The following is a 57332-nucleotide window of genomic DNA, read 5'->3' on the forward strand; positions in this document are numbered from 1 at the left end:
GCGCACGGGGTGGATCTGACCGACCCGGCGGCGCTGGAGACGCTCCCCGCGGATGTCGATGTGCTCGTCAACAACGCGGGCGTCCAGCACGTGGCTCCACTGCCGGAGTTTCCGCCGGAGCGGTTCACCTTCATCCAGTCGTTGATGGTGACCGCGCCGTTTCTGTTGATCCGCCGGTGTTTGCCCGCGATGTACGCGCGCGGGTGGGGGCGGATCGTGAACATGTCCAGCGTGCACGGTGTGCGGGCGAGTCCGTACAAAGCCGCTTACGTCACCGCGAAACACGCGCTTGAGGGTCTGTCCAAAGTGGTCGCTCTCGAAGCCGCGGAGCACGGCGTGACCAGCAACTGCGTGAACCCCGGCTACGTCCGTACTCCGCTCGTCACCGGCCAGCTAGCGGCGCAGGCGGCCGAACACGGGGTGTCGCCGGAGGAAGTGCTGGAGCAGGTTCTGTTGCGCCGGGCCGCGATCAAGCGGCTGATCGAACCCGAGGACGTCGCCGATCTCGTGGTGTGGCTGTGCGGCGAGTCCGCCGGGCACGTCACCGGCGCGTCGCTTCCCGTTGACGGCGGCTGGACCGCTGGCTGAATCCCCTTTCCCCACAACGGAGTGGAGTCCACTATGGACAAAAAGCTGCTGCGCGTCGTCGGAGCCGGGCTGATCGGAACCACCATCGAGTGGTACGACTTCTTTCTCTACACCTCGGCCGCCGCGCTGGTCTTCAACAAGCTGTTCTTCCCGTCCGCCGATCCGCTCACCGGCACCCTGCTGGCGTTGCTCACCTACGCGGTCGGCTTTCTCGCGAGGCCGATCGGAGGACTCGTGTTCGGGCACTTCGGCGACCGGATCGGACGCAAGAAACTGCTGGTCGTGAGCCTGCTGATGATGGGCGGCTCGACGTTCGCGATGGGTCTGCTGCCCACCTACAGCGCGGTCGGCGTGCTCGCCCCGATCCTGTTGACGCTGCTGCGGCTGATCCAGGGCTTCGCCCTCGGCGGCGAGTGGGGCGGGGCGGTGCTGCTGGTTTCCGAGCACGGAGACGACCGGCGGCGCGGGTTCTGGGCCTCCTGGCCGCAGACCGGCGTTCCGGCCGGGAATCTGCTGGCCACGGCGGTGCTCGCGATCCTGGCGTCGGCTCAGTCGGACGCGACTTTCCAGGCTTGGGGCTGGCGCGTGCCGTTCCTGCTGTCCGGCGTGCTGGTGGTGATCGGCCTGTGGATCCGGCTGGCGGTCTCGGAATCGCCGGTGTTCCTCGCGGCGAAGGCGGCCGCAGACGAACGGGAGCAGGCACCGATTGTCGACGTGTTCCGCGGGCATTTCCGGGCGCTGGCCGTGACGTTCGGCGCGCGGATCGCGGAAAACGTGTCCTACTACGTGATCACTGCGTTCATTCTCGTGTACGTGACGACCGGGCTCGGGCTGCCGAAGGCGACTGGTCTCACCGCGGTGCTGGTCGCCTCAGCGGTCCACTTCGTGACGATTCCCTTGTGGGGACTGCTGTCCGACAAGATCGGTCGGCGGCCGGTGTACCTGTTCGGCGTGGTCGGGATGGCGGCATGGTCGTTCGGCTTCTTCTGGCTGCTCGACCTTCGCACCACCGGTTCGGTGATCGGCGCGGCGGTGGTCGGGCTCGTCGTGCACGGCGCGATGTACGGCCCGCAGGCGGCGTTCTTCGCCGAGCAGTTCCCGACGCGGGTTCGCTACACCGGGCTTTCGGTCGGCGGCCAGCTGTCGTCCATCGCGGCCGGGGCGGTCGCGCCGTTGATCGCGGTGGCGCTGTTCGAGGCGTACCACTCCACGGTGCCGATCTCGCTCTACGTCGTCGCGATGTGCCTGTTGTCGCTGGTCGCGCTGCTCGGCGCGCGGGAGACGCGCGGCGAGTCGTTGCACGAGACGTCCGCCGAACGGCAGGCTTCAATGACAGCATGACGGGCGTGGACCCCACCGCCGAGGCGTATCGCCGGCTGCTCGAACTGCTCGCCGCCGGAGCGAGCAGTGAGCAGCTGGCGCACGTCGCCGCCCGGGGTCTGTCCGCGGAACAGTCCGCCGCGATCGGTTCGGCGACCGAGCTGGCGTTGCGGATCCGCGAGACGCTCAGCGAACACCGGCGGCGGGAAGCCGAGCTGACCGCGTTGTTCGACACCGCGAGCGACCTGGCCCGGCTGCGCGATCCGGATGCGGTGCTCCGGTCGATCGTCCGGCGCGCCCGGACGCTGCTGGGCGTGGACGTTTCGTACCTCAGCCTCAACGACGAGGCGAACGGCGAGACGTACATCCGGGTCACTGACGGTTCGGTTTCCGCGCTGTTCCAACAGATTGTGCTCGGCATGGGCGAAGGCCTCGGCGGGCTCGTGGCGCAAACCGCGCGTCCGTACGCGACCGCGGACTACTTCGAGGACGAGCGATTCCGGCACACGAACCCGATCGACGCGGGGGTGCGCGAGGAAGGGCTCAAGGCGATTCTTGGCGTGCCGCTGGCGATTGGCGGCAAGGTGCTGGGCGTGCTGTACGCGTCCGACCGGGCGTCGCGGGCGTTCTCGACCGCGGAGGTCGCGCTGTTGTCGTCGTTGGCCGCGCATGCCGCGATCGCGTTGGACACCGCGCATCTGCTGGACGAAACACGTTCCGCCGCCGCGGAGTTGAACGCGGCCAACGCGACGATGCGCCGAGCCGACGACGCGCACGACCGGCTGATGGACCTCGTACTCGGCGGCGCGGATCTGCCTGCGGTGGCCGCGGAAGTGGCCGGAGTGCTGCGCGGTTCGATCGCCGTGCACGACGAGGAAGGCGGGTTGCTGGCCGGTACCGAGATGGCTTTCGACGCGGCTGCCGTGGCTTCGTCGCACGCCAACGGCCGCGCGGTGTCTACAACGGACGTTTGGGTCTGTGCGGTGCGCGCGGGCCGGGAATTGCTCGGCAGCCTGACGTTGTCCGGACGGCCGGAGCTGGCTGGAGACGACCGTCGGCTCTTCGAACGAGCCGCGGTGGTCACGGCATTGTTGTTGCTGCTGCGTCGTTCCGTGGCCCAAGCCGAGGACCAGGTACGCGGCGAGTTGCTGACGGACCTGCTTACCGCGCCCACTCGAAACCCAGGTGCGTTGGTCGCTCGCGCACGCCGGTTGGGGGTCGATTTGTCGGCACCGCACGTGGTTTTGGTCGCGCACGCTTCTGGCATTTCCCGGCGCGGACTCGCTGCCGCTTGTGCGCGGTATGGCGATCTAGTCGGTGTTCACGCCGAGCAAGTCGTCGCGCTCGCACCGGATCAGCCTGCGGCGGCACGGATCGCTGCTGAGCTTAAGTCCGTTGTGGACTGTCTGGTGACCGTCGGCGCGGCTGGCCCGGCGAACGGGCCGGAAGCGTTGGCGCAGGCGTACACTGAAGCTGTTCGATGCGTTAATACGCTGCTCGCACTTGGCCGCGAAGGCGACGGCGCGGCGATGGCCGATCTCGGGTTCCTCGGCGTCTTGCTCGGCCGCCATTCCGACCTGTCCGGGTACGTCAGGGCGACCCTCGGCCCCGTCCTCGACTACGACGACCGGCGCGGCACCGACCTCATCGGCACGCTGCGTGCGTACTACGCGGCTGGCGGGAATTTGGCGCGGGCAAAGGAAACCCTGCACGTCCACGTCAATACGGTGGCGCAGCGGATGGAACGCCTCGCCGTGCTGCTCGGCGAGGATTGGCGTGCGCCGGAGCGGTCGTTGGAGATTCAGCTTGCGTTGCGGGTGCATCAGCTCGGCGGCTGACGCACTCCGGCGAGGATCAGGTCAAGCATCCGATTCAGCTGCTCCGGCCCGCCCGGCAGCGTCCGCATGCTGCACGCGCCGACCACGGTCACGACAATGTCCTGCGCCCGAACGTCCGCCCGAAGCGTCCCGTCCTCGACGCCCGCGTCCATGATCAGCTGCACAGCCTCGGTCAGCTCCGCGCGGACCTGCGTCATGTCGACCGTGCCCGCCTCGATGATCGCGCGCAGTGTGTCGGCCATGTCGTGTTTCGTGCTCGCGTACTCGGCGAAGCGGTCCATCCACCGACGTAGCGCGCGAAGCGGCTTCTCGGTAGCAAGCAGCTTCGGCGCACTCGCGACGACCTGTGCCAACTCGTCGCGGTACAGCGCCTCCACGAGCGCTTCGCGAGTAGGGAAGTGGCGGTAGAGCGTGCCAATGCCGACACCCGCTTCGCGCGCGACTCGCTCCAGCGTGACGGGCTCGTCGCCTTCGCCGAACGCTTCGCGGGCAGCAGTGAGCAGGCGAGCGCGGTTGCGTTCAGCGTCCGCGCGCGGCTTCTTCGGGCTCGACAAAGCGGAGGACCCTCCGTTTCTGCTACGGTGGTGATCCGGAGGCGCCTCCGCATCAATGTCCACTATGCCACGGCAGGAGTCTTTCCTCATGACGGCAACCCCAGCTCCAGGCGGCACCGCGAAGCTCGCCGGCCATCAGGTCGCGCGGATCGGCTACGGCGTGATGCAGCTCGGCCGCCCCGGCACCGACCGCGCTGACCAGGTCGAACTGCTGCGTTCCGCGGCCCGCGCGGGCGTGAACCACCTGGACACGGCCCAGTTCTACAGCGACGGCCGATGCAACGACCTGATCCGCGAAGCGTTCTCGCCCTACCCGGACGACCTGGTCGTGGTGACCAAGGTCGGTGCCGAGGAAGCCCCGCAAGGGCTGCAGCTCGCGCAACAACCGCGGCAGCTGAGGGCGCAGGTCGAGGCCAACCTCACCGCCCTCGGCGTCGACCGGCTCGACGTGGTCAACCTGCGGCGTGCGGACGCCGGGCCCGGCCTGATCGCGGAAGGCGACCAGCTCGTCGACATCGACGACCAGCTAGCCGAGCTGATTTCCCTGCGCGACGCGGGAAAGATCGCCGAAATCGGGCTCAGCAACGTCTCCGCCGACCAGCTCCGGCACGCGCTGCCGGTCGGCATCGTCTGCGTGCAGAACTCCTACAACCTGCTCGCCCGCGCCACCGAACCAGTGCTGGAGCTGTGCCGGGAACACGAGATCGCCTGGGTGCCGTACTTCCCGCTGGGGTCCGCGTTCGACCTGGGCCAGGACGTAACCGGGAACCCGGTCGTGACCGGCATCGCGGCCGAACTCGGCTGTACCCCGGCGCAGGTCGCGCTGGCCTGGCTACTGCAGCGCTACGACAGCACCTTGCTGATCGCGGGCACGGCGACCCCGGCGCATCTCGCCGAGAACCTCGCCGCCGGCCAGGTGCAGCTGCCCGCCGAAGCGGTAGCTGCCCTGGACCGGCTCGGCTGACCTCAGAAGTTCAGCGCCGCGACCCGCTCGGCGTCGGCGAGGATGTTGATCTCCGTGATGAGCCCGTCGGACACGGTGAACGACAGCACCGAAACCGGCTTCCCGTCGCGCAGGGCGACGATGCCCGGGCCGCCGTTGACCGTCGCGTACTGCGACACCAGCCCGACCGGACGGAACTGCGAAGCGCTGCCCGCGACCTCGGCCGCACCGCGCACGACCTTCGAGTCGAGCCCGCCGGTGTCGACGCGCAGCAGCGCGTCCGGGTGCAGTAGCGCGACGAGCCCCTCGAAGTTGCCGCCGCGCGCGGCGGTGAGCCAGGCGTCCGCGATCTGCCGCTGCTGGGCGCGGTTCGGCGGACCGGCCGGCGTCGCGCCCTGCACGCGGCGCCGCGCCCGGCTCGCCAGCTGCCGGACCGCGGCGGTGTTCTTGTCGAGCATCGTCGCGATCTCGTCGAACGGCACGGCGAACATGTCGTGCAGGACGAAGGCGAGCCGTTCCGCCGGGTCGAGCGCCTCCAGCACTACCAGCAGCGCGAGCCCGACCGAGTCCGCGAGGACCTCCTGCTCCGCCGGATCAACGCCGTCCCCGGTCTCCACGACCGGGTCCGGCACCCGGATGTCCAGCGGGTCCTCGCGCCGGGTCGCGCGCGAGCGCAGCATGTTGAGGCATTGCCGCGACACGATCGTCGTCAGCCAGCTGCCGGTGTTGCGAATGTCCTCTCCAGACGATCGCGTCACCCGCAGCCAGGTCTCCTGGATGGCGTCGTCGGCCTCGGCGAACGAACCGAGCATCCGGTACGCCACCGCCCGCAACCTGGGCCGATGCTCCTCGAACTGAGCCGCCCAAAAATTCTCGTCCTGTTTTTCGTCCCGCACTGTCACATCTTCTCCTTGGGCCGGGTCCTACCAGCAAGACCCGCCGAACGAGGCGGACGTGACAGGAGGAGAGCACCATGCAGGCACGGATGACCCACCCGATCCAGGTGCAGCCGGACGCGATGAAGGCGCTGATGGCGCTGAGCAAGGCCACGAACGACAGCACGGTCCCCGCGACCACGCACCACCTGATCCACCTGCGGGTGAGCCAGATCAACGGCTGCAGCGTGTGCGTCGACATGCACGCGCGGGAGATGCGGGAAGCAGGCGAGAAGGACGAGCGGATCTGGGGCGTCGGCGCGTGGCGCGAATCGCCGTACTTCACCGACGCCGAGCGCGCGGCGCTGGAGCTGGCCGAGTGCGTGACCCGGCTGGCCGACCGGACGGACCCGGTCCCGGACGAGGTCTGGGACGCCGCCGCGGACGTCTACGACGAGAAGGAGCTTTCGTCGCTGCTGCTGTCCATCGCCGGGATCAACGTGTGGAACCGGCTCAACGCCGCGATCCGCCAGCCAGTCGGATCGTTCTGAGGCGCACTGGGGGTGTTGCCGGGAGCGATGGCATGGGGATCCGCCGTCGCTTCCGGCAGCTTTACACGCTGGCGGGCAGCCGCTCCCGGATCGCCGCGACGGCGTCCCGCGGTTCATCGGCCCAGAAGTCGAGCTGTGTAATTTCGACGGTGCCCTTGCGGCCGAGATCGACCAGCAGCGGTTCGCGGAGCGCGACCGAGAGGTTGGTCGACTGGCTGATTCCCACTGCCAGCACCCCGTCTTCGGGCACGCTGACGGTGCCCCGGGTTCGCAGCGACCGGCTCACCTGCCGGACGGAATCGATGCTGGCCAACGGAATCCGACAGTCGAAAGAGGACAGATACCGCACCCGCAGCTCGTCCTTGCCGACCGAGTGCGGGTACTTGTAGAGCGTCGCGACGAGGGCCAAGAACGCGAGTGCGCCGAGGATTTCCAGCACCAGCAACGCGATCCGCACCGGCACCGACTTCACCACGACCTCGACCAGCACGATGTCGACCGGGTTGACCGCCAGCATCACCCAGAACAGCGGGCGGATGCCGCGGCTGTAGTGGATCGCGGCATCGCCCGGCGGCACGTCGATCCGGCGGCGGAACACAAGTGACAACGCCCGCGCCAGTATCAGCGCTTGTCCTTTCACAGTGCCCCCTCCAGCGTCAGTCGGCGGTACCCAGCCGCGCGGCCCACTTCTCCTCTATTCTCCCGAATTTCCAGATCGCGAACGCGGCCATCCAGGTGACGGCGAAGAGCCCGACGATCGCGAAGCCCACGTAGTCCAGGTTCACCGAGGCGATCGCCGCGAGCGGCCCGGAGGTGATGTCGAGCTTCTCGGCGAGCAGTGTCACCAGCTCGATGGTCCCGATGCCGAGCGCGACCGCTACGGAAAGCGCGGTGACCGTGAGGTTGTAATAAATCTTTCGGATCGGCCGGGAAAAAGCCCAGCCGTAGGCGTAGTTCATCAGCACGCCGTCGGCGGCGTCGAACAGGCTCATCCCGGCGGCGAACAGGATCGGCAGCACGAGAATCGCGTACCAGGGCAAGGAGAACGCGGCCGCGCCCGCGGCGAGCACGAGCAGTCCGATTTCCGTCGCGGTGTCGAAGCCGAGTCCGAAAAGGACTCCGACCGGATAGATGTGCCACGGCTTCCGCACCGCTTTCGTGGCCCCGCGCAACAGCCGGTTCATCAGGCCGCGGTTGTCGAGATGGCGTTCCAGTTCGGCCTCGTCGAGTTCGCCGCGGCGCATCCGGGCGAACACGCGGGCGATCCCGACGAGCACGACGAGGTTCATGATCGCGATGAGGTACAGGAAAATCCCGGACACCGACGTGCCGATCAGCCCGGTCGTCTCGTGCAGCGCGGACCCGTCGTCCTCCAGTTGCCCGGCGATCGCGCGCACGCCCATCGACAGCAGCAGGCACAACGCGAACACGATCGTCGAATGCCCGAGGGAGAACCAGAATCCGACCGACAGCGGACGCTGCCCGTCGGACATCAGCTTGCGCGTGGTGTTGTCGATGGCGGCGATGTGGTCGGCGTCGAAGGCGTGCCGCATGCCGAGCGTGAACGCGGTGACGCCGAGGCCGATGCCGAACGTGCCGCCCGCGCCGAGCGCGTAGTGCCGCGGCGCGATGACCAGCGCTAGCAGGCCCCAGCCGACGAGGTTGAGCAGCAGGATCACGGCCGCCATGCCGCCGATCGACCACCGGTCGCCGCGAGTGAACCGCTGCGTCATCGCCGTCCTCTCGCTCGCCGAAAGCCGTGAAGGGCTCCTTCAGGGAATCAGATTCCCTCAAGGAGCCCTTCACGGACAATCCAGTAAAGCTCAGCCGGCGCGCAGGTGCAGTGAGTCGAGCGCCTTGCGCACGTGCCCGCCGGACGCGGACAGCGCCTCGGCGGAGCGGGTGACGTCGCTGCCGGACAGCAGGTGCACGAGCGCCACCTTCAGGTCGCCGCCGGACTCGGTGAGCGCGTCCGAGCAGTCGGCCATGGTCATGCCGGTGGCCTCCTGCAGGATCCGGATGGTGCGGCCGCGCAGCTTCGCGTTCGTCGCGCGCATGCTCACCATCAGGTTCGAGTACGTCTTGCCCAGCTTGATCATCGTCGCGCTGGAGAAGGCGGTGAGGATCAGCTTCTGCGCGGTGCCCGCCTTCATCCGGGTCGAGCCCGCGATGGCCTCGGGACCGGTGGCGACGGCGATCAGCACGTCCACGCCGGACGGCTTCGCGGCACGCGGGTTCGCCGAAACGAGCCCGGTGTGCGCGCCGATCCGGCTGGCTTCGGCGAGCGCGCCGAGCACGTACGGCGTGCGCCCGGAAGCGGCGAGCCCGAGCACGAAATCGCCCGGCCGCACCGAGCCGGCGATCTCCGCCGCACCGGCGTCCTCGTCGTCCTCAGCGTTCTCGACGGCCTGCCGCAGCGCCTTCTCACCACCGGCGTGGTGCGCGACGAACCAGTCGCCGGGCACGTTGAACGTCGGTACCAGCTCGGCCGCGTCCAGCGTCGCGAGGCGGCCCGAGGTGCCCGCGCCGACGTAATGCACGCGCCCCCCGCCGCGCAGTGCCTCGACCGCGTAGTCGACCGCACGGGCCAGCTGCGGCAGCACCGCGGCCACGGCGTCCGGCACCCGGCGGTCCTCGGCGTTGATCGCGCCGAGGATCCCCATGGTGGACATCAGGTCGATGTCGACCGTGCGCGGGTTTCGTTGTTCGGTGGGCGAATCGACGTGCACCGTCTGGCAGGGGACGGACATCAGATCCTCGCTTCTTGGTTCACTTGCCGGTTTCCCTCGGACGACGGCGCCCGTCGGGTCTGACCCCGAGCCGGTGGGAGCCGACCGCGTCCCTCGTCGCGTCGAGCGCGCTGACCGACTCCTCCATGTGCCGCTGTGCCACGCCGATGAAGAGGCAGTCGATCACGGTCAGCTGGGCGATCCGGCTTGCCGTCGCCCCCGACCGGAAGGTCGTTTCGCGGGCCGCCGTGGTGAGCACGTGGTCGGCGACCTCGGTGATCGGCGAACGCGGGAAGTTCGTCACCGCGACGGTCACCGCGCCGTGCTCGCGCGCGACTCGCAGCGCCTCGACGGTGTCCGTGGTCGCGCCGGTGTGCGAGACGCCGATCGCGACGTCGCCCGGCTTCAGCACGGCGGCCGAGGTGAGCATGATGTGCGTGTCCGACCAGGAGAAGCTGACCCGGCCGATCCGGTGCAGCTTCTGCTGCAGGTCAGCGGCGACGAAAGCGCTTGCGCCCACGCCGTACACGTCGACCCGGCCTGCTTCGGCGACGAGGTCGATCACGCTCTGCAGCGAGGCGACGTCGAGCTGGTCGGCGGTCTCTTCGACGGCGCGCGCGTCGGCGAAGCTGACCTTGCCGATGACGGACGCCAGGTCGTCGCCAGGGCCGATCTCGCCGCCGAGGTTGCGCGAGGTGCGCGCCTCGGTGCGGGCGGTGTCCGCGGCGAGCGCGATGCGCAGCTGCGGGTAGCCGCCGACCCCGACGGCCTTGCAGAAGCGCGTGACGGTGGTCTCGGAGGTGTTCGCGGCGAGCGCGACCTCGGTGATGCTGCGGCGTGCGACGGCGGCCGGGTCCTCGAGGACGACCTTCGCGACACGCTGCTCGGCCCGGGCGAGTCCGGGCAGCAGCGAGCGAATGCGGACCAGGGGGCTCGCATCCGCGTCGCGTACCGCCGTCTGACCTGCGAGGTGCTCGGAGGGTGCGCTGCTGATTACGGATCCCGCATCATCCGCCGTCGGAAAGTTACTAACCGTTGGCATTTGCGACAAGGCTACCCACATCCTTCGGCAGAACCACAACCCGTCCGTGTCTGCGGACTTCGGTTTGCGATTAATCGTTGTCAAGAAAGTCGCCAACCGGGTCCACCGCGTTAACGAGGTCAAGCTAACGACTTGGCAACTAAGTGTGTCTAGCGAAGGAGTTTGTTCCACTGAGTGGGGACACAATGGTGGCAATGCGCGGCGGGGTGCCTACCGAGCGCTCAATTTCCAGCCGGAAGAGGCCAGTTCCGAGGGGTTTCGCTCACCATCGAGAACGACGTGGCCGCGTTGGGTGACTTTCACACTATCGAGGGAAACTCCCCGTCCTGAGTAATTCGGATCGGTGCTGTAACGCCACCGAAGCGAGGTGGCGGCGGCCGCGGGCACCTCCGCGGACACCCGCCACCAGGAGCGGTGCCCGTGTCCGCTGAGCGCGGGCGTCTCGTCGTCGGGTGCGCCCCGGCCACGGGCCTGAAGCGGAACAGGTTGCCAATTAACCCCGTCGGTGCTCGATTCGAGCTGCAGCGGGTCGCTCGGGCCCTCTGTGTCGACGAAAGCGGCGAAGGACACTCGCAGTGGCGCACCCGCTGGAAGCGGTTGAGTGCTGAGCGTAGCGACACCGTTGTTTCCGAGGCCCGCGTACCAGGCGTCGCGGCCCTCGACCGGACGTACGGCCATGGCCCTCGCGAGCGAGGTCGCCCAGACCTGACGGGCGGTGTTGATGGAACCCCAGGTGCGCGTGGGGTGCACGCGGTTGGTGAGCAGCAAGGCGAACGAGCGCGATTCGGGGTCGATGACGAGCGTGGTGCCGGTGAAGCCGGTGTGGCCCGCGCTGATCGGCGACGCCAGCGCGCCCATGTACCAGGGCTGGTCGAGTTCGAAGCCGAGCCCGTGTTCGTCGCCGGGGAAGCGCTGGTTGTAGTTCGTGAGCATCTTCGTGACGGTGTCCGGCCGCAGGATCCGGTGCCCGCGGTAGCTGCCGCCGTTGAGGATGGCCTGGCAGAGCGTGGCGAGGTCGCTCGCCGTCGAGAACACGCCCGCGTGCCCGGCGACGCCGCCGAGCGACCAGGCGTTCTCGTCGTGCACCTGACCGCGCACGAGGCCGCGCGGCGGGGTCGTCTCGAACTCGGTCGCGGCGACCCGGCTCAGCTTCGCCGCGGGCGGGTTGTAGCCGGTGTCGACCATGCCGAGCGGCGCGGTGATGCGGTCGTGCACGACCTGGTCCAGCGGCTTGCCGGACAGCTTCTCGATCAGGAAGCCGAGGGTGAGCATGTTGATGTCGGAGTACAGGTACGTGCTGCCCGGAGCGTTCTTGAGCGGGCTGTCGAGCACCGCCTTGCGCCGCGACGGGATGTCCGGGTAGCCCGCCCAGAGCGACGGTGACGGGTCGGCGTCGAAGCCGGAGGTGTGCGTGAGGAGCTGCAGCACGGTGACGTCCTGCTTGCCGTTGACGCCGAACTCCGGCAGATAGCGCACGACCGGCGCGTTGACGTCCACCTTGCCCTGCTCGATCAGCTGCAGTGCGGCGATCGAGGTGAACAGCTTCGAGATCGACGCCATGTCGAAGATGGTGTCGTTTCGCATCGGAACCTGCTGGTCAGGCGGCAGTTCGGTGCCCTTGGCATCGGCGTACCGGAGCGCGCCGCCGACGGCGTAGCGGTCCACGACCACGCCGTCGTGCGCGAGCAGGCCGACCGCGCCGGAGAAGTGCGGATGCCCGCTGGCGTCCGGCTGCGTCCAGCTCTTCAGGAACTGCTCGGCGTCGCGGATCGGCTGCGCATCGAGGTTGACCTCGCGCGGGCTGCCGTCGCGCAGCGTCGTGCTCGCCGGTGCGAACCCGTGGTGCGGACGGTCAAAGCGCCCGGCGGTGCCATGCCGGTTGTCGATCGTGGCTGCTCCCGCGGTCGTCGTGGCCGCGACTAGGACGGCCAACGTCGCGACGAGCACTTTCCTAGCACGCATGACCGCTCTCCTCAGCGATAGATCAGGTGGGGACGGCGTCTGCGAGCGAAGTCGGCGAGTTCGGCGCGCCACGCGCCGGTGATCTCGTCGACCCCGGCGCCGGCGTCGACCATGGTGCGCAGCCTCGCGGATCCGGACAGCTTGTCGATCATGTGGTCCGGTCGCCAGCCGAACTTGTCCGGCGCGACGCGCTTGGCCGTCACGAACATCGAGACGGTGGTGCTGATCGCGTCGAACGCCCGCGGATCGGTGACGGTGACCTGCACGCCGCCACAAGGCTCGTTCACGAACTTGCCGAAGGTGGGCACGAAGTAGATCTCGCGGAACGCTGCGCCGGGCAGGTGGAGCTTCTCGAGTTCCTCGCGCCAATGCCAGTCGAGGCCGGGCGCGCCGATGATCTCGAACGGCCGGGTCGTGCCGCGTCCTTCGGAGAACACAGTGCCCTCGAACATGCCTGTGCCGGGGTACACGAGCGCTGTGTCCGGCGTCGGCATGTTCGGGCTCGGCAGGACCCAACGCAGACCGCTGTCAGCGAAGAAACTGTCGCGTCGCCAGCCGCGTACCTGGACGACTTCGAGCTTCGCCAGCTTCACGCCTTCGCCGGGGAGGAACTCGGCGGCGAAGAAACGCGCCAGCTCGCCGACGGTCATGCCGTGCTGCTGCGCGATCGGCTTCAGCCCGACGCCGGACGAGAACTTCGGGTCCAGCACGGGGCCGGACAGCCGTCCGCCGATGGGGTTTGGCCGGTCTAGGACGACGAAGGCCGCGTTGACCTTCGCTGCGGCCACCATCGCCGTGTACAGCGACCAGATGTAGGTGTAGAAGCGCGCGCCGACGTCAGCGATGTCGAAGACGACAGTGTCGAGGCCGGCCTTCTGGAACAGCGAAGCGAGCTTCGTGGCGTTAGCGCCGTACGCGTCGTACACGGGGATGCCGGTGCGCGGGTCGGTGTAGTCACCTTCGGAGCCACCGGCTTGCGCGCTGCCGCGAAAGCCGTGCTCGGGCCCGAAGGCCGCGACGGGACGTACGCCCGCCGCGACCATCGAGTCAACAATGTGGTCGCCGTTGGCGAGCACGCCCGTCGGGTTGGACAGCACGCCGAGCTTGCGTCCGGCGAGCGGACGCCAGCCCTGTGCGGCGAGCCGTTCAGCACCGGTGATTACTGCCCGGCGTTCCAGCTCGGGTTGTGCGGCTTGTGTTGCTTGTGCCGCAGCTGAGCCGCTCGCCAGTACTGGTACCGCGAGCGCGGGAACGGCCAGGAAGTTCCTGCGGTTGAGAGTCACCAGGTCAGCCCGTGTCCGAAGGGGTATTTGACGGTGTGCACGTCCGCCCCGGCCGGGACGTCGACCGGCAGCTTCCCGCTCGGCTTCGTCTCGCCGAGCACGACCTTGGCCAGCGCTTCGAGCGACGGCGTGATGTAGCCGTAAGTAGCGAGCCACGTCGGCACCGGGTTCTCGTACCCGGCGTCGTACGGAATCTGCGCGGCGACCGCGACCACCGGCTTTCCGGTATCCATCAGCGCCTGGAGAAGCTTGCCCTGCAAGGGGAAACCGCCGAGGTTGTTGGTCAGCACCACGACGACGTCGTTCTGCTTCGCGGCTTCGGCGGCCTTGGCGATCTGCGCGTCGGTCGGCGTCTGCCCGGTGGCCAGCGCGGTCGCCTTCGTGCCGTGCGCGGTGAAACGGCCGGCAAGCGTTTGCGTCGTGGTGTCTCCCCAGCCGGTGACCAGCACCGACGACGGCTTCTGCTTGAGCGGCAGCACCCCGCCGTCGTTGGCGATCGCGGTGATCGACCGGTCGGCGATGCCCTGTGCGGTGGCCAGGTGCTCCGGCGTGCCGACCTTCTTCATCACCTGCGAAGGATTGTTGAACGGCGAGGACAGGATTCCGCGCTTGAGCTTGAGCTTCAGCACGCGCAGCACGCTCTGGTCGATCCGCTGCATCGGCAGGTCGCCGGACTTCACCGCGGCGATCACGGCGTTGATCGCGACGTCCAGGTGCACCGGCATGAGCAGCTGGTCGATGCCGGCTTTCAGCGCCAGTACCGGGATTTCGGCGTCGCTGTGCAGCTCCCGCACGCCCTGCATCTCCAGCGAGTCGGTGATCACGACGCCGTTGTAGCCGAGTTCGCCGCGCAGCTTGCCGGTGATGATCGGCTTCGACAGCGTCGCCGGCTCGCCGGACGGGTCGAGACTCGGGAACTGGATGTGCGCGCTCATGATCGAGTCGATGCCAGCCGCGATCGCGGCCTTGAACGGCGGCACGTCGATCTTGCGCCAATCCGCTTCGGTGCGGTTGATCTTCGGCAACCCGGTGTGACTGTCAGTCGCCGCGTCGCCGTGGCCGGGGAAGTGCTTCGCGGTGGACGAGACGGTCTGGCTCGCCGGCCCGGACTCCTGGTAGCCCTTGACCTCCGCGGACACGAAACTGCTGGCCAGGTCCGGTCGTCCGGAGAACGAGCGGACGCCGATGACCGGGTTCGCCGGGTTGGAGTTGACGTCCGCGTCCGGCGCGTAGTCCTGGTTGATGCCGACCGCGCGCAGTTCGTGGCCGAGGATCGTGGCGGCCTTGGTCGCGCTGCCGGTGTCCCGGCCGGCGGCGATGGCCATCGCGTTCGAGAACTCGGTGGCCGGCGCGCCCATCCGCGTGACCGTGCCGCCCTCCTGGTCAGTGCCGATCTGCAGCGGGATGTGCGCGCCGCTGGAGAGCGCGGCCCGCTGCAGGCCGTTGGACAGCTTCGCGACCTGCACGGGGTCGTCGAAGTTGTCGCGGCTGGTGTTGTTGAAGTAGATGACGCCGCCGAGGTGGTACTTCCGCACCGCTTGCGCCGCGGTGTCGACGCCGAAATCGGTTTGGTTCTTGGGGTTCACCTCGTCCGCGGACTTGCCGTTCACCCACGTGACGAACAGCTGCCCCACTTTTTCCTCAAGGCTCATGCCGCGCAGCGCCTGCGCCGCGGCGGCGTCGAGCTGCGCCGGGGTCTGCTGGGGTGTTTGCTGCGGGTGTTTCGGCGCCGCGAAGGCCGAGGAACTCAACCCTCCGACGGCGAGCACCCCCGCGAGGGGAACGGCGAACACCTGCATCCTCCGCGTGCGCGCGAGCCGGTTCGTCACGAATTGCCTCCCAGTGTCGCGTGCCGCCGCGGGCGAGGACGCGGGTCGTGAAGCGTCCACCGGGCAGCACCGGTATCGGGAAGCTACTCACCGCGACACGGGGTTGTCCATCGGCCGAGCGCAGGAACGAGAGGGTTCACCTGGGAGGACGTCTCGCAGCGCGCGGATTTCTTCGAGCCTGGCTCGGTCCTGCTGCGCTTAGGCGCGGACATACTGTGCCGATCGTTACTAATCCGACCACAGCCACGGCCTCATGGCTTCGTAGCAACGGTTACGTGCCGCGCGGGGGTCGGCCTACTTTTGGTCGCATTAGTAACACTGGCGGCGCCCGTCAGCCGAGGCCAACGGGCGCCGCCAGTCAGCGCGAACATCTCGGGCGACCAAGCGTGCAACTCTGGTCGTACCTTCATGGACTCGGCGTCCGGCGTCCCGGTACGCAGTCCCTAGACGACGAGCCTCCCGCGGCGTGCTGCGCGTGGGTACCCGGAGTCCGCGCACGGAGGTTGCCCGGGGTGACAGAGGCTTCTCTTCTACCTCTGTCCTGGCCGAACCAACGTCCGCACCTACTTTCTACGCCGTGAGCCCGGTCACTTCAAGTGCGCGTACGGGTGCACCGGTACAGAGGCTCGATCCGGTGACAGCACCACCCTCAGCAACGGACCTAGCTGCGGAAACCGGAGTTTCGGTACCGCCACGCGGGTAGTCAGCCGTTCCCGCCGCGAGACCGGCGGCGACGGCTGAGGCTGTACCAGGTCGCGCCCGCCGCCACCGCGCCCACGCCGAGCGCGACCATCCCCGCGGACTTCGCCGGGATCCGGGTACGAAGCGACATCGGCCGCTCGAACGCGAGGACCGGCCAGCCGTGCTCGTCGGCGGTGCGGCGCAGCAGCTTGTCCGGGTTCACCGCGTGCGGGTGACCCACCACCTCCAGCAGGGGGATGTCGGTGCTGGAATCGGTGTAGGCGAAGCACTCCGCGAGGTCGTAGCCGTACGTGGCGGCTTGCTGCTTCGCGGCGACGGCTTTGTTCTCGCCATAGCAATAGAAATCGACCTCGCCGGAGTAGCGGCCGTCGACGATCTCCATGCGGGTGGCGACGCACCGGGTCGCGCCGAGCATCTCCGCGACCGGAGCCGCGACCTCCTCGCCGGTCGCGGAAAGCACGATCACGTCGTGTCCGTCGGCGAGGTGCTGTGCGATGAGGTCGGTCGCCTCTACGTAAACGAGCGGATCGACTACGTCGTGCAATGTTTCGCGCACGATCGCGGAAACCTGCGCGACATCCCAGCCCGCGCACAGCGCGGAAACCTCGGCGCGCATCCGCTCGGTCTTGTCCGCGTCCGCGCCGGCGAGCGAGAAAACCAGTTGCGCGTAAGCACTTCGCAGCGCCGCGCGACGGTTGATCAGTCCTTCGCGCAGCAACGGCTTGCTGAACGCGAGCGCGCTGGACGACGCGATGATCGTCTTGTCGAGATCGAAGAAGGCGGCTACGCGCCGGGGTGCTTCTTCGCTGCGGGGTTCGGCCACGTGATCAGGATAGGCGTACCGCACGGTGTTGTTGGCAGCACACCGGTCGTGGCGACGGCCGGAAAATCGATGACATCCGCTCGCTTAGGGCCTCGAGTGCCGTTATCGAATCGTTTGTGTCACTCACACAGCCAACTCATAGCTAACGGAGTTACAGTGAACAGACCCGGTCGTGAACCGGGCTGGTTCAGTCCGACCCCCCGGGGCTGAACCCCTGGCGGCCCTCGTCCCTCCCCCCTGGCGAGGGCCGCCTTCTATTCTCCCTGTTTCCGCGTCGGCGAACAATTTTCAGGTATGCTCCGAAAAACCTCGCGCGACCTGCTTTTTCCGCAGCTGACCAGGGCAGTTCCAGTGGTTTACCGTGCACTTGCACGAGCGAGATCAGTTAACCGAGCGCTTACCTTGGCGGTATTTTCTCCGGATTATGGCCAGTTCTTCGACCTGGCGCGGCAAATTTACTTTTTTCGCGTTGATTTTCCGGAGGTTCTCCGCAGCAATCGTTTTCTCGGTCGAATGAGCGAGGCCGCGCATTATCCGCGGCGGGCGGACACTCCGGCGGTTCTGGATCGATTTCGCCGCTCGGTTGTCCACAACCCCCGGGTTATCCACAGGACGGAAAAGCGGGCATTGCGGCGCGGTCCGGCGGGGAGTGACCGTGGAAGTCCGGCCCACGAGACCAAGGGGAGGGGCACATGGCCACCGCACAACCGCTCGTCGTCGCAGGCGAGGGCACCGTGTTCGAAGAGATCCGCCGCGTCGCCGCCGTCGTCGGCTGCGAGTTCGACCACGCGCCAGACCTGGCTGCCGCACGCGGCCGATGGACCCGCGCTCCACTCGTGGTGCTGGACGAGGACCTTGCCGCTGACAGCCCGCCAATGCCAGCACGCGACAACGTCGTGCTCGTCAGCAAAGGCGCACCCGGCTTGGAGACCTGGCGCCGCGCCGCCGCGCTCGGCGCTCGCCGAGTCTTCAGCCTGCCCGACGACGAAGCCGACCTCACCGGCGCGTTCGCCGACGTCACCGACGCACCAGCCGAATCTCCAGGCCCAGTAATCGCTTTCGTAGGCGGCCGAGGCGGTTCCGGCACCTCCGTACTGGCCGCCGCGGTCGCGGTAGAAGCCGACCGCACCGGCTCCGCACTCCTAGTCGACTGCGATCCCCTAGGCGGCGGACTGGATCTCCCGCTGGGCCTGGAACTAACGAAAGGCTTGCGCTGGCCGGAGGTTCGGCTGTCTGGCCGCGTCTCGGTCCCGTCGCTGATCGCGTCCCTGCCAAGCCGCGGCAAGCTCCCCGTACTGTCCTGCGGCCGCTCCGGCGCAGGCCCGACCCCGCGCGCCCTGTCGGCCGTGGTCTCCGCTGGCAGCCGCGCCGGCCGCACCGTTGTCTGCGATTTACCCCGCCATTTCGACGAAGGCACCATCGCCGTTGCGGCTGCGGCCGACCTGGTCGTGCTGGTCGTTCCCGTGGAATTCCGCGCCTGTATGGCAGCGAAACAGGTGCTGAATCACCTGCGCCCGCACACCGAGCGTTTCGCAATCGTCGCAAGTGGACACCCCGTCGACGGCGTCACGGCTTCGCAAACCGCAGGCGTGCTCGGCCCGCCCCTGATCGCCGCTGTGTCCCCCGAACGCCGAGTAGCCGCCACTTTGGAATCCGGCGAATTCGACCTGCCGTCAAAGGGCTCATTGGTCACCGCCGCCCGCACGGTACTGGCGGAGCTACGCCCCCTTCCCCTCGCACAGGCGGCATAGATGACGACCGACCTCGTAGAACGAGTCCGCCACCGCCTGGCCGGAGAAAGCCGCGGCACAGACCCCATCGCCCTAGCCGAAGCCGTCCGCGCAGAAGCTGGTGGTGCCCTGAGCCACGACGCAGTACTAGCCGCCGTCCGCCAAGCCCGAGACGAGTTCGTCGGCGCAGGCCCGCTAGCCGGGCTGCTGGAAGACGACACCGTCACCGACGTCCTAGTCACCGCCCCCGACCAGGTATGGACCGACGGCCCCGCCGGCCTGACTCAAACGACGATCGCCTTCCCCAACGAGGACGCCGTCCGCCGCCTGGCACAACGCCTAGCCCTAGCCGCAGGCCGCCGCCTGGACGACGCCCAGCCCTACGTAGACGGCTGGCTCCCCGCCCGCCAAGGCCGAATCCGAGTCCACGCCGTCCTGCCGCCCATCGCCGCCAACGGCACCTGCCTGTCGCTACGCGTCCTGCGTCCAGCGACCCACGACCTGTCCGCCCTCCACGCACAAGGATCCATCCACACAACCGCCTTGCCCATCCTCCACGCGATCCTCAACTACCGCCTGGCCTTCCTCATCACCGGCGGCACCGGCGCGGGCAAAACGACCCTCCTGAGCGCCCTGCTGGGCGCAGTAGCCCCGACCGAACGAATCGTCTGCGTAGAAGACGCCGGAGAACTACGCCCGACCCACCCCCAGTTCGTCAGCCTCGTCGCCCGCCCCGCGAACGTAGAAGGCGCCGGTGCCGTCGAACTCCCCGAGCTAGTCCGCCAAGCCCTCCGCATGCGCCCAGACCGCTTGATCGTCGGCGAAGTCCGAGGCGCGGAAGTGTGCTCCCTGCTGAACGCCATGAACACCGGCCACGACGGCGGTGCCTGCACCCTGCACGCGAACTCCCCCGCGGAAGCCCCCGCCCGCCTGGAAGCACTGGCCTCCCTAGGCGGCCTCCCACGAGACGCCTTGCACAGCCAGCTGGCCGCAGCAGTCCGCGTAATCCTCCACATGCGCCGAACCTCCACCGGCCGCCACCTGACGGAAGTCGCAGTACTCCAGCGCTACCACGGAGAAGTACGAACCTACGCCGTCTGGCGCGACGGCCACTGGACGAACCGCCGCTCCCTCTTCACCGCCCTGACTACGCCCGGATCCACCCATGACTAGCCCGCACCGCACCGCCGCCCGCCGCATCGATCGACTCCGCGCAACCGCCCGCCCCGTCAACCAACTCGGCGTCACCACCGCGTGCTGCGCCAACCGATCCTGCGTCGGCTGGCCCCGCCCCACGGCCGCGCACTGCATCAACCGACCCCGCGTCGCTGCCACCCGCCGCATCGACCAGCCCCACATCGCCGCCACTCACCCCAGCACCCGGCCCAGCATCGAGGTACCCCAGTGATCTCCGCCTGGCCATTCCTCTGCGCAGGCACCGGAATCCTGTGCTGGCCAACCACCCCCAACCGCCTCCTCCCGACACCCCGCATCCCCCTGCGCCTCCCCATCCCGCCCCGCCAGGCCCTCTGGCTGGCCCCAGCGGCCCTCGCCCTCCCGCTAGCCGGAATCGGTGCCGCGATAGCCACCGCCCTGCTCACCCTCGCCGTCCGTCAAGAATGGCGCAGCAGAAAGGAAACCACCGAAACCCTGACCCGAGCCGAACGCACCTCGACCGTCCTCCGCACGATGGTCTCCGAACTCCGCGCCGGCGCTCACCCGGTCACCGCCGCCGAAGCAGCCGCCGACGCCGTCCCCGAACTAGCCGACGAACTCCGCAACCTCTCCACCGCCGCCCGCCTAGACGGCACCCCGGAATCCCCCGCGCTTCCAGCCGTCGCCCAATCCTGGAACCTCGCCCGCACCCACGGCCTGCCGATCGCCGACGCCCTCGACGCCACCCGCCGAGACGTCGACGCCGAAGCCGCCTTCACTCGCCGCCTGCACGCAAAAATGGCGGGCCCGCGAATGAGCGCCATAGTCCTGACCGTGCTGCCGGTCGCCTGCCTGGCAATGGGCCAGCTCATCGGCGCGAACCCGCTCGCCGTCCTCACCAAAACCCTTATCGGCCAAGCATTCCTGGTAGCAGGCGCGGTCCTGCTATGGGCAGGCACCGCCTGGTCCCGAGCTTTGACCAACCGCAAGGCCGCCCCATGATCACCCTGAGCTTCTCCCTAGCCGCCACCGCGCTCTTGCTCTGGCCAAACACCGCCCCGCCCCGACACCTATCCCGCCCCAAACGCCCACGCCGCACCTTGCGTCCAGAGGTCTGGCACCCCGTCGCCGCGGCCGTCGTAGGCCTGTCCGCAACCGTCCTCACTGGAATTCCGCTCGGCTTAGCCGTCGGAGCAGCCGCCTGGTGGCTCCTGCGCCGCTCCCGCCACCCGAAAAACCCAGACGACGTCTCAGATCGACTCCGCTCCGCCTCGGTCCTAGACATGCTCGCCGCCTGCCTACGCGCCGGAATGCCAGTGCCGACCGCGCTGGCCGCCGTCGCCTCGGGCGCTCCACCGGACACCGGAAACGCCCTACGCGCAACAGCAAACCTCCTAGCCCTAGGAGCCGACCCGGCTCCCTCATGGGCCCCAGTTCGAGCCCGGCCAGGTTTCGCTGAACTGGCAGTCGCCGCCACCCGCACCGCGCGGTCTGGGGCAGCACTCGCCTCGACCGCCGACGACCTGGCCCGCCGCATCCGCGACGGACTGGGCGTCGAAGCCGAAGAGCGCGCCGAACGAGCCGGAGTCGCCCTGGCTCTGCCGGTAGGGCTGTGCTTCCTGCCCGCGTTCTTCGCCCTCGGCGTGCTGCCGGTGGTGCTCGGCCTCGCCGGGCGGATCGGCGGCCTGCTGTGAACCCATCCACGACAGAAAGGGAAACCGACCATGCGGTTCTTGCCCGGAGACGAGGGCACCACCACCGCGGAGTACGCCATCGGCACGGTCGCCGCGGCAGCTTTCGCCGTGGCGCTCTACGTCCTGCTCAGCGGAGACTCGGTCTCCGAGACGTTGGCCGGACTCGTGCACAAAGCCCTGACGGTGGCCACCTGATGACCAGCCGTCGCCGGGACGGCGGATTCGTCACCGTAGAAGCCGCCCTTTCCCTGGGCGCGCTGACCGCCGTGCTGGCCATCCTGCTCGCTGGCACCAGTGTGATCGCCGGACACCTCCGCTGCCTGGACGCCGCCCGCGAAGCCGCCCGCCTGACCGCGGCCGGACAGCCAGGAGCCGCCGACGCAGTGGTCCAAACCATTGCCCCGCACGGCGCGCACCTCACCATCCACCGCACCGGCGACGGCCTCACCGCCGAAGTCACCACCGATGCCCTGTCCGCGCTCCACCTGAGCGCGACCGCCTACGCGATAGTCGAGCCGGCCTCATGACCCAAGAACAACCCGCAGACGCCGGCGTCGCCACGATCTGGACAGCCCTAGCCGCAACCACCCTGATCGCCATCACGGTCCTGGTGTGGTGGCTAGCCGCGGCCATCACCGCCCGCCACCGCACCGAAGCCGCCGCCGACCTAGGCGCACTGGCCGCCGCAGCCCACGCCGCCGCTGGACCAACCACCGCCTGCGCCCGAGCCGGGGAAGTCGCCGACCACGAGCGCGCCGTGCTGACCAGCTGCCGCTGGCACAACCGCGACGCTTTCATCGAAGTCCGCGCCACTTCCGCCCCGATCCCTGGCCTGCCCGCTCCCATCGCGAAAGCCCGCGCGGGCCCAGTCGACCTGCCTCCTTGACCGGCGAACCGCCTCGGCGGTGCGCGAGGAAGCCACGCCGACGGTCAGCCCGGTGCGCCGAACTGACCGCCGACTAGCCACGCGAACCCACCTCATCCGTCCCGTCCATCCGAAGGGAGTTGCAACCTGCCAGCCGCCCCCCGTACATCCCCGGCACCTCGCCTCGGGGCATCCGCCACTGCTGCTCCGGTCACCCGCCGGAACCGCTCATCGGCTCCCGCGCGGACCGGTGACCGGTCCCCGGAACCACCGTTCGTCCGGACGTTTCCAGCACCGACGACGAGTGGTGAACTACCGCGAGCAGCGGTCGCTGGCGCACGCCGAACGGTTGAATCCCCAGGTCAGCGGCCTGCTTGTCGGGATGCTCCAGCACGTCTGCGGAACGCCGAGAAACTGTCGAATCCCGTGGTGAGCCCGTTCTCGCGGGGCCGGTGGCGGGGTCAGCGGCCGGTGATCGGCTCGGTGTTATCGGCCGCACAGTGGACTACCGGGCGTTCATCGCTCGGTAACGGCCGGTTGTCGCTGAAGTCTTCCGCGCAATGTGCAACTTGCCGTTTAGTGAGACGTGCGCCACCACGGCCCCGACCCGGACGGCGCGACAACCGGACCTCGAAGGCAGGAAAGCAATGTTGGACGCGAATTGGCCGGACAGCTGGCGGAACGCCTTCCGCATCGAACTGCGTGCGGAGGCGATCGGTCTCGCCTGGCGCGGCTGGCCGGTGCTTCCGGGGGCGACCCCGGAGCCGATCACCGCGGAGGGGGACGACCTGACCTGGCGCCGGCCGGTGCCGGTGCGCGACGACTGGCGTGAGCTGGTCGGTTCGCACGCCCACGAGGTCGCCAGCTGGTTCACCGACCGCACGCACAGCCTCCTTGTGGCGACCGGCACCGTGCTGGACGCGGTCGAGGTCGACCAGGAACTGGGCAAGCGCGCCGCTCGGCTGCTGCGGGCCATCGGGCACCCGGCCCCGATCGTCGCGATGCCGAACGGCCGGTGGCTGTTCCTCACCCAGCCCGCCGAGCACATGCCCGCCGAGATCGCCGAGCAGATTTCCGTGCAGTGGCACGGCACGGACAGCTACATCCCGCTGCCGCCGTCGCCGTTCCAGCACGGTGTCGTGCACTGGCGCGTGAAGCCGGAGGTGTGCGGCTGGCAGCTGCCGCCCGCCGCCGAGGTGCAGGACGTGCTGGTCCGCGCCCTCGCCGACGAGCACGCCCCGATGCTGGTCGAGAGCACCGCCGCCTGATCCGGTTCCACCCCGGCAGGCAGCACGCGACAACCGAAGAAAGTTTTCACGCTCCACCGTGGCCGCACTGTTCCCCGTGCTGACGCAACGCCCCGAGCACGGCTCCCAGTACGGCCACCGCCCCCGCCTTGTCCAGCGGATCGTTGCCGTTCCCGCACTTCGGCGACTGGACGCAGGACGGGCAGCCCGTCGGGCACTCGCAGGAGACGATCGCCTCCCGCGTAGCGGCCAGCCACGGGACAATCGCGGCATAACCGCGGTCGGCAAACCCCGCACCCCCGGGATGCCCATCGTGCACGAACACCGTCGCCTCCCCGGTGTCCTCGTGCCACGCGGTAGACACCCCGCCGATGTCCCAGCGGTCGCACGTAGCGAACAGCGGTAGCAGGCCGATCGCCGCGTGCTCGGCGGCATGCAGGGCACCGGGGACGCGCGCCGGAAGCAATCCGGCGCCCCCCGGTGCTCTGCCAGCACCCCCGGTCCCCACCGGTCCCACCCCGCTTCCGGCACTGAGCCCCCGCCCAGCCGCCGGACGCCCCGAGACTTCGCCGGTTACCCCGACAACCGACGAGGCACCCCCGGTCCCCACCGGTTCACCACCCGCCCGGCTGGCCGCCGCCCCCGCAGCGGCTCCGCCGAGATCCCCGGCGGTTGGCGGCGTGTTCTCGGTCCCCACCGATTCGCCAACCGCCTCGTTGGTGGCTGGCTCCGCAACAGCCCTACCAAGCCCGCCAGCGGTCCCGGAACCAACCCCCGTCACCGAACCGCCCGGAGACTCCAGCAGTTCACCCGACACCGTGTACCACACCGCCCTGGTGCGGAGGCTCTGCTCCGGCAGATCGAGCGGCGTGTGGTCCAGCACCTGCCCCGACGGCCGCCGTCGCAAGTACCCCACCACCTGTGACGTCACCGCCACCTCGCCCAGGCACACCGTCACCCCGCCGTGGTGGCACTGTTCTTCCGTCGACAGCACCGAAATGTCCACGATCTCGCGCGGCGACGTCGTCCAGTCCGGGTCCTCCGCGTGCACCAGGGCGAGGCCGGTCTCCAACTCCAGTTCGTCGACCACATACGACGACCCCTGGTGCAAATACACCGCACCGGGATGGACGGAGTAGCACGCCGAGCCGGGGTCGACGGTGCCGAGCATTCGGCCCGAATCCGCTTCCACCACCGCGATCTGGTCGCCGCCCGAGCCGCGGATGCCTACCTCCGCGTGCGGGCGGTCGCGCGAAGTCCAGTACCAGCCGCTGGATCGGCGGCGCAGCAGTTTCTCCTCGGCCAGTTCCGCCAGCACCGCGCGGGCCGCGTCGCCGCCGAAGGTGTCCAGTTCTGGTTCGGTGAGCGGCAGTTCCGCGACGGCGCACGCGAGCTGCGGGCCAAGCACGTACGGGTTCGTCGGGTCCAGCACCGCCGTTTCCACCGGGCGTTCCAGCAGCGCGGCCGGGTTGTGCACCAGGTAGGTGTCGAGCGGATCGTCTCGGGCGACGAAGACCACCAGCGCCTCGTCGCCCGAACGGCCGGCGCGGCCGGACTGCTGCCAGAAGGATGCGAGGGTGCCGGGATAACCCGCGAGAACCACCGCGTCCAGGCCGGCGATGTCGACTCCCAGCTCCAACGCGTTCGTGGTCGCGACGCCGAGCAGCCGACCCGAGAGCAGGGCTTGTTCCAGTGCCCGGCGCTCTTCGGGGAGGTAGCCGGACCGGTACGCGGCGACGGTGTCCGCCAGCCGGGGGTCCACTTCGGACAGCAGCCGCCGGGTGCCAAGCGCGGTCAGCTCGGCGCCTCGCCGGGAGCGGACGAAAGCCAGCGAGCGCGCGCCTTCGACTACCAGTTCGGTGAGGATCCGCGCGGTCTCGACACCGGCCGGACGGCGGACGGGCGCGCCGTTCTCGCCAGTCAGCTCGTCTAGCAGCGGCGGTTCCCACAGCGCGACCGTGCGCGCGCCGCGCGGCGACGCGTCCTCGGTGACCGCGGAACACTCCACGCCGGTGAGCCGCGTGGCGAAGGCGGCCGGCGAAGCGGTGGTCGCCGACGCCAGTACGAAGACCGGCGAGGCCCCGTAGTGCTCCGCCACTCGACGCAGCCGGCGTAACAACAGCGCGACGTGCGAGCCGAACACACCGCGATAGCTGTGGCATTCGTCGACCACGACGTACCGCAACCGGCGGAAGAACTGCGTCCATCGGGAGTGCGCCGAAAGGATGCCGCGGTGCAGCATGTCGGGGTTGCTGAACACCCAGTTCGCATGGGCGCGCACCCAGTCGCGCTCTGTCATCGGGGTATCGCCGTCGAAGGCCGCCGCGCGCACTCCTGGGACGTCCAAAGAGGACACCGCACGCAGCTGATCAGCGCCAAGCGCCTTCGTCGGCGACAGGTACAGCGCGGTCGCCTTCGGGTCCGTCGTCAGCGCGGTGAGCACCGGCAGCTGATACGCCAGCGACTTCCCGGACGCCGTGCCGGTGGACACCACCACAGGCTCGCCCGAGTGCGCCAGCGAAGCCGCCTCGACCTGGTGCCGCCAAGGTTTTTCCACCCCGCCCGCGCCGAACGCGGCCACCACCGACGGCTCCGCCCACTCCGGCCACGGCTCGTGCCGGGCCGCGCGTTCCGGCAGCCGGGACACGTGCGTGACCGGATTTTCGTGCGCCGGGATGCCCGCCGTGACCCGGTCCAGCAGCCTCCGTCCTCGCTCTCCCACCACGTGCCGAAGCTTCGCACAGGGCACCGACAAAACCGGGCGGAGATCGATCCAGTGACCAATCACACAAGGTTACCGAACGTACTCTCGCCGGGACACATTGCGGACGCGCAGATCACTACCAATACACTCCCTCGATCCACACCCACTGTGGCGAGCGTCATGTGAGACGTGCATTGCTTGCACGGCTAGCGTGTCTTTCGGCACAGATCCACGCCAGTGCAGGCGCGCCGGGTACGACGGGCCCGCGCTGGCCAAACGGCGTTCCCAGGAGGACGAATGTCCCGGCAGTTCCTCGCGGAGGGCGGTATCACGCTCACCGGGGGTGGCTACACCATCGTCGGTGTGGTCGCCGTGGTCGCCCTTGTCGCACTGGCCATCGGTTACGTCCTGCTCAAGGAGGTGCTGGCCGCGGGCCAGGGCACCGCCAAGATGCAGGACATCGCGAAGGCAGTGCAGGAAGGTGCGGCCGCATACCTGAAGCGGCAGCGAAACACCCTCGCCATCTTCGGCGTGATCGTGTTCCTGCTCCTGTTCGCGCTTCCCGCGGACGACTGGAGCGAACGGATCGGCCGGTCGATCTTCTTCCTCGTCGGGGCGGTGTTCTCGTTCACCATCGGCTACCTCGGCATGTGGCTGGCCACGCAGGCGAACCTGCGGGTGGCGGCCGCGTCGCGCGAGGAGGGCGGTCGCGAGAAGGCGATGCGCGTGGCGTTCCGCACCGGCGGCGTGGTCGGCATGATCACCGTCGGGCTCGGCCTCTTCGGCGCCGCGATCGTGGTGCTCGTCTACACCGGCCAGGCACCGAAGGTGTTGGAGGGCTTCGGTTTCGGCGCCGCGCTGATCGCCATGTTCATGCGTGTCGGCGGCGGCATCTTCACCAAGGCCGCCGACGTCGGCGCGGACCTGGTCGGCAAGGTTGAGCAGGGTATCCCCGAGGACGACCCGCGCAACGCCGCGACGATCGCGGACAACGTCGGCGACAACGTGGGCGACTGCGCGGGCATGGCCGCGGACCTCTTCGAGTCCTACGCGGTGATGCTCGTCGCCGCGCTGATCCTCGGCAGTTCCGCGTTCGGCGCGTCCGGTCTGATCTTCCCGCTGATCGTGCCCGCCATCGGCGTGATCACCGCGGTGATCGGCGTCTACATCACGAAGGCGCGTGCGGGCGAAGGCGGTCTGGTCACGATCAACCGCTCGTTCTACATCTCCGCGGTCATCTCCGCGGTGCTGTCGGCCATCGCCGCGTTCGTGTACCTGCCGGGCAGCTTCGCCGAATTCGGCGACAGCTACGCGCACAACACCGGCAACCCGGCGGTGATCGCGACGGTCTCGGTGATCATCGGCATTGTGCTCGCCGCGCTGATCCTGCGCATCACCGGCTACTACACCGGCACCGAGCACAAGCCGGTCAAGGACGTCGGCAAGACGTCGGAAACCGGTGCGGCAACGGTGATCCTGTCCGGCATCTCGGTCGGTTTCGAGTCCGCCGTGTACACCGCGCTGGTGATCGCCGCCGCGGTGTTCGGCGCGTTCCTGCTCGGCGGCGGCGTCGCGCTGTTCGCGGTGGCGCTGGCCGGCACCGGCCTGCTGACCACCGTCGGCGTCATCGTCGCGATGGACACCTTCGGCCCGGTCTCGGACAACGCGCAGGGCATCGCCGAGATGTCCGGCGACGTCGACGAGAAGGCAGCGCAGATCCTCACCGAACTGGACGCGGTCGGCAACACCACCAAGGCCATCACCAAGGGCATCGCGATCGCTACCGCGGTGCTGGCGGCGACGGCGCTGTTCGGGTCCTATTCGGACGCGATCGCGAAGGCGGTCGGCAGCACGGGCGCGTTCGTGGCGAACATCGTCAGCCCGGAGACCCTGGTCGGCGTGATCGTCGGTGCGGCGGTCGTGTTCCTCTTCTCCGGTCTCGCGGTCAACGCGGTTTCGCGTGCCGCCGGCGCGGTGGTGTACGAGGTGCGCCGCCAGTTCCGCGAGATCCCCGGGATCATGGAGGGCACCACGCGGCCCGAGTACGGCAAGGTCGTCGACATCGTCACCCGCGATTCGCTGCGGGAGCTGGCGACGCCGGGTCTGCTTGCGGTCTTCGCGCCGATCGCGGTCGGCTTCGGCCTCGGCACCGGCGCGCTCGCCGGGTATCTGGCGGGTGCGATCGCGACCGGCACGCTGATGGCGATCTTCCTCGCCAACTCCGGTGGCGCGTGGGACAACGCGAAGAAGCTGGTCGAGGACGGCAACCACGGCGGCAAGGGTTCCGACGCGCACGAGGCGACGATCATCGGCGACACGGTCGGCGACCCGTTCAAGGACACCGCCGGTCCCGCGATCAACCCGCTGATCAAGGTCATGAACCTGGTCTCGGTGCTGATCGCGCCCGCGGTGGTCACGCTGACGCTCGGCGGCGGCGCGGACACCACGTGGCGGATCGTGATCGCGGTGGTCGCCCTCGCGGTGATCGTCGCGGCGATCGTCATGTCCAAGCGGCGCGGCAGCGTGATGGCGGACACTCCGGCGGAGGCCAAAGCCTGACGCATTGCTCCATTCGGGCCCGGTACGCCTTGTGCGTGCCGGGCCCGTTCGCGTCCGCGAGACGGGGCGAGTTGCGGACTACTGGCGGGTCGGTACCGTGCGGAGGACACGGAGTTCGACGCGGAGGAGTGGTGCGAGTGCGGCCGCGGTGGACCGGTTTAGCCGCGCTGGCAACAGGAATCGGCATGGGCGTCGCGGGCTGCGGGCAACCGCCGCCCCCGTCGGAGCAGGTCGCCTCGGGCGGGCACGCGGAGGCGGCGGCCCCGGCCGATCCGGCCGCGAAATGGGCCGACGGATACTGCGGGGCGGTCACGCATCTGGTGCGTGCCTTGGCGAATCTGCCGTCGATCGACCCGAGTTCGTCGGCGCAGGCGACCCGGACGTCGAGCGATCTCCTGGCGTCGGTCGCCACCGGAATCGACCAGACCGTGTCCGGCCTGCACCGCGTAGGCCCCGCGCCGCTGCCCGGCGGCGAATCAGCGCGCACGGCGTTGCTTGGCCAGTTCACCTCAGTGCGGCGGCAGGCCGACGAGGTCCGCGGCAAACTCGACGCGGCCTCCAGTCCGGACGCGGTGAAAGCGGCGCTGGACGACGCCAAATCGGCGATCGACGAGGTTTCCCGGCTCGACGTCCTCAAGGGCTTGGACGCGACGCCAGCCCTGTCCGCGGCGGGCAAGCGCGCGGAGGGCTGTCAGCAGCTGGTGGTCCCGCCCGCGCCACGCTGAGACGGATCGAGCGCCCGCCGAAGGGTGACAGCCCGCTCAGCGTCATGGTGTTCGACGGCGGCCAGATAGTGCCGCAACAGGGCGAGCCGAGACCGTTCCAGCTCCGCCGAGCTGACTGACGTCGCACGGCCGTCTGCCAACGTCTCCAGCACCGCCGCGGGCAGCCGGTCGACTTCGCGGCCGTGCCAAGGATTTACGCCGTACCGCAGGCATTCCAGCGCGATGATCTGGTCGCGGAGGTCGTCGAGCATCATGACGGCTTGCCAGGTCCGCCCGCGGGCGATGGCCGAGCGGGCGTGCAACGCGTACAGCCAGGCCATGCCGATCATCTGCGCGCTGCCCGGTTGTTCGGCGCTCGTCGGCTCGTTGGCCTGGCCGAAGACGAGCTGGAAGCCGTCCTCGGTGGCGCGGAACAGATCGCGCGGCCAGAACGACAGATCGATTTGGAGCGAGGAGTCGAGAAGGAAGACCCGATAGCGGACGCCCTCGCGCGAGGTCACGTCGAGGGTGTCGGCGACTCCGAATTCGTCGTCGCGCGATCGAGTCCAGCGCGCGACGACTGCGGGCTCGTCCGCGTTTTCCGCGAGCTGGAGGACGAGATCGATGTCCGACCACCGGTCTTCGGTGCCGCGCGCGGCCGACCCGACCAGCGCGGCACCGACGATGTCCCCGTCCCGGCGAGCCGCGGCGATCAGTGCTTCGCGGATGTGGGTGCGTTCGACGGCTTCGAGCACCTTCACTCCTGCCTGGTCGAGGGAGTTGGCGGTATTATTATACCGATACTGATGCTCTGGACGGTGGCGCGGATGGACCTGCCTAGTTCTCGGCTGCTGAAGTGCTTGGCCGTCGAGAAGCTGGCCGCGGCTGTGCCGATCTGTCCCGGCTGGGAGGTCGGCGATCTTGTGCGGCTCGCCCGGTTTGCCAGGTCTCTTGACGGGGGAGCCGGTCGCGGCGTTGCCGTGGCTGTACGGCCGAGGCGACGACGCACTAGCGACACAGGACCAAGACTGCTGGCCAAAGCCATGGGATGACAGCAACGCTGAGTGCCCGAAGAAAACCTCGCCGTCACGCTCGCCTTCAATCGAACTTGTGTTCTATCATCGGCGGCGTGGATCGGACGATCTCGCTGTTCTCGGCGGAGGCGACCGGCCCGGGCCTGCCCGACCTGGCCGGGCTGTTGTGCTGCCAAGGGCAGATCACCGGGTTCGGCCGCACCGCGGCGCGGCTGTCGGTGCTGGTCGAGGAGCCGTGGCGGGCTCGGGTGCTGGCGCGCGAATGCCGCAGCCGGGGTGCGGACGCGCAGGTCGCGGTGGCGGACTGCGGCAGTTCGCAGGTGCGCACGTCGTTCCGGGTCGACCTGCTCGGCCTCGCCGAGCGGTGGCTCCGGCCGGGGCATACCGGCCCGGTGGAGGACGATTCCGGCAAGGCGGTGCCCAGCGGGTTCCGGCTGAGCGGCGCGATGCTGCGGATGTGGGCGCTGGCGGCCGGACGGCCCGAACCCGGCGGCTACCTGCTGGGAGTCGATCCGCTGGCCCCGGAGATGCACGAGGAGCTGCTGGACGTGCTCGCGCCGCTCGGCGTCCAGGCTCGGCTGCTCGGGCCGCGAGCGGAGCAGCCGGCGGTGCGGATCAGCGGGCGGCGGAAGCTGGCCGGGCTGCTTGAGTTGATCGGCGAGCCGCCTGTCGGGGCCGAGTCCGCGTGGCCCGAACTGCCCCCGGCCGGGGAACGGCGGGAGCGGACGGTGGGTGAGGCGCGTCGCGGCGGTCCGGCGGAGGAGAGTCCGCTTCAGTATTTACTGGAGGCTGTGGGGTAACTGCGCCAACGAAAAAGGCCCCATCGCTCAGCGGGGCGACGGGGGCTTTTCCGGGGGAGGGGGAGCTTACGGTTTCGGCAGGGTGCAGCCCTGCTGGTTGAGGTCGATCTCGTTGGCCGGGGTCAGGCAGGCGGGGATGCCGTAGGTCTGCTCGCCGTACTTGTAGCCCGGCCGCACGGTCACCTTGCCTGCCTCGTCGACCTCGCACGGGTTGTTCAGCGTGCAGCGCTGGCCGTCGTCGTTGGCCGTGTTGTTCACGCCGATGACCTTGCCGGTGTTGCGGTCGACGACCGGCGAGCCCGACGTGCCGCCGATGGTCTCGCAGCCCGGCACGTAGCGGATCGAGTCCTTCCAGATCCAGTTGTTCTCGTGCAGTTCGTGCACGAAACCGTCGATCGAGCAGGAGTAGATCTGCTTCCAGAACCCGGACACCACGTCGATCGGCGTGCCCGCCTGCGGATGGCTGTTCACCAGTTCGAGCGGCGGGACGTTGTACCGCTGCTCGATGTCGGCGTAGGTGTCGCTCAGCTGGTACAGCGAGATGTCGGTGTCGGTCATCGTCGCGTAGACGATCTTGGTCGCGGTCACGGTGCCCACCGAGCTTTGCCCGTCCGGCGACATCAGGTCGAACGAACGGTTCGAGCCCTGTCCGACGATGACCTCGCCGGGAGAGGGGAAACCCTCCTCGAGGCAGTGGCCGTTCGACAGCACGAGAGCGGGCGCGTCCATCGGCGTCGCGGCGGGTTTCACGACCGAACCGGAACAGTTGGACAACGCCACGGCACCGGTGAACGTGGTGGTCGCCGCGCTTGCTTCGGGGGCGGTGACCAGCGCGAATGTCGCCGCGACGGCGATCGCGGTGCCAACCAGTCGGCGGATCATGTGGGTTCCTTTCGGCTGGGGAGAGGAATAAGTGAACCGTCGCCAGACTTGGACCCGCCACCGTCTAACGGAGGGTATCGGCGGTATGACCGGTTACCCTGCACGGCACGTGTCCGACATCACGTGCTAGGTGTGGAGGAGAAACATCGCCGAGGTCAGCGGCGATCCGACGGGCAGGGACCCGGAGGCTCGCCGGGGCACCTCGGCGCTGCGCGGACACCGGGGACGTGCACACTGACAGGTCGAGACGCGGGCGCAGTACCCCTGGTGCAGGGGTGAGAGCGCCGCCGCGGCGGCGCGGAGATGAGTGGAGAGCAGGGCAGCGTGGCAGGAACACGGACCAAGAAGAGCGGTACCGGGGGCAACGGTGCCGATCGACGGCGGCTGGTGATCGTCGAGTCGCCAACCAAGGCCCGCAAGATCGCCCCCTATCTCGGCGGCAACTACGTCGTCGAGTCCTCCGTCGGGCACATCCGGGACCTGCCCCGCGGCGCCGCTGACGTCCCCGCGCAGTACAAGGGCGAGTCGTGGGCGCGGCTCGGCGTCGACATCGACAACGACTTCAAGCCGCTCTACATCGTCACCCCGGACAAGAAGTCCAAGGTGACGGAGCTGAAGGGGCTGCTGAAGGACGTCGACGAGCTTTACCTCGCGACGGACCCCGACCGCGAGGGCGAGGCCATCGCGTGGCATCTGCTGGAGACCCTGAAGCCCAAGGTCCCGGTGCGCCGGATGGTGTTCCACGAGGTCACCGAGCAGGCCATCCAGGCGGCCGCGGCGGCTACCCGCGAGCTGGACGCCGACCTGGTCGACGCGCAGGAAACCCGCCGCATCCTCGACCGGCTTTACGGCTACGAGGTCTCGCCGGTGCTGTGGAAGAAGGTCATGCCGAAGCTTTCGGCGGGCCGCGTGCAGTCCGTGGCGACGCGGATCGTCGTGGAGCGCGAGCGCGAGCGGATGCGCTTCACCTCGGCGTCGTACTGGGACATCTCGGCGACCATGGACGCTGGCGAAGACGCTTCGCCGCGTACGTTCCCGTCGCGGCTTGTCTCGGTCGACGGTGCGCGCCTCGCGACCGGTCGCGACTTCGACTCCAACGGTCAGCTCAAGGGCAACACCGCGGACATCCGCGTGCTCGGTGAGTCTGACGCGCGGGCGCTGGCCCAGGGGCTGAACGAGCGTGACTTCAAGGTCTCGAGCGTTGAAGAGAAGCCGTACACGCGTAAGCCGTACGCGCCGTTCATGACGTCCACGCTGCAGCAGGAGGCCGGCCGCAAGCTGCGCTTCACCTCCGAGCGCACGATGCGGGTCGCGCAGAAGCTGTACGAGAACGGTTACATCACCTATATGCGTACCGACTCCACGACGCTGTCGGAGTCGGCGATCACGGCCGCGCGTAGCCAGGCGACGCAGCTGTACGGCAAGGAGTACGTCTCGCCGTCGCCGCGCCAGTACACGCGCAAGGTGAAGAACGCGCAGGAAGCGCACGAGGCGATCCGTCCGTCGGGCGAGGTCTTCCGTACGCCGGGCCAGGTCGCGAAAGAGCTGGACACCGACGAGTTCCGGCTTTACGAGATGATCTGGCAGCGCACCATCGCGTCGCAGATGGCGGACGCGAAGGGCACCACGATGTCGGTGCGCATCGTGGGCACCGCTTCGACCGGCGAGGAGTGCACCTTCGCCGCTTCGGGCCGCACGATCACCTTCGCGGGCTTCCTGAAGGCGTACGTTGAGGCAGTCGACAGCGAGGCCGGCGGTGAAGCCGACGACAAGCAGAGCCGCCTTCCGGTGCTGGTCAAGGACCAGGCCCTGACTGCGGCCGAGCTGTCCGCGGACGGCCACTCCACGTCGCCGCCCGCGCGCTACTCCGAGCCGAGCCTCGTCAGCAAGCTGGAAGAGCTGGGCATCGGCCGCCCGTCGACGTACGCGTCGATCATCAAGACCATCCAGGACCGCGGCTACGTGTGGAAGAAGGGCTCCGCCCTGGTTCCGTCGTGGGTCGCGTTCGCGGTGATCGGCCTGCTGGAGCGGCACTTTGAACGGCTGGTGGACTACAACTTCACCGCCGGTCTCGAAGACGAGCTGGACCGCATCGCCAGCGGCGACGAGCACCGCGTCGAGTGGCTGTCGAAGTTCTACTTCGGCGGCGACTTCGGTGTCGAGGGTTCGGTCGGCCGTCTCGGCGGGCTGAAGAAGCTGGTCGACGGCAGTGTCGAGGGCATCGACGCGCGCGAGATCAACTCGATCCCGATGTTCAGCGACGCCGAGGGCCACCAGGTCGTCGTCCGGGTCGGCCGCTACGGGCCGTACCTGGAGCGCGAGGTCAACGGCGAGTCGCAGCGCGCGAACCTGCCCGAAGACCTGCCTCCGGACGAGCTGACGGCGGAGATCGCGGAGAAGCTCTTCGCGACGCCGCAGGAAGGCCGCGTGCTGGGCACCGACCCGGTCAGCGGGCACGAGATCGTGGCGAAGGAAGGCCGCTTCGGCCCGTACGTCACCGAGCTGCTGCCTGAGCCGGAGCTGCCCGAGGACGCCACTGCGGCGCAGAAGAAGGCCGCGAAGGCGAAGCTGCCGAAGCCGCGTACGGGCTCGCTGTTCAAGTCGATGTCGATCGAGACGATCACGCTCGACGACGCGCTGAAGCTGCTTTCGCTGCCGCGCGTCGTGGGCAAGGACCCGGAGTCCGGCGACGAGATCACCGCGCAGAACGGGCGCTACGGGCCGTACCTGAAGAAGGGCACGGACTCGCGGTCGATCCAGACCGAGGACCAGCTGTTCTCGATCACGCTGGAAGAGGCGCTGAAGATCTACTCGGAGCCGAAGCAGCGTGGCCGGTCCGCCACCGCGCGTCCGCCGCTGAAGGAACTCGGCGACGACCCGGTGTCGGGCAAGCCGATGGTGGTCAAGGACGGTCGCTTCGGCCCGTACGTGACCGACGGCGAGTACAACGCGACGCTGCGGAAGTCCGACAGCATCGAGGAGCTCACCGCGGAGCGCGGGGCTGAGTTGCTGGCGGAGAAGCGCGCGAAGGGTCCGGCTCCGAAGAAGCGGACGACGCGTAAGACGCCGGCGAAGTCGACCGCGACCAAGTCGACTACGACGAAGTCCGCGGCGGCGAAGTCGACGACTGCGAAGAAGGCGCCTGCCAAGCGGAGCAGTACGGCGACGAAGTCGAAGTAACGAGGATCTGAAGGGCCACCTGGAAAACTCCGGGTGGCCCTTTCTCATGTCAGGGGGGACGGATGGGAGAGACACAGCGCGCCCGCGCGGCGGTTTCCGTAGTTTTCGCGGTGTGCGGTGCGGCATTCGCTTCGTGGGCGGCTCGAGTGCCTGCGGTACAAGCGAAACTCGACATCGGCACCGGAGAACTCGGGATCGGGGTGTTCGGGCTCGCCGCCGGTTCGGTGGTCGCGTTGCTGGCGGCGGGACCGTTGATCACGAAGATCGGCAGCCGGCGCGGGGTGCTGTGCGGAGCCACGGTGTTGTGCGCGGGCCTGCCACTCGTCGCGTTCGCGCCGAACTTGCCGCTGTTCGTCGCCGCGCTCGTGGTGCTCGGGGTGGGCAACAGCATCCTGGACGTCTCGATGAACGCGCACGCCGCGCGCGTCGAGGAGGCATACGGACGGCCGATTTTCGCTGGATTCCATGCGTTCTGGAACATCGGCGGGCTGGTCGGCTCGGGCGTCGCGGCGTTGATGGAGATGTGGCGCGTGCCGATCGAGGTGCACTTCACCGCCGCTGGCGGGGTGTTGCTGGTGCTGGCGGTTTTCGCCACTTCGCAGTTCCTGCCGGGTGCCGATCGGGGACAGGGTGAGGCGGCGTTTGCCTTGCCCAGCAAGGCGTTGATCCCGTTGGGCGTGATCGCGTTCTGCGGTTTCGTCGCGGAAGGCACGGTGAACGACTGGAGCGCGGTCTACCTCCGCGAGGTCACGACGGCGAGCGCGGCTGTCGCGTCGCTGGGCTACTTCGCGTTCTCCATCACGATGATCGCGGTGCGCACGGTGGCCGACCGGGTCGTCGAGCGCGTCGGTGCGGTGCTGTTCATGCGGGTCGCGACCGCGGTGACGGTCGCCGGCTTCCTGCTGGTGGTGGCCGTTCCGGTGCCGGTGGTCGCGGTGATCGGGTTCGCCGTGGTCGGGCTCGGGGTGTCCGGGATGGTGCCGCTCGCGTGGAGCGCCGCTGGCCGCAAGCAGCCGGAAGCGCCGGGCCGGGCGATCGCGGCCGTCGCGGCGTGCGGATACCTCGGATTCCTCGCCGGCCCGGTGCTGGTCAGCGGACTGAGCGGCGGGATCGGCCTGCACTGGACGCTCGCCGCGGTCGGCGCTCTGGTGGTGACAGTCGGCTTCCTCGCGCCCACGATGCGGACCGGCGACCCGGTTTCCCGGCGCTGACCGACCGCTCGGCGCATCGAGGGGGTGACTCGAACAAAAGTTCGAGAAATTGTCGGTACCAGGGTGTTCAATGACGGGGTGAGCAGTTCAGCACCCGTCGTCTTCGACGTCATCGACGAGGTCATCGGACCGCTGCGCGCCGAGATGCCGCAGCGGCCTTCGGTGATGGAGTTCTACGACCCGCATTTCGAGGTGCCGCCCGTACTGGCCGAGGAGGAGCCCGCCGGAGCGGCTTCGGGACTGAGCCTCGCCGAGGAGGTCCGGCAGACGTTCGGGCCGATGCTCGGCGCCGGCCTGGCCGAGGAGGTGGAGCAGTACACGCGGTTCGTCGCCGGAATGGCCGCGCTCGGGCTCGCCGCCGACGGCGAGGTCACCGCCGAGGCGGTCGAGCTGTACCGAGTGCTGCGCGGGGGATTCATCCGCGGAGTGGTCACCGGGGTGTTCCCGGCGAGCGAGGAGCCGTGGGAGGTGCGGTTCTTCGGCGACGAGGACTTCACCACGGTGATGAGCAAACTGGGCCGCCGGGCGCGGCTGCGGTCCGGAATGCTCAGCGCGCTGCCGGGATGGGTGTTCGACGGGTTGCCTGATCGGTCGCCTGGGCCTGGGCCGGCGGTGCGGATCGAGACGGATGACAGTGGGTTGATTCCTCGGGCGGCTTGGGGGGATCTGGAGGTCATCCGGGAGGCGGTGGCGCGGCCCCGGCTGGGGACGGTGCTGGTGGATCTGGCGGTGCGGGATTCGGTGCTGGCGGAGTATCCGCACGGTGCGTTTGGGCTGGTGGACAACGATCAGGGGAGGTATCAGTTCCGGGCTGCGCCGAAGGGGGGTGGCGGGTGGGTGGTGACTTGGTCGCCTGCTACTCGGGGGACTGCGGAGGCTTGGATCGTGGAGGCGGTGCGGAGTTGTATTTAGTGGGTGGGGTCTGGGCTGAGTTGGGCGTGGCTGGGTTAGTTGTGGCTGGGTTTGCGGGGTCTGCTCGGCAAAACTGTGTTTGATGGCGTCGGCTTCGCCGCCGCGCGCGGGATCGCCTTTAGTCGGCGTCTGACCGAGTGGCGTGCTGGGCCCCAGGGGGCCGGGCACGCCACTCGGTCAGACGCCGACGCGATCCCGCGGTTGTGGTCGCTTTAGGAGTGGCTGAGGTGGGTGGGCTGGTCGCCTTGGAGGGCTGAGGTGGGTGGGGATGGTCGCGTTAGGGGTGGTTGAGGTGGTGGGCTGGTTGTCTACTGGCCTGGGTGAGTGTGGCCCTTGTGGGTGTAGGCGGTGATGGTCTGCGGCCATTGGGTGGATGCGAGGGGCGGTACTCTCGCCGACACTGGACGCGGCGGACATTCCGTAGTGAGGTGGTCACCATGAGCACGAGCGACGGGAACCCGTTCTTTCCCGCCTCCGGGTCCGACCGGGACGGGACGTTGGCCGGCGACGCGGAGGGCGAGCGGTTCTCCGATCCGTTGTCCGGGTTCGAGATGGCCACCGGGCGCTCGCCCCGGCCGTTGCCGACCGCTAAGCCGGTCGAGCATGATTCCGAGGCCGTCAAGCGGATGGTCGAGGCCGCGCTGAAGGAAGAGGCCAAGAAGAAGGAAGTCGTCAAGACGCCGAATCCGATTCCGCCCTCGGACCGGCCCGACCTCGTGCCGCTCGGGCTGCTGCCCCGGCAGCGGACGTGGCCGACCAAGGCTCCTCAGCTGCTGAAAAAGGTGCCCCGGCCGCGGCCGAAGCGGGTCACCGAGATCGCCGACGACGACATCGAGGAAGAGCTTGCCGAGCGGCAGAGCCGGCGTGGGCTGCCCTCGATCAGCATGCCTAGCTTCGGCCGCCCCTCCAGCAGTACGGCGGGCGTCGTGCTCGCTGTGGTGTTGCTCATCGTGTTCGGAATTGTCGCGATCGAGCTGATCGCTAGCCTGGTGAGCAGTGTGAAGGGGCTGTTCGGCTGACCCCGTCCGACCACCCATATCACGGGGCGTGCCGTACCCGCGTCCGCGGCGGGACTACCCTGGCCACCACACGGTCGGGGGATCCGCAGGGGTCGCCTGACGCCGCCGTGACAAGTGGGGTGGGCGTATCAGCGAGGGCGTACGGTCGGTGCCTGGCACCGGCCCGGGCGGATCGGGCGGGACGTCCACGATCCACCGGGCCCGTCGGGTGCTGGCGATCAAGCCATTCCGTCGGCTGTGGGGCGTCACGTATCTGTGCAGTGTCGCCGACTGGCTGAACCTGCTGAACCTGACCAGCCTGAGCACCAAGCTCCTCGACAACTACTCCGCGCAGAACTACGCGTTCGTCGGCGTCATCGTCACCGCGCTGCTGCCCGGCCTGCTCTTCGCCCCGGTCGGCGGCCTGCTCGCGGACCGGTTCGACCGGCGCAAGATCATGGTCATCTGCGACCTGCTGCGCTGCGGGTTCCTGCTCTCGATCGCCGTCGTCGGTGCGCCGTGGTGGCTGTTCGTGGCGAACTTCCTGGTCGGCTGCTGTTCGATCATGTGGATCCCGTCCAAGGACGCCGCGGTGCCGAACCTGCTGCGCCGCCCCGAGCAGGTCGAGACCGCCAACCAGCTCGGCATGGTGATGACCTACGGCCTCGCCGTCATCACCGCCGCCGGAGCCAACGCGCTGATCCAGGGCGCGAACTCCACGTTCCACCTGTTCCAGGGCCCGGGCGTCGACCTGTACATCGCCAAGGTCGTCGTCGTCATCACCGGCCTGCTGTACCTGATCAGCGGCATCCTGGTCGCCACCCGCATCCCCGAGCTGTCCCTGCGCGACGTCCACTCGTCGCCGCAGCAGAAGAAGGTCAAGCGGGCCGACGAGGAGAAGTTCGGCTTCGGCGCGATGATGCGCGACGGGCTCAAGTTCGTCCGCAGCACCCCGATCGTCCGCGGCCTGCTGATCGGCGCGTTCGGCGCGTTCGCGGCAGGCGGCGCGGTCATCGGCGCGGCCAAGCCGTACTCGTCCTCGCTGCTGGGCGGCGACGCGGCGTTCAACCTGCTCATGCTGGCCGTCTTCATCGGCTTGGCGCTCGGCATGGCGCTGGCCCCGAAGCTCGCGCACCGGCTCCCGCACGACCGGCTGTTCGGCATCTCGATCGTCCTCGCCGGGCTCGCGCTCGGCGTCGTCGCGTTGTCGCCGCACCTGGCGATCTCGGTGGGCGCGGTCGCCTTCGTCGGCGTCTGCGCGGGCACCGCCTTCCTCACCGGCGTCACGATCATCGGCTCCCGCGTCGAGGACGCGATCCGCGGCCGGATCAACGCGATCTACCAGGCGATGCTCAAGATCGTGCTGTTCGGCGCGACGGTGGTCACGCCGGTGCTGATCGGCCTGGTCCGGCAGCGCAACGTCAACCTCTTCGGCACGCCGATCATCGTCGACGGGACGCGTCCGGTGATCCTCGGCGGCGGTCTGCTCGCCGTGCTGCTCGGGATCATCGCCTACCGGCAGATGGACGAGCGGCGCACCGAGAAGATCTTCAGCGACCTGCGCAACGCGCTGCGCCGCAACCCGCGCCGCGTCAACGGCTTCCTGATCGCCATCGAGGGCACCACGGCCGTCAACACCGCTGAGCAGGCCGCTCGCCTCGCGCAGTGGCTCGGCACCGGCACCCGCCCGGTCGTCCTCACCGCCGACCCGGCGCTCGGCGAGCAGCGCTTCCGCACGCTCGTTTCGGACGCAGCCCTCACCGGCGTGCGGGCGCAGGCGCTCGTCGCCGCGGCCGTGCGTGCTGAGCTGGTGGAACGTCAGATCCAGCCCGCGCTCGACGCCGGGTCCGTGGTCGTCATGGAGCGCTTTGTCGACTCCCCGCTCGCGTCGCTGTCCGCGGCGGGCGAGCTGGATCGCGACGAGCTGGAAGGCCTGGTCGACTGGGCCACCGGACGGCTGCGTCCGGACCTCACCGTGCTGCTCGACTCCGAGCACCCGGACGACCCGCGGCCGTCGCTGAAGGACCAGCTGTGGGTCCAGAAGCTGCTCGCCGAGATGGCCGCCGCCGACCCGGACCGGTACGTGGTGGTCGACGCCGAAGGTTCCGACGGGGACGTCGCCGGTCGTGTCCGCACCGCCGTCCAGTCGGTCTTCGTCGGCTCGCTCTCCGGTCTCGCGCCCGCGGAATCAGCGGACGCGGCGACGGCTGACCTGGCCGAGGCAGCGGCCGCCGAGGCGGAGCAGAACGATGCGGACGTACTGCCTGTGGTGTCCAAAGTGGAGGATCGGTGACGACTCCGATCGGCGTCTGGACCGAACTCGTCGGCCAGGAGCCTGCCGTGGAAACGCTGTCCTCGGCGGCGTCCGCGGCGGCTAAAATCGTTGCCGGAGAACCGGTTGCGCCAGCGGCGATGACGCACGCCTGGCTGCTCACCGGACCGCCGGGCTCCGGCCGTTCGGTCGCCGCGCGCACGTTCGCCGCGGCCCTGCAGTGCAGCACCGGAACCGGCTGCGGCGCGTGCCCCGGCTGCCGGACGACGATGGCCGGTACCCACGCGGACGTGCGGCTGGTCGTCCCGGAAGGACTGTCCATTTCGGTCGCCGAGATGCGTGCGCTCGTGCAGGCGGCGGCGCGGCGGCCGACGACCGGCGAGTGGCAGGTCGTGATCATCGAGGACGCCGACCGGCTCACCGAAGGCGCGTCGAACGCGCTGCTCAAGGCCGTGGAAGAGCCGCCGGCGCGTACCGTGTTCCTGCTGTGCGCGCCGTCGGACCACCCCGAGGACGTCTCGGTCACCATCCGCTCGCGGTGCCGTCTCGTCCCGCTGCGCACCCCGCCCGCCGAGGCGATCGCGCAGGTGCTGATCTCCCGGGACGGCGTCGATCCCGAGCGCGCCAACTGGGCCGCGGCGGTGTGCAACGGCCACGTCGGCCGTGCGCGCCGGCTCGCCACCGATGAGGCCGCCCGCCAGCGCCGCGCCACCGTGCTGCGGATTCCGCTGGGGCTGCGCCGGCCGGACGACGTTTTCACCAGCGCCGACCAGCTGATCAGCGCCGCCGAGGCGGACGCGGGCGAGGAAAGCAAAGGCCGCGACGAGCAGGAACGTTCCGAACTGCGCACCGCGATGGGCGGTGACGGCACCGGCAAGGGTGTCGCCGGGGCGAAACGCGCTGCCGAGGCCGCGGTGAAGCAGCTGGAGAAGCGCCAGAAGTCCCGCGCGACGCGTACCCAGCGCGACACCCTCGACATCGCGTTGGTGGATCTGGCCGGGTTCTACCGGGACGTGCTCGTGACGACCTCGCGTTCCGGCGCGACGCTGACGCATCCCGACCACGCCGAGCAGATCAGCTCGGCCGCGGCGGCTTGGTCGCCGGAGTCGACGATGCGCCGGCTGGAAGCGGTGCTGGAGTGCCGCGACGCGATCGGGATGAACGTGAAGCCGCGCATCGCGGTGGAAGCCATGGTCACCACGCTGCGCCAAGGCTGAGTCGTGCGTGGCGATCACGGTTAGAACCGTGATTGCCACTCACGAGAAACGGCCCCCTCGCAAGTCAGCGAGAGGGCCGTTTTCCGTGTCTAGCCGTCAGTCGCGCGGATGCGGCGACGGCTTGAACGGGGTGTCAGAGCCACCGGACGGCCGCTTCAGCGCCAGCGCCGGACGTCGCCGGTTCGGGAACGCCGCGACCATGACGACGCCGAGCAGCAGCATCGCCGTGCCGGTCCAGAACATCGGCACCGTGTCGTACGCGCCGTTCGTGTAGGCCAGGTGCTTCACCGGACCCGCCGGTGCGGCACCGCCCTTCGGCGGGGCGGCCGGAGTCGTGGCCGTGCCGCAGACGACGCCGCCGGTCGGGGCGTACGCGCGGGCGACCTGCTCGCCCAGCGACAGCTGCGCCAGCGACGACGGCAGGTTGTCGCCAGCCTGCTTCGGCAGCAGTTCCTTCAGCTTCTTCGTGGGCAGCACCTGAACGTCGAGCAGCCGCGCCGCCGCTCCCAGCTGGTAGCCCTTGAACGGCGTGGTCGCCTCGGCTTTCTTCTGGTCGAGGTTCGCGATGCTCAGCCGCAGCACGCCGAGGTCGAGCACCTTCCCGGTGGTGTCGCCGAGCTGCTGCAGGCCCTTCGTCGCGGTGGCGACCAGGCCGCCGACCACCGGCACGTTGTCCAGCGCGCCGAACTGGTCGCTCAGCTGCGACAGAGGCAGGCCGATCGGAATGTCCTTGGTCGGATGCGCCGCGTCGAGCGTGTACAGCGTCTTGCCGCCGGCCGCGATGGTGATCACCGGTGCCTGGTAGTCCACTTTGGACGTCTTCGCGTCGCCGGTGGAGGTGACGGTGAGCGTCGGCTGGCTGGCCACCTTGAGGTTCAGCTCGAGCGGGGTGCCCTTGAGGATGTTGATGTCCGCCGCCTGCAGCGTGGACCTCGACTGCACGGCCTTGTTCTTCGAACCGGGCAGGTCGACGAGCTTCACCTGCGACCGCGACGACAGCGTGTTCGGCAGGCTCAGCAGCGAACCGGCGCCCGCGGCGGGCGTCTGGCCGCTGCCGGGCAGCAGCCCGCCCAGGCTCTGCAGCCCGCTCTTCGGGTCGAAGCCCTGTGCGAGCTGGGTGCCCTGCGGCAGGTTCAGCCCGCCGCCGCCGAGCAGCGGGACCTGCGGCAGCGTCGGAAGGACGTTCAGCAGCGACAGGCTTGCGACGGACGTGCTGGCGTCGGCGATCGTGTCCACGCACGGGCCGAGCGATTCGCTCCAGCGGGCGTGCGCGGTGCCGTTGAGCAGCCCGACGTTCAGCAGCGGGTTCGACGGCGCGTTCAGGCCTCCGCTGATCTCCTTCGGGTTGTCCGGCAGCGCGGTCTGGACAAGGCTGCCCGGCGTCTGCGGCGCCTGGCCGCCGACGGCCAGCCCGAACGGAGACGACTGCGCGATCGCCTTCTCGTAGGCGAGGTAGGCCTCCGAGTTCGCCGAGGCGCTGGACAGGCCCATGCCCGCTTCGAGCGCGGACTGCTTCGGCAGCGTCTGCCCGAAGCCGGGAAGGATCGTGCTGGTGCTGACCGAGTTCGGCAGCAGCCGCAGGACTCCGAGCGCCGTGCCCGCGTCGCCGACCGCGCGCCCGAGCGGCTGCGGCCCGATGGGCGCGGACGCGGGCGGCTGGGAGGGGCTGTTCGGCTGCGGGATCGGCGTCGTCGGAATCTCCTGCGCACCGGCCGGCGCGGCCAAGAGCAGCAGCAACGCGGCAGTGGCGGGTAGCGCCAGCGCACGGGGCAGTCTTCGCTGCATGTGCCGGGTCCTCCAGGTGATCGCCGGGTCGGGGACTGAGACCGAAGTCATAGGAGCCTAACGACGCGGCCCCCGCAAGGTGACGCACCACGCCTCCGCTACACTGATGACCGTCGCACCGCGGCATGCCGCCTTAGCTCAGTCGGCCAGAGCGATTCACTCGTAATGAATAGGTCGGGGGTTCGATTCCCCCAGGCGGCTCCCAGGTCAGGCCCCATCCGGCACGGTTCGGATGGGGCCTGATCCGTTTCCGGGGCGGACCGCTCGGCTCCCGCAGATTCACCCGTTCGGGGATCCGCCGCTAGCCGTTTGCGCGCAGTCCGGCGAGGCTGAACGAGAGCGTGCGCCGCCACGCGTCCGGTGCGGTGTCGACTGTCTCGCGCACGATCAGTGCGCTCGTGAAGATCAGCAGCATCAGATCCTCGGACGTCACATCGGCGCGCAGCGTCCCGGCTCGCTGCGCGCGTTCGAGTAGCCGCACCGATTTGCGGAGTTCGGCCGTGCAGCGTGCGGTCAGTTCGGGCGCGTTCTGGAGTTGGCGGCTGACTGCGTCTCGGAGTGCGGGGTCGTCGGCTTGCTGCTCGCACAGCACCGTCACGTAGGTGACGAACGATTCCCACGGGTCGTCGACCGCCTCCGCCCGCCGCATCGCCTCGTCCATCCGCTCGGCGACCAGCTCGGGCATTACCGCGTCGATCAGGGCTTCCCGGCCGCCGAACCGGTTGTAGAGCGTTCCGGCGCTGACGCCCGCCCGTTGCGCGATCTCCTCCAGTGGCACCCCGAGACCCTTCTCCCGGAAGACCTCGGCCGCCGCCGCGAGCAGCAGCTCCTGGTTGCGGCGCGCGTCTCGGCGCAGCGTTGGCTTCCCCATCCGGTCATCGTAGCCCGAAAGTTGACAGTGGTCTCAACTTGGCGCCAAAGTTGAGGCGGTCATCAACTTATGGAGGTTCCGTGTCCAAAACCCTCGTCATCCTCGGTGCCGGTACTGGCCTTGGTCCCGCGATCGCCCGGCGCTTCGGCAGGGAGGGGTTCCGGGTCGCCCTCGTCGCGCGGAATCGCGACCGTCTCGCCGCTTTGGCGGACGGATTGGTCGAGGAAGGCATTGAAGCCGCTGCGTTTACCGCTGATCTCGCGCGGCCGGCGGAGATTCCCGCATTGGTCGGCGCGATCCGGGATCGCTTCGAGCGGATCGATGTGGTGTCGTACTCGCCCTTGGACCTGAACGGTTTCACGCCGGCCGTCGACCTGACCCCGGCGATCCAGCAGCGGCTTCTCGATCTGTATTTCCTCACGCCGATGGCTCTGGTGCAGGCCGTTTTGGCGGAACTGCGCGAACGCGGCGAGGGCAGCATTCTGATCAGTCAGAGCGTCTCGGCCACTCAGCCTGCTCCTGTCCTGAGCGGCATCGGCCCGGCGATGGCGGCGACCCGTAACTACATCCAGAGCTTGGCGGCGGAAATCTCGCTCGACGGCGTGCACGCGGCGACGCTGCAGATCGGAGCCATGATCAAGGGAAGCGCTGTCCACGCCGCATTGCTGTCCGGTGCGATCGAACCCCATCCCGAGTTTCCGGACATCGACCCGGCCGACATCGCGGAGACGCTGTGGGAGATGCACGCCAAGCGTGACGCCTCGGATCGCCAGCTCCCCTAAGGCCTGGCGGATTCCGGGATCGGCTCGCCGACGCCGGTGGTCAGCAACGCGTGCAGGCTGGTGTTGACGCAACTCGTCCAGCCTCGGGAGCACTCGCGGTAGCAAGCCTGATCCGGGGTGAGGCCGTGGTGGGTGAAGCGCAGCGTCGTGCCATCCGGGCCGGGCGTGATGTCGAAGCTCATCCGGGTGTCGGTCCATTCGTCGGGCTGGTCGGTGAAGGCGACGTACGCGTCTTCGACGTGCCAGGCGACCCGGCGGCCGGGCTCGAGTTCGGTGACGCGGATCCGGGTCGACGGGATTCCCTTGTCTACAAAGGAAAACTCGTCGCCGACCGCGGTGGCGGTGCCGGTGATCGTCTTGCTGAACCAGCCTCGGACGTCGGTGACCGCGGCGAAGACTTCTTCGGGGCTGCGGTCGACGGTCAGTTCGGTGGTGAAGGAGTTCATCGGTCTTCCTTCCGCGAGATATAGCAACTGAGTAGTTGCGACTGTATGGCAATCGACTGGTTGCGTCAATGGCGTGTGGTTGCCTAGGCTCAGTCCGGAAGGAGCACGGCATGGGGTTTCCCGACCGCATCGAGCGGACGGTCGAGCTGGCGCAGCCGCCTGCGGCGGTGTGGACGGCGCTGACCACGGCCGACGGCCTGAGCGCCTGGTTCGGCGACGAGGCCGAGATCGACCTGCGTCCCGGCGGTCTCGGCCGGGTCGCGTGGATCGGCGACCGCAGTGCCGAGATCCGGGTCGAACGCGTCGAGGAGCCCGAGGTGTTCGGCTTCACCTGGCAGGTCGACGGGATACCGGACGACGACCCGCGGCGCACGTACGTCGAGTTCACCCTCCAAAACCGCGACGGCGGGACTCGGCTCACCGTGGTCGAATCCGGGTTCGCGCAGCTGCCGGACAGCCAGTACTCCGCCACCTACCGCTCGCACGTCGAGGGCTGGGCGCGCGAGCTGGACGAGCTGGCGGTCAGTCTCGATGCCGGCTGATCCCGAAGCGGTCGCCGAGCAGGTTTTCGCCGCTCTCGCCGACCCGACCCGCCGCGCGATCCTCGCCGAGCTGGCCGCGCGCGGTCCGGCGACGGCGACCGACCTCGCGACCCGGCTTCCGATCACGCGGCAGGCGATCGCCAAGCACCTCGGCTTGCTGTCCGAAGCGGGGATGGTCGTCGCCGAGCCGGGCGAGCGCCGCCGCGTGCGGTTCCGGCTCGACTCGGCGCCGATGCGGGTCGCACAGCAGTTCCTCGCCGCGCTCGCCCGCGACTGGGACGGTCCGCTGGCCGCGCTGCAGGCTCATCTCGACCGCGAAGAATGACTCGCGATTTCACTCATCCGAGGGACTCGGGTCGGCCGGTTGGCCAGGCAGCCGGAGCCGGAAGACCGAGGGCGGGGCGCGCCGATCCGGCTTGACTGGAAGTCATGAACAGCGTGCGGAACAAGGTGGCACTCACCGCGACCGGGATCGCGGCACTGGCCACGGTCGCGTCGTGCGGCCTCGGTGCCTCGATCGAGGAGAAGTCGAACGGTCACGTGAAGTCGGTTTCCTACGACACCGGAAAGCAGGGCAAGGCCAACGCGGACGCCCGGCTTCCGTCGTGGGTGCCCGACGACGCGAAGTCCGTCACCGAGCTGATCCGCACCACGGGTTCGGAGCGGATCCTGCGCTACGAACCGGGTCCCTCCGGGCTGCCCGCGGTGTGCAAGCCGGGCAAGGCCGAGGCGAAGGCGCCGACCCTCAGCGCGGACTGGTGGCCGGCCGGTGAACACAAGCGGACGGACAAGGACTGCGGCGGCTGGCACGTCGCGGTCGAGAGCGACGGGGTGTTCGCGTATCAGCCCGAAACGGTGGCCAACGCGGACAAATGAACAGTGGGGCGCCCCGGAATCCGGGGCGGCCCACTGTCTGTCCTCTGTGGTCAGTTGGCGGGCGGCGTCAGCTTCAGCACCGTCGCGGTGGCTTGCCCGCGCGGGGTGCGGTAGCTGATTTCCTCGCCTGCCTTCGCGTTGGCCAAGGCGAGGCCGAGCGGGCTGTCGGAGGTAATCGCGTCGGCGTCCTCGCCGGGAAGGGTCACCACGGTGAACTCTTCCTCGTCACCGTCGGAAAAACGCAGCGAAACCCGCGTGCCGTCCGGAAGCAGCGAGCTGTCGTACGCGCCGTGCTCCAGCTTCGCGGTGACGTCGGCGATCTGCCGGTCCAGTCGCGCCGCTGCCTCGGCGCGGTCGATCACGTCCGCCTGGTCGGCGGCGTCCCCCGTGCGTTCCTGCTCGCCCGGCTGCGGCGAAAGCGCCTCCCGTTGCGCACGCAGGTCCGCGATTTCCTTCTCCAGCTGACGGCGCGCTGCCTCGCTGAGCCCCTTGTCCCCTGAGATCACCATGCCGGGCATTGTCCGCTGCGCGGACCGGGGTGGCCAATCCGGTTTTTCACCCGCCGGAAGCCGTTGGGACGACTGGCCTAGGATTCAGGGCTGCCGTCCTGGACAACGTAACGAGGATCACCGTGAGCGCCGTGCCCGGCCGCAGCACTCAGCTGTCGCCCAACCAGTTGCAGAAGCAGGAACTGATCGTGGAAGCGGCCCGCACGGTCCTCGCCCGCGAAGGACTCGCCGGCTGCACGGTACGCGCGATCGCCGAGGCCGGACCGCTCACCAAGAGCGCGATCCACTACTACTTCGCCGACATCGACGTGCTCATCGACCGCGCGATGGCCGCGCACGTCAACACTTTCGCGGCCGAACTCCGCACGGTCGCGGACAAGCACCACGACCCGCGCAAACGGCTTTTCGCGGTGGCCGAGGCCTATCTCGCCGAGTTCGCCGACCATCCGCGCGGCGCGTTCCTCTGGTTCGAGTACTGGATCGCGGCCGGCCGCGCGCAGCATCCGCAGGCGATCGACGCCATGCTCACCTCGATCACCGAACTGCTCGTCGAACTCCTCGCCCCGCTCGACGTCGACGACCCGCGCGCGAGGGCCCGCTCGTTGCTGAGCTACCTGCTCGGCGCGGTGGTGCAGCAGCGGGTCCGGCCGCGGTCGTTCTCCAGCCTCCGCGGCGACATCGAGGCGCTCTGCTTCGCCGGGTACCGCTGACGCCGCTTAGGCTCCCGGCATGCCTTTGTTCTCCTTGGACGGTGTCAGCCCCCAGGTCCACCCCGACGCGTGGATCGCCCCGACCGCCACCCTGATCGGCAACGTGACCGTCGAGAAGGACGCCTCGGTTTGGTACGGCGCGGTGATCCGCGCGGACTTCGGCCCGATCGTCATCCGCGAGGGCGCGAACATCCAGGACAACTCGGTGATCCACTCCGGACCGGAGATGACCGAGGTCGGCCGCAACGTGACCGTGGGACACCAATGCCTCGTGCACGACTGCACGGTCGGCGAACAGGCGTTGATCGGCAACGGCTCCACCGTGCTCGACCGCGCGGTGATCGGACCGCGCGCGTTCGTCGCCGCCGGCTCGACGGTCACGCCTGGCACCGAGGTCCCGGCGGAGATGATCGCGATGGGCAGCCCGGCCAAGAAGTTCGTGGAACTCACCGATTCCGCGCGGGTGTGGGTCGACCACAACGCGGCGGTCTACCAGGAACTCGCGCGGCGGCACCGCGGCGGCCTCGAGCAGGTCTGAGCGGCTTCCCGCGGACCGGACACCGCGGGCGGAGTGCACTAAACTCCGTCCCGCAGCAGCGACTGGCGCCATTCAAGAGGTGGAGCACCACCGGGGAGCGACGACGAGGCCGGCACCGCGCGCCTGGGTGCGGGCCACTGCAGAGCCGGAGTACGCCCATGCCACATCAGCCCGCACTGTCCGCCCTGTCCGCGGCGGATCCGCAGATCGCCGGTCTCGTCGAGGACGAGGCGAAGCGCCAGCACGACAAGATCCGCCTGATCGCGTCCGAGAACTACGTTTCGCGGGCGGTGCTCGAAGCCACCGGCAGCGTGCTCACCAACAAGTACTCCGAGGGCTACGCCGGCAAGCGCTACTACGAGGGCCAGCAGCTCATCGACCAGGTCGAGCAGGTGGCGATCGAGCGGGCGAAGGCGGTGTTCGGCGCGGACCACGCGAACGTCCAGCCCTACTCCGGTTCGCCGGCCAACCTCGCCGCGTACCTGGCGTTCGCCAAGCCGGGCGACACGGTGCTCGGCATGGCGCTGCCCGACGGCGGCCACCTCACGCACGGCTGGAGCGTGTCCGCCACCGGCAAGTGGTTCACGCCGGTCCGCTACGGCGTGCGGAAGGAGACCGGCCGCGTCGACCTCGACCAGGTCCGCGACCTCGCCCGCGAGCATCGCCCGAAGCTGATCTTCGCGGGCGGCACGGCCATCCCGCGCACCATCGACTTCCCGGCGTTCGCGGAGATCGCCCGTGAGGTCGGCGCCGTGCTGGTCGCCGACATCGCGCACATCGCCGGCCTGATCGCGGGCGGCGCGCACCCGTCGCCGGTCGGCCACGCGCAGGTCATCACCACGACCACGCACAAGACCCTGCGCGGTCCGCGCGGCGCGATGATCCTGTCCGACGCCGAGCACGCCAAGGCCGTTGACAAGGCGGTGTTCCCCGGTCTGCAGGGCGGTCCGCACAACCACACGACGGCCGCCATCGCGGTCGCGCTGGGGGAGGCGCAGCAGCCGTCGTTCTCCGAGTACGCGCACGCGATCGTCGCGAACGCCAAGGCGCTGGCCGAAGCGCTGGTCGAGCGGGGTTACGACCTCGTCTCCGGCGGCACGGACAACCACCTGCTCCTGATCGACCTGACCAACAAGGCGGTGCCCGGCAAGCCCGCCGCGCAGGCGCTGGACCGCGCGGGCATCGAGCTGAACTACAACACCGTGCCGTTCGACCCGCGCAAGCCGTTCGACCCGTCCGGCATCCGGCTGGGCACGTCGGCGATCACCACGCGCGGGCTCAAGCCCGAGCACCAGGTGCAGGTCGCCGACTGGATCGACCGGACGGTGACCGCCGCGGCGGCGCAGCAGGACGGCGAGCTGGACTCGATCGCCGCCGAGATCCGCGAGTTCCTGCAGCCCTACCCGATCCCGGGGTACAGCGAGTGACCTCGTGAGTGGCGATCACGGTTCTAACCGTGATCGCCACTCACGAGTTGTTGAGCCGGGCCGCCTGCCTGATCAGGTGGTTGTGCTCGGCTATGTTCGGTGCCTTCGCCGCCGCCTCGCGATACAGCCGCGCAGCCGTCGCCAAGTCGCCATCCCGCTCATGCAGATAAGCCGCCACCGCATGATGCCGAGGCAGCTTGTCGTCCAGCTCCGCCAGGGCCTTCAACCCCGCGCGAGGCCCGTCCGCCTCGCCGACCGCGACCGCCCGGTTGAGCCGGACGATCGGACTGTCGGTCAACGCGAGCAACTCGTCGTACCACTCGACGATCTGCACCCAGTCGGTCTCCTCCGCGGCAAGCGCATCGGCATGCAGCGCCGCAATCGCGGCCTGCGCTTGGTACTCACCGAGCTGGTCACGGGCCAATGCCGCCTGCAGGATGTCGACGCCCTCGACGATCAGCCGGGTGTCCCAAACGCTCCGGTCCTGTTCGGCGAGCGGCACGAGACTGCCGTCCGGCTTCGTCCGCGCGGCCCGGCGGGCGTGGTGCAGCAGCATCAACGCGAGCAGCCCGGCCACTTCCGGATGGTCGAATCCCGCCGCGAGCTGCCGGGTCAGCCGGATGGCTTCGGCGGCGAGGTCGAGTTCGCCGGAGTAGCCCTCGTTGAACACCAGGTACAGCACGCGCAGCACGGTCGCGACGTCGCCGGGTGCGTCGAACCGCACCTCGGACACCGTCTTCTTGGCCCGGCTGATCCGTTGCGCCATGGTCGTTTCCGGCACCAGGTACGCCTGCGCGATCTGCTTCGTGGTCAACCCGCCGACCGCCCGCAGCGTGAGCGCGACGGCCGACGACGGCGTCAGCGACGGGTGCGCGCACAGGAAGTAGAGCTGGAGCGAATCGTCCACCGCGGACGCCGGACCGGGCTGCGGCTCGGCGTCGATCGCCACTTCCCGGTCCCGGCGCGAGGACTCCGACCGCGTGGCGTCGAGGAACCGGCGCCACGCGGCCGTGATGAGCCACGCCTTCGGATTGCGCGGCGGATCGTCCTGCCACGCGTCCAATGCGGAGAGCAACGCGTCCTGGACGGCATCCTCGGCCGACGCGAAGTCCGCTCCGCGCCGGACGAGGATGCCGATCACCGCGGGCACGAGTTCCCGCAGCAGTGCGTCGTTCACTCGGTCACCGAGGGCGTGACGCCGTAGAACGGACGCAGTTCGAGCCATTCGTGGATCGGCTTGCCGCCCGCGCCGGGAGCCGCGGACAGCTCGCCGGCCAGCTCGATCGCGCGCTCGTAGCTGTCGACGTCGATGATCATCCAGCCCGCGATGACGTCCTTGGTCTCGGCGAACGGACCGTCGGTGACCGGCGGACGGCCCTCGCCGTCGAAGCGGACCCAGGTGCCTTCCGGCGACAGCGCCTGCTCGCTGACGAACTCGCCGGTCTCCACGAGCCGGTCGGCGAAGTCGCGCATGTACTGGATGTGGGCGGTGACCTCTTCCGGCGTCCACTGGTCCATGGGGACGTTGTTCACCGAAGCCGGCGCGCCGCGGTAGTGCTTGAGCAGCAGGTACTTGGCCATCGTGGTTCTCCTCAGTGCTGGTGGCGGCCCGTTGCCGGCCACGTTCGCGCCAGAGACGGAGCCGGTCTCGCGTTCTCGACATCGCCCGCCGGGAGACTAGCGTCACACGATATTTGGTTGATGAATGCAAGCTTTTCGGGAACAGTTGTGTCGAGCAAGTAGTTGAGAGATACAAGCAACTAGTACGGCACTGAGGGAGACCACCATGAGCGACACCGCCACTGCGGAAGGGGGCGCCACCACGAACGGACGGCTTTCACACCGGCAGATCCTCACGGTTCTGTCCGGACTGATGCTCGGCATGTTCCTGGCGGCCCTCGACCAGACCATCGTGTCCTCGGCGATGAAGACCATCGCCGACGAACTGCACGGACAGAGCCTGCAGGCCTGGGCCACCACCGCCTACCTGATCACCGCGACGCTTTCCACGCCGCTGTACGGGAAACTGTCCGACCTCTTCGGCCGCAAGCCGATGTATCTGACCGCGATCTCGCTGTTCCTCGCCGGTTCGCTGGCGAGCGCGATGGCCGGATCGATGTACGAACTGGCCGCGTTCCGCGCGTTCCAGGGCCTCGGCGCCGGCGGTCTGATGTCGCTCGCGCTGGCGATCATCACCGACATCACCTCGCCGCGGGAACGCAGCCGCTACCAGGGCTACTTCATGGCCGTGTTCGGCGTTTCGAGCGTCGCCGGCCCGGTCGTCGGCGGGTTCTTCGCCGGACTCGACTCGTTCGCCGGCCTCACCGGCTGGCGCTGGGTGTTCATGGTGAACGTCCCGATCGCGCTCGCCGCGCTGGTCGTGGTGAGCAAGGTGCTGAACCTCCCGCACACCCGCGTGGACCAGAAGGTCGACTTCCTCGGAGCCGGCGCGCTGACGCTGGGCCTCGTGCCGCTGCTGCTCGTCGCCGAGCAGGGCCGCGAATGGGGATGGGGATCGCCCGCGTCGCTCGCGATGTACCTGGTCGGCGCGCTCGGCGTGGCCCTGTTCATCCTGCAGGAACGCCGGATGGGAGACGCCGCCCTGCTGCCGCTGCGGCTGTTCCGCAACTCGGTGTTCCGGGTGTCGACGATGGTCACCGTGATCCAGGGCATCGGGATGTTCGGCGCGATGATGTCGCTGCCGCTGTACCTGCAGATCGTGAAGGGCGCGACGCCGACCCAGGCCGGGCTGCAGATGCTGCCGCTCACCCTCGGGATCATGGTCGCGAGCCTCGGCAGCGGGCGGATCATCGCCCGCACCGGCCGGTACAAGGGCTTCGCGGTCGCCGGTCTCGGCCTGATGGCCGCGGCGGTGTACTCGTTCTCGATGATCGGCGTGGACACCGCGCTCGGCATGGTCATGGCCATCGCGTTCGTGCTCGGACTCGGCCTCGGCTCGACCATGCAGACGCTGACGCTGGCCGCCACGAACGACGTCTCGCCCCGCGACATCGGGGTCGCGACCTCGTCGGTCACGTTCTTCCGGCAGATCGGCGGCACGGCGGGCACCGCGGTGTTCCTGTCGATCCTGTTCAGCACGGTCGGCGACCGGATCGCGGCGGCGGTGCGCTCGGCGATGGCCTCCCCGGCCTTCACCGCGGCGCTGGCGCAGCACCCGGAGTTCGCGCGGCAGATGGCGGGCGGCGGACTCGACGTGAACGACACCTCGTTCCTGTCGACGCTCGACCCGGTGCTCGCCCGGCCGATCCTGGAAGGGTTCTCCAGCTCGATGAGCACGGTGTTCCTGATCGGCGGCGCGGTGCTGACCGTCGGGTTCGCGCTGGTCTGGCTGCTGCGGGAGAAGCCGCTGTCGGACAAGTCGGCGATGGAGCAGCGCGCCGAGCAGGAAGCGGGCGATCTGGCCCTCGCGGGCTGATCCGGCCGACGAAAAAGGGGCCGTCCACCTTCGCGGGTGGGCGGCCCCTTTCCGGCTGGCTCAGTGGTGCGCTTCGCCGTTGATCTCTTCCTTGGCGAGGCGGTCCGTCTCACGCTCGTACGAGCGGGCGATCTCGGCCTCGGCCTCGGCGCGGCTCACCCAGGACGAACCCTCGACGCTCTTGCCCGGCTCGAGGTCCTTGTAGACCTCGAAGAAGTGCTGGATCTCGAGCTTGTGGAACTCGTTCAGGTGGTGGATGTCGCGCAGGTGCTCAAGGCGCGGGTCGTTCGTCGGGACGGCGAGGACCTTGTCGTCCGGGCCCTTCTCGTCGGTCATCCGGAACATGCCGATCGCGCGGCAGCGGATCAGGCAGCCGGGGAACGTCGGCTCCTGCACGAGCACGAGCACGTCGAGCGGGTCGCCGTCCTGGCCGAGCGTGTCGTCGATGAAGCCGTAGTCGGCCGGGTACTGGGTCGCGGTGAACAGGGTCCGGTCGAGCTTGATCCGACCGGTCTTGTGGTCGACCTCGTACTTGTTGCGCTCCCCCTTGGGGATTTCGATCGTGACGTCGAATTCCACGGCCGTCCTCGCTGCTTCTCGAATCTCGGTGTCCCACGCGCTCGTGGGCGGCAACCTAATGACCTCGTTGACGTCACTAGTGTGGACTACGCCCCGTCGGCCGGTCGCGCCGATGTCGGCCAGACGGCATGTGACCTTGGCCCCTCCGGGGGCGGGTGAGAAGGAGTGGTGGGTGCCGGAAAACGACCAGCCGAGGTGGCCCACGGGCGACGAGGACACCTCGTCCCAGGCGGACCGGGCGACCTCCCGCCTTCCCCTGCCCAAGCGCGACGCGGGAGCCACCGCGCAGCTTTCCGTGCCGAACGTCACACCCGGCGACGGGCCTGGATCGTGGTTCCGGCCGAACGTCGAACCGGAGGAGGTCCCCGGGCTGAACGCGCCCTCGGACACCCCCGCGGCCCCCGCGGCCCCGGAGCCGCCGCGGTCGAACCTCGCGGACCGGATGAGCGGTGCGTCGGGGGTTCCCGCGCGGCCTGAGCAGCCGAAACCGCGCGCGCCGTGGGTCCCGGTGGAAGGGCCGACGCAGTTCGTGGCCGGAGTGCCGAGGCCGGAGGACAACTCCCGTCCGGACGCTGAGGAGACGGTGCGGTCCTCGACGGTGGAGGCGGAGGGCACCGCGGAGCGGACGGTGCGGGCGCAGCCGAACGTTCAGCCTGTTCAGCAGGAGTCTTCGCCCGCGTGGCAGGCCGCGCGGAAGCCGGGGAACTCGCTGTTCGAGCCCGGCGGGGCGGCGGCTTCGGGCGACGAGCAGGGGTGGAACCCGTTCCAGTCCGGTCAGCAGGCCGGGGCCGCGGGGAAACCGGCGCAGCAGTTCGCCGCGTTCCGGGACGAGAATCCCGGCACCGCCGAAAACAACCATGGCTGGGCGGCGTTCCGCCCGGTCGTCGCGCGGGACGAGCCGGGGGAGCCGCCGAAGGAGGGCTGGGCCGCCTTCCGGGATGACACTGGCTCTGACCAGGGACAGCGCGGTCCCGCGGACGCCCGTGCCGGGGAGGAGCCGGAGCAGAACTGGCCCGGTGCCAGCTCACCCCAGCCCGGCCAGGGCGAACCGGGGTCCGCCGCCGCTCGCCTCAATCCGCCCCAGCCTGGTCGTCGTGGGGACGAGCAGCAGGAAAACTGGCCGGGGGCCAACCAGGCGCAGTCCGGTCCCGGGAACGAGTCCCAGGAGCACCGCTCCGGTGCCGAGCCGTGGTCGCAGCAGATCGAGATCCCGGCCCGCCCCGGCCTGCCCGAACCGCCGCCCGGCACCGTCCCGCCCGCGGGCGCGGGGCACGTGCGGCCGATGCGGATCGAACCGGCCGGCGGCCAGTTCCCGGCGGAAGCGACCGTCGGGATCCCGCGTCCGGCGGAAGGCTTCCCCGTGCCCGACGCGGCGCAGGGGCCGTCTGAGGCGACGATCGGAATCCCGCGTCCCGCCGAAGGCTTCGCGGAGCGGCCAGGACCCGAGCAGATCCAGCCGCGCGCCGACGCGGAGCAGTCCCCACCGGAACCGCCGATCCCGCCGCAGGCCGACTCACCTCGTCCGGAGGGGAAGAAGCCGAGGCGGAAGGCGCTGGTCCTGGCGCTCGTCGTACTGCTTCTGCTGGCCGCCGCGGGTGGCGCGTCCGCGGTGCCCGCCGTGTCCAACCGGCTCGGGTTGCCGTGGGCGCCGAACGCGCCGAAGGGCAGCGAGCCTGACCCCGCGGACGCCAGCCTCGCGCTGCACGGCCCGGACACCTCCGGTCAGGGACCGTCCGCGAACGGTGTCGCCGCGAAGCTCTCCGGGCCCGCCGGTGCGGCGGCGCTCTCGCAGCTCAGCGGCAGTGTGATCGACCCGGCGAGCGGCACCGTGCTGTGGGACCACGCGTCGAACACGCCGCTGACCCCGGCGTCGACCACGAAGATCCTCACCGTCGCCGCGGCGCTGCTCGCGATGGAGCCGACGAAGCGGATCTCCACCAAGATCGTCCAGGGCGCGCAGCCGGGCACGGTCGTCATCGTCGGCGGCGGCGACCCGTCGCTCACCGCGCTGCCGGTGGGCACCGATTCGCCGCTGTACCCGGGCGCGGCGCACGTCGACGACCTCGTCAACCAGGTCAAGAAGGCCGGCGGCAACGTCACGAAGGTTCAGCTCGACGCCAGCGCCTACAGCGGTCCGAACACCGCGCCGGGCTGGGAACCGGGTGACGCGCCGTCGCTGTTCGGCGCTCCGATCGTCCCGGCCATGACCGACGGCGGACGCGGCAACCCGAAGGTCGACGAGACCATGCGCTCGGCCAACCCGGGAACCACGCTGACCCAGCTCGTCGCCGACAAGCTCGGCGGGACCCCTGGCGGACCCGGCAAGGCTCCCGAGGGGGCGAAGGTGCTCGGCGAAGTGCAGTCGGCGCCGCTGCCGGACCTCGCGTACGCGCTGCTGCAGATCTCCGACAACGTGCTCGCCGACGCGCTCGGCCGCCAGGTCGCCATGGCCACCGGCGGGGAAGCGTCGTTCGCCGGTGCGTCCGCCGCAGTGAAGAAGGTGTTGGCGGACCACGGTTTCGACGTCAACGGCCTGCAGCTGTTCGACACGAGTGGACTGTCCAATCAGAACAAGGTGCCGGCCAGGCTGCTCGCACAGGTGCTCGCCGCGGCGGCTGGTCCGGACGG

At 69.3% G+C, this 57332-nt stretch carries 51 protein-coding genes, 1 tRNA gene and 1 riboswitch (1 of these 53 cut by a window edge); of the genes, 32 read left to right on the forward strand and 20 right to left on the reverse strand.

All coding sequences use genetic code 11. From position 1 onward, the window contains the following. The 3 genes from ACFSVL_RS14045 to ACFSVL_RS14055 form a co-directional block, all read left to right on the forward strand. A partial coding sequence (locus tag ACFSVL_RS14045) for an SDR family oxidoreductase (RefSeq protein WP_378304116.1) occupies window positions 1-588 on the forward strand: 588 nt, incomplete at its 5' end. Between the two features lie 33 nt (window positions 589-621). Continuing rightward, window positions 622-1929, forward strand: coding sequence for an MFS transporter (locus tag ACFSVL_RS14050; RefSeq protein WP_378304118.1), 1308 nt, complete (start codon window positions 622-624; stop codon window positions 1927-1929). Next, entirely contained in the window at window positions 1926-3746 is a 1821-nt protein-coding gene (locus ACFSVL_RS14055; RefSeq protein WP_378304120.1) for a helix-turn-helix domain-containing protein, read from the forward strand. The genes ACFSVL_RS14050 and ACFSVL_RS14055 overlap by 4 nt, the downstream gene beginning before the upstream one ends. Here ACFSVL_RS14055 and ACFSVL_RS14060 read toward each other — a convergent pair. After that, the gene (locus ACFSVL_RS14060; RefSeq protein ID WP_378304121.1) at window positions 3731-4300 is read right to left on the reverse strand and encodes a TetR/AcrR family transcriptional regulator; all 570 of its coding nucleotides are present in this window, start codon (window positions 4298-4300) and stop codon (window positions 3731-3733) included. The two genes, ACFSVL_RS14055 and ACFSVL_RS14060, sit on opposite strands and share 16 nt — an antisense overlap. 88 nt (window positions 4301-4388) lie before the next feature. Here ACFSVL_RS14060 and ACFSVL_RS14065 point away from each other — a divergent pair, with 88 nt between their 5' ends. After that, window positions 4389-5264: an aldo/keto reductase gene (locus tag ACFSVL_RS14065; protein ID WP_378304123.1), complete on the forward strand. Its 876-nt coding sequence runs from the start codon at window positions 4389-4391 to the stop codon at window positions 5262-5264. 2 nt (window positions 5265-5266) lie between these two features. Here ACFSVL_RS14065 and ACFSVL_RS14070 read toward each other — a convergent pair whose 3' ends face one another. Then, complete coding sequence (locus ACFSVL_RS14070; RefSeq protein ID WP_378304125.1) at window positions 5267-6145, reverse strand: sigma-70 family RNA polymerase sigma factor; 879 nt, start codon at window positions 6143-6145, stop codon at window positions 5267-5269. A gap of 71 nt (window positions 6146-6216) precedes the next feature. Here ACFSVL_RS14070 and ACFSVL_RS14075 point away from each other — a divergent pair, with 71 nt between their 5' ends. Then, window positions 6217-6669, forward strand: coding sequence for a carboxymuconolactone decarboxylase family protein (locus ACFSVL_RS14075; RefSeq protein ID WP_378304127.1), 453 nt, complete (start codon window positions 6217-6219; stop codon window positions 6667-6669). Window positions 6670-6730: 61 nt separating this feature from the next. On the opposite strand, the gene ACFSVL_RS14080 is transcribed toward ACFSVL_RS14075, so the two are convergent. The 8 genes from ACFSVL_RS14080 to ACFSVL_RS14115 form a co-directional block, all read right to left on the reverse strand. Beyond that, entirely contained in the window at window positions 6731-7309 is a 579-nt protein-coding gene (locus ACFSVL_RS14080) for a hypothetical protein (protein WP_378304129.1), read from the reverse strand. A gap of 16 nt (window positions 7310-7325) precedes the next feature. Continuing rightward, window positions 7326-8402 (reverse strand): HoxN/HupN/NixA family nickel/cobalt transporter, encoded by a 1077-nt coding sequence (locus ACFSVL_RS14085; protein ID WP_378304130.1) that lies wholly within the window; start codon window positions 8400-8402, stop codon window positions 7326-7328. A 90-nt stretch (window positions 8403-8492) separates the two neighbouring features. Continuing rightward, the gene (locus ACFSVL_RS14090) at window positions 8493-9422 is read right to left on the reverse strand and encodes an N-acetylmuramic acid 6-phosphate etherase (RefSeq protein ID WP_378304277.1); all 930 of its coding nucleotides are present in this window, start codon (window positions 9420-9422) and stop codon (window positions 8493-8495) included. A 16-nt stretch (window positions 9423-9438) separates the two neighbouring features. Then, window positions 9439-10440, reverse strand: coding sequence for a MurR/RpiR family transcriptional regulator (locus ACFSVL_RS14095; RefSeq protein WP_378304132.1), 1002 nt, complete (start codon window positions 10438-10440; stop codon window positions 9439-9441). Window positions 10441-10650: 210 nt separating this feature from the next. Further along, the gene (locus ACFSVL_RS14100) at window positions 10651-12402 is read right to left on the reverse strand and encodes a serine hydrolase (protein WP_378304134.1); all 1752 of its coding nucleotides are present in this window, start codon (window positions 12400-12402) and stop codon (window positions 10651-10653) included. Between the two features lie 11 nt (window positions 12403-12413). Further along, window positions 12414-13685, reverse strand: coding sequence for an exo-beta-N-acetylmuramidase NamZ family protein (locus tag ACFSVL_RS14105; protein WP_378304136.1), 1272 nt, complete (start codon window positions 13683-13685; stop codon window positions 12414-12416). Next, window positions 13682-15484 (reverse strand): glycoside hydrolase family 3 protein, encoded by a 1803-nt coding sequence (locus ACFSVL_RS14110; protein ID WP_378304279.1) that lies wholly within the window; start codon window positions 15482-15484, stop codon window positions 13682-13684. Before ACFSVL_RS14110 ends, ACFSVL_RS14105 begins: the two co-directional genes overlap by 4 nt. Window positions 15485-16217: 733 nt before the next feature. Beyond that, window positions 16218-17039, reverse strand: a complete 822-nt coding sequence (locus ACFSVL_RS14115; RefSeq protein ID WP_378304138.1) for an HAD family hydrolase — start codon at window positions 17037-17039, stop codon at window positions 16218-16220. Window positions 17040-17731: 692 nt separating this feature from the next. Here ACFSVL_RS14115 and ssd point away from each other — a divergent pair. The 8 genes from ssd (at window position 17732) to ACFSVL_RS14155 (ending at window position 23751) form a co-directional block, all read left to right on the forward strand. Further along, window positions 17732-18790, forward strand: coding sequence for a septum site-determining protein Ssd (gene ssd / locus ACFSVL_RS14120; RefSeq protein ID WP_378304140.1), 1059 nt, complete (start codon window positions 17732-17734; stop codon window positions 18788-18790). Continuing rightward, window positions 18791-19942 carry a TadA family conjugal transfer-associated ATPase gene (locus tag ACFSVL_RS14125; protein ID WP_378304142.1) on the forward strand — a complete coding sequence of 384 codons (1152 nt, stop codon included), beginning with the start codon at window positions 18791-18793 and terminating at the stop codon, window positions 19940-19942. Between the two features lie 516 nt (window positions 19943-20458). Beyond that, on the forward strand, window positions 20459-20926 hold the full coding sequence (locus ACFSVL_RS14130) for a type II secretion system F family protein (RefSeq protein WP_378304144.1): 468 nt from the start codon (window positions 20459-20461) through the stop codon (window positions 20924-20926). A gap of 281 nt (window positions 20927-21207) precedes the next feature. Continuing rightward, the gene (locus tag ACFSVL_RS14135) at window positions 21208-21618 is read left to right on the forward strand and encodes a type II secretion system F family protein (RefSeq protein ID WP_378304146.1); all 411 of its coding nucleotides are present in this window, start codon (window positions 21208-21210) and stop codon (window positions 21616-21618) included. 30 nt (window positions 21619-21648) lie between these two features. Further along, entirely contained in the window at window positions 21649-21813 is a 165-nt protein-coding gene (locus ACFSVL_RS14140) for a DUF4244 domain-containing protein (protein WP_378304147.1), read from the forward strand. After that, complete coding sequence (locus ACFSVL_RS14145) at window positions 21813-22145, forward strand: TadE family type IV pilus minor pilin (RefSeq protein ID WP_378304149.1); 333 nt, start codon at window positions 21813-21815, stop codon at window positions 22143-22145. The genes ACFSVL_RS14140 and ACFSVL_RS14145 overlap by 1 nt, the downstream gene beginning before the upstream one ends. After that, window positions 22142-22504 carry an Rv3654c family TadE-like protein gene (locus tag ACFSVL_RS14150; RefSeq protein WP_378304151.1) on the forward strand — a complete coding sequence of 121 codons (363 nt, stop codon included), beginning with the start codon at window positions 22142-22144 and terminating at the stop codon, window positions 22502-22504. Before ACFSVL_RS14145 ends, ACFSVL_RS14150 begins: the two co-directional genes overlap by 4 nt. A gap of 626 nt (window positions 22505-23130) precedes the next feature. Further along, window positions 23131-23751: a bifunctional DNA primase/polymerase gene (locus tag ACFSVL_RS14155; RefSeq protein WP_378304153.1), complete on the forward strand. Its 621-nt coding sequence runs from the start codon at window positions 23131-23133 to the stop codon at window positions 23749-23751. 46 nt (window positions 23752-23797) lie between these two features. Here ACFSVL_RS14155 and ACFSVL_RS14160 read toward each other — a convergent pair whose 3' ends face one another. Continuing rightward, window positions 23798-26455, reverse strand: coding sequence for a DEAD/DEAH box helicase (locus tag ACFSVL_RS14160; protein WP_378304155.1), 2658 nt, complete (start codon window positions 26453-26455; stop codon window positions 23798-23800). A gap of 276 nt (window positions 26456-26731) precedes the next feature. On the opposite strand from ACFSVL_RS14160, the gene ACFSVL_RS14165 reads away from it, so the two are divergent. After that, window positions 26732-28993, forward strand: a complete 2262-nt coding sequence (locus ACFSVL_RS14165; protein ID WP_378304156.1) for a sodium-translocating pyrophosphatase — start codon at window positions 26732-26734, stop codon at window positions 28991-28993. A gap of 137 nt (window positions 28994-29130) precedes the next feature. Then, window positions 29131-29718: a hypothetical protein gene (locus ACFSVL_RS14170; RefSeq protein ID WP_378304158.1), complete on the forward strand. Its 588-nt coding sequence runs from the start codon at window positions 29131-29133 to the stop codon at window positions 29716-29718. On the opposite strand, the gene ACFSVL_RS14175 is transcribed toward ACFSVL_RS14170, so the two are convergent. Beyond that, window positions 29685-30452: a nucleotidyltransferase domain-containing protein gene (locus tag ACFSVL_RS14175; RefSeq protein WP_378304160.1), complete on the reverse strand. Its 768-nt coding sequence runs from the start codon at window positions 30450-30452 to the stop codon at window positions 29685-29687. The genes ACFSVL_RS14170 and ACFSVL_RS14175 overlap by 34 nt on opposite strands. 374 nt (window positions 30453-30826) lie before the next feature. Between ACFSVL_RS14175 and ACFSVL_RS14180 the strand changes: the two genes are divergently transcribed. Beyond that, window positions 30827-31531: a hypothetical protein gene (locus ACFSVL_RS14180; RefSeq protein WP_378304162.1), complete on the forward strand. Its 705-nt coding sequence runs from the start codon at window positions 30827-30829 to the stop codon at window positions 31529-31531. A 66-nt stretch (window positions 31532-31597) separates the two neighbouring features. Here ACFSVL_RS14180 and ACFSVL_RS14185 read toward each other — a convergent pair whose 3' ends face one another. Continuing rightward, on the reverse strand, window positions 31598-32413 hold the full coding sequence (locus ACFSVL_RS14185) for a S1 family peptidase (protein ID WP_378304164.1): 816 nt from the start codon (window positions 32411-32413) through the stop codon (window positions 31598-31600). Between the two features lie 303 nt (window positions 32414-32716). Between ACFSVL_RS14185 and topA the strand changes: the two genes are divergently transcribed. The 6 genes from topA (at window position 32717) to ACFSVL_RS14215 (ending at window position 42203) form a co-directional block, all read left to right on the forward strand. Then, a complete protein-coding gene (topA, locus tag ACFSVL_RS14190) occupies window positions 32717-35593 on the forward strand; it encodes a type I DNA topoisomerase (RefSeq protein ID WP_378304166.1) in 2877 nt (958 codons plus the stop codon). 62 nt (window positions 35594-35655) lie between these two features. Further along, window positions 35656-36804 (forward strand): MFS transporter, encoded by a 1149-nt coding sequence (locus ACFSVL_RS14195; protein ID WP_378304168.1) that lies wholly within the window; start codon window positions 35656-35658, stop codon window positions 36802-36804. A gap of 63 nt (window positions 36805-36867) precedes the next feature. Beyond that, window positions 36868-37716, forward strand: coding sequence for an ESX secretion-associated protein EspG (locus ACFSVL_RS14200; protein ID WP_378304170.1), 849 nt, complete (start codon window positions 36868-36870; stop codon window positions 37714-37716). Window positions 37717-38153: 437 nt separating this feature from the next. Continuing rightward, on the forward strand, window positions 38154-38735 hold the full coding sequence (locus ACFSVL_RS14205; RefSeq protein WP_378304172.1) for a hypothetical protein: 582 nt from the start codon (window positions 38154-38156) through the stop codon (window positions 38733-38735). Window positions 38736-38883: 148 nt separating this feature from the next. Beyond that, the gene (locus ACFSVL_RS14210) at window positions 38884-41007 is read left to right on the forward strand and encodes a bifunctional MFS transporter/dTMP kinase (protein WP_378304174.1); all 2124 of its coding nucleotides are present in this window, start codon (window positions 38884-38886) and stop codon (window positions 41005-41007) included. Next, on the forward strand, window positions 41004-42203 hold the full coding sequence (locus ACFSVL_RS14215) for a DNA polymerase III subunit delta' (RefSeq protein ID WP_378304175.1): 1200 nt from the start codon (window positions 41004-41006) through the stop codon (window positions 42201-42203). Before ACFSVL_RS14210 ends, ACFSVL_RS14215 begins: the two co-directional genes overlap by 4 nt. A gap of 96 nt (window positions 42204-42299) precedes the next feature. On the opposite strand, the gene ACFSVL_RS14220 is transcribed toward ACFSVL_RS14215, so the two are convergent. After that, window positions 42300-43988, reverse strand: coding sequence for a hypothetical protein (locus ACFSVL_RS14220; RefSeq protein WP_378304177.1), 1689 nt, complete (start codon window positions 43986-43988; stop codon window positions 42300-42302). Window positions 43989-44115: 127 nt separating this feature from the next. Here ACFSVL_RS14220 and ACFSVL_RS14225 point away from each other — a divergent pair. Then, a tRNA-Thr gene (locus tag ACFSVL_RS14225) sits at window positions 44116-44189 on the forward strand. Between the two features lie 100 nt (window positions 44190-44289). Here the strand turns inward: ACFSVL_RS14225 and ACFSVL_RS14230 are convergent. Continuing rightward, window positions 44290-44859 (reverse strand): TetR/AcrR family transcriptional regulator, encoded by a 570-nt coding sequence (locus tag ACFSVL_RS14230; protein ID WP_378304179.1) that lies wholly within the window; start codon window positions 44857-44859, stop codon window positions 44290-44292. Window positions 44860-44939: 80 nt separating this feature from the next. Here ACFSVL_RS14230 and ACFSVL_RS14235 point away from each other — a divergent pair, with 80 nt between their 5' ends. Next, window positions 44940-45641: an SDR family NAD(P)-dependent oxidoreductase gene (locus ACFSVL_RS14235; protein ID WP_378304181.1), complete on the forward strand. Its 702-nt coding sequence runs from the start codon at window positions 44940-44942 to the stop codon at window positions 45639-45641. On the opposite strand, the gene ACFSVL_RS14240 is transcribed toward ACFSVL_RS14235, so the two are convergent. Then, a complete protein-coding gene (locus ACFSVL_RS14240; RefSeq protein WP_378304183.1) occupies window positions 45638-46087 on the reverse strand; it encodes an SRPBCC family protein in 450 nt (149 codons plus the stop codon). The genes ACFSVL_RS14235 and ACFSVL_RS14240 overlap by 4 nt on opposite strands. 110 nt (window positions 46088-46197) lie before the next feature. Here ACFSVL_RS14240 and ACFSVL_RS14245 point away from each other — a divergent pair, with 110 nt between their 5' ends. From ACFSVL_RS14245 to ACFSVL_RS14255, 3 genes are all read left to right on the forward strand, one after another. After that, on the forward strand, window positions 46198-46629 hold the full coding sequence (locus ACFSVL_RS14245) for an SRPBCC domain-containing protein (protein ID WP_378304185.1): 432 nt from the start codon (window positions 46198-46200) through the stop codon (window positions 46627-46629). Continuing rightward, the gene (locus ACFSVL_RS14250; protein WP_378304187.1) at window positions 46619-46954 is read left to right on the forward strand and encodes an ArsR/SmtB family transcription factor; all 336 of its coding nucleotides are present in this window, start codon (window positions 46619-46621) and stop codon (window positions 46952-46954) included. The genes ACFSVL_RS14245 and ACFSVL_RS14250 overlap by 11 nt, the downstream gene beginning before the upstream one ends. A 104-nt stretch (window positions 46955-47058) precedes the next feature. Continuing rightward, window positions 47059-47505: a hypothetical protein gene (locus ACFSVL_RS14255; protein WP_378304189.1), complete on the forward strand. Its 447-nt coding sequence runs from the start codon at window positions 47059-47061 to the stop codon at window positions 47503-47505. Between the two features lie 50 nt (window positions 47506-47555). On the opposite strand, the gene ACFSVL_RS14260 is transcribed toward ACFSVL_RS14255, so the two are convergent. Continuing rightward, entirely contained in the window at window positions 47556-48014 is a 459-nt protein-coding gene (locus ACFSVL_RS14260; protein WP_037808306.1) for a GreA/GreB family elongation factor, read from the reverse strand. 122 nt (window positions 48015-48136) lie between these two features. Between ACFSVL_RS14260 and ACFSVL_RS14265 the strand changes: the two genes are divergently transcribed. From ACFSVL_RS14265 to ACFSVL_RS14275, 3 genes are all read left to right on the forward strand, one after another. After that, window positions 48137-48724, forward strand: coding sequence for a TetR/AcrR family transcriptional regulator (locus tag ACFSVL_RS14265; protein WP_378304190.1), 588 nt, complete (start codon window positions 48137-48139; stop codon window positions 48722-48724). Window positions 48725-48743: 19 nt separating this feature from the next. After that, on the forward strand, window positions 48744-49262 hold the full coding sequence (locus ACFSVL_RS14270) for a gamma carbonic anhydrase family protein (RefSeq protein WP_378304192.1): 519 nt from the start codon (window positions 48744-48746) through the stop codon (window positions 49260-49262). A gap of 48 nt (window positions 49263-49310) precedes the next feature. Continuing rightward, window positions 49311-49398, forward strand: a riboswitch (ZMP/ZTP riboswitch). Window positions 49399-49420: 22 nt separating this feature from the next. Beyond that, a complete protein-coding gene (locus tag ACFSVL_RS14275; protein ID WP_378304194.1) occupies window positions 49421-50689 on the forward strand; it encodes a serine hydroxymethyltransferase in 1269 nt (422 codons plus the stop codon). A gap of 40 nt (window positions 50690-50729) precedes the next feature. On the opposite strand, the gene ACFSVL_RS14280 is transcribed toward ACFSVL_RS14275, so the two are convergent. Continuing rightward, a complete protein-coding gene (locus ACFSVL_RS14280) occupies window positions 50730-51866 on the reverse strand; it encodes an RNA polymerase sigma factor (RefSeq protein WP_378304196.1) in 1137 nt (378 codons plus the stop codon). Then, a complete protein-coding gene (locus ACFSVL_RS14285; RefSeq protein ID WP_378304198.1) occupies window positions 51863-52270 on the reverse strand; it encodes a YciI family protein in 408 nt (135 codons plus the stop codon). The genes ACFSVL_RS14280 and ACFSVL_RS14285 overlap by 4 nt, the downstream gene beginning before the upstream one ends. Before the next feature lie 205 nt (window positions 52271-52475). Between ACFSVL_RS14285 and ACFSVL_RS14290 the strand changes: the two genes are divergently transcribed. Then, window positions 52476-54125 carry an MDR family MFS transporter gene (locus ACFSVL_RS14290; RefSeq protein WP_378304200.1) on the forward strand — a complete coding sequence of 550 codons (1650 nt, stop codon included), beginning with the start codon at window positions 52476-52478 and terminating at the stop codon, window positions 54123-54125. 60 nt (window positions 54126-54185) lie between these two features. Here ACFSVL_RS14290 and ACFSVL_RS14295 read toward each other — a convergent pair whose 3' ends face one another. Continuing rightward, a complete protein-coding gene (locus tag ACFSVL_RS14295) occupies window positions 54186-54704 on the reverse strand; it encodes an inorganic diphosphatase (protein WP_020664239.1) in 519 nt (172 codons plus the stop codon). Between the two features lie 172 nt (window positions 54705-54876). On the opposite strand from ACFSVL_RS14295, the gene dacB reads away from it, so the two are divergent. Then, window positions 54877-57332, forward strand: the 5' portion of a protein-coding gene (gene dacB, locus ACFSVL_RS14300) for a D-alanyl-D-alanine carboxypeptidase/D-alanyl-D-alanine endopeptidase (RefSeq protein WP_378304202.1). The gene runs 295 nt beyond the window's last position; 2456 of the gene's 2751 nt are visible here — the first part of the coding sequence; its start codon is at window positions 54877-54879; its stop codon lies off the right edge, out of view.

It is taken from the genome of Amycolatopsis silviterrae, from assembly GCF_042684085.1.
GTDB lineage: Bacteria > Actinomycetota > Actinomycetes > Mycobacteriales > Pseudonocardiaceae > Amycolatopsis > Amycolatopsis silviterrae.

Coding starts and splice junctions, on each gene's coding strand:
- ACFSVL_RS14050 (WP_378304118.1), top strand. CDS start 622: ATGGACAAAAAGCTGCTGCGCGTCGTCGGAGCCGGGCTGATCGGAACC.
- ACFSVL_RS14055 (WP_378304120.1), top strand. CDS start 1,926: ATGACGGGCGTGGACCCCACCGCCGAGGCGTATCGCCGGCTGCTCGAA.
- ACFSVL_RS14065 (WP_378304123.1), top strand. CDS start 4,389: ATGACGGCAACCCCAGCTCCAGGCGGCACCGCGAAGCTCGCCGGCCAT.
- ACFSVL_RS14075 (WP_378304127.1), top strand. CDS start 6,217: ATGCAGGCACGGATGACCCACCCGATCCAGGTGCAGCCGGACGCGATG.
- ACFSVL_RS14085 (WP_378304130.1), bottom strand. CDS start 8,402: ATGACGCAGCGGTTCACTCGCGGCGACCGGTGGTCGATCGGCGGCATG.
- ACFSVL_RS14095 (WP_378304132.1), bottom strand. CDS start 10,440: ATGCCAACGGTTAGTAACTTTCCGACGGCGGATGATGCGGGATCCGTA.
- ACFSVL_RS14100 (WP_378304134.1), bottom strand. CDS start 12,402: ATGCGTGCTAGGAAAGTGCTCGTCGCGACGTTGGCCGTCCTAGTCGCG.
- ACFSVL_RS14110 (WP_378304279.1), bottom strand. CDS start 15,484: ATGCAGGTGTTCGCCGTTCCCCTCGCGGGGGTGCTCGCCGTCGGAGGG.
- ssd (WP_378304140.1), top strand. CDS start 17,732: ATGGCCACCGCACAACCGCTCGTCGTCGCAGGCGAGGGCACCGTGTTC.
- ACFSVL_RS14125 (WP_378304142.1), top strand. CDS start 18,791: ATGACGACCGACCTCGTAGAACGAGTCCGCCACCGCCTGGCCGGAGAA.
- ACFSVL_RS14130 (WP_378304144.1), top strand. CDS start 20,459: ATGGTCTCCGAACTCCGCGCCGGCGCTCACCCGGTCACCGCCGCCGAA.
- ACFSVL_RS14135 (WP_378304146.1), top strand. CDS start 21,208: ATGCTCGCCGCCTGCCTACGCGCCGGAATGCCAGTGCCGACCGCGCTG.
- ACFSVL_RS14140 (WP_378304147.1), top strand. CDS start 21,649: ATGCGGTTCTTGCCCGGAGACGAGGGCACCACCACCGCGGAGTACGCC.
- ACFSVL_RS14145 (WP_378304149.1), top strand. CDS start 21,813: ATGACCAGCCGTCGCCGGGACGGCGGATTCGTCACCGTAGAAGCCGCC.
- ACFSVL_RS14150 (WP_378304151.1), top strand. CDS start 22,142: ATGACCCAAGAACAACCCGCAGACGCCGGCGTCGCCACGATCTGGACA.
- ACFSVL_RS14155 (WP_378304153.1), top strand. CDS start 23,131: ATGTTGGACGCGAATTGGCCGGACAGCTGGCGGAACGCCTTCCGCATC.
- ACFSVL_RS14165 (WP_378304156.1), top strand. CDS start 26,732: ATGTCCCGGCAGTTCCTCGCGGAGGGCGGTATCACGCTCACCGGGGGT.
- ACFSVL_RS14185 (WP_378304164.1), bottom strand. CDS start 32,413: ATGATCCGCCGACTGGTTGGCACCGCGATCGCCGTCGCGGCGACATTC.
- topA (WP_378304166.1), top strand. CDS start 32,717: ATGAGTGGAGAGCAGGGCAGCGTGGCAGGAACACGGACCAAGAAGAGC.
- ACFSVL_RS14195 (WP_378304168.1), top strand. CDS start 35,656: ATGGGAGAGACACAGCGCGCCCGCGCGGCGGTTTCCGTAGTTTTCGCG.
- ACFSVL_RS14205 (WP_378304172.1), top strand. CDS start 38,154: ATGAGCACGAGCGACGGGAACCCGTTCTTTCCCGCCTCCGGGTCCGAC.
- ACFSVL_RS14220 (WP_378304177.1), bottom strand. CDS start 43,988: ATGCAGCGAAGACTGCCCCGTGCGCTGGCGCTACCCGCCACTGCCGCG.
- ACFSVL_RS14230 (WP_378304179.1), bottom strand. CDS start 44,859: ATGGGGAAGCCAACGCTGCGCCGAGACGCGCGCCGCAACCAGGAGCTG.
- ACFSVL_RS14240 (WP_378304183.1), bottom strand. CDS start 46,087: ATGAACTCCTTCACCACCGAACTGACCGTCGACCGCAGCCCCGAAGAA.
- ACFSVL_RS14245 (WP_378304185.1), top strand. CDS start 46,198: ATGGGGTTTCCCGACCGCATCGAGCGGACGGTCGAGCTGGCGCAGCCG.
- ACFSVL_RS14250 (WP_378304187.1), top strand. CDS start 46,619: ATGCCGGCTGATCCCGAAGCGGTCGCCGAGCAGGTTTTCGCCGCTCTC.
- ACFSVL_RS14255 (WP_378304189.1), top strand. CDS start 47,059: ATGAACAGCGTGCGGAACAAGGTGGCACTCACCGCGACCGGGATCGCG.
- ACFSVL_RS14260 (WP_037808306.1), bottom strand. CDS start 48,014: ATGGTGATCTCAGGGGACAAGGGGCTCAGCGAGGCAGCGCGCCGTCAG.
- ACFSVL_RS14270 (WP_378304192.1), top strand. CDS start 48,744: ATGCCTTTGTTCTCCTTGGACGGTGTCAGCCCCCAGGTCCACCCCGAC.
- ACFSVL_RS14275 (WP_378304194.1), top strand. CDS start 49,421: ATGCCACATCAGCCCGCACTGTCCGCCCTGTCCGCGGCGGATCCGCAG.
- ACFSVL_RS14285 (WP_378304198.1), bottom strand. CDS start 52,270: ATGGCCAAGTACCTGCTGCTCAAGCACTACCGCGGCGCGCCGGCTTCG.
- ACFSVL_RS14290 (WP_378304200.1), top strand. CDS start 52,476: ATGAGCGACACCGCCACTGCGGAAGGGGGCGCCACCACGAACGGACGG.